The organism is Kribbella sp. NPDC050241 (assembly GCF_044459685.1).
Taxonomy (GTDB): domain Bacteria; phylum Actinomycetota; class Actinomycetes; order Propionibacteriales; family Kribbellaceae; genus Kribbella.
In genome coordinates this window covers 628,218-685,888 of record NZ_JBITJE010000001.1, presented here as the reverse complement: position 1 = coordinate 685,888, position 57,671 = coordinate 628,218, and the positions used below count along the sequence as shown (strand labels likewise).

Below are 57,671 nucleotides of genomic sequence, written 5' to 3'. Positions count from 1 at the left end.
CCAGATCGGGATCTCCGGGGCCCACTCGATGTGGTGGCCGCCGTTGATGAACGGCAACTCGTTCACGTGCATCGCGTGCAGGACCAGCTTCACGCCGATGAACGCGAGCACCACCGACAAGCCGATGGACAGGTAGACCAGCCGCTTCAGCAGGTCGCCGAGCAGGAAGTACAGCTGCCGCAGACCCATCAGTGCGAACACGTTCGCGGTGAAGACCAGGAACGGCTCCTGGGTCAGGCCGTAGATCGCCGGGATCGAGTCGAGCGCGAACAGCAGGTCGGTCGTGCCGAGCGCGATGATGACGATCGCCATCGGGGTGACGAGCCGCTTGCCGTTCTTGACGATGGTGAGCTTGACGCCGTTGTACTCGTCGGTGGCGTTCAGGCGCTTCTTGGCGAACCGGATGACCGCGTTCTCCTTGAAGTCGTCGTCGTCGTTCTCACCCTGCTTGGCCAGGTGGATCGCGGTGTAGACCAGGAACGCGCCGAACAGGTAGAAGATCCAGGAGAACTCGTTGATCGCGGCGGCACCGACCGCGATGAACACGCCGCGGAACACCAGCGCCAGGATGATGCCGATCAGCAGCGCGGTCTGCTGATACTTCCTGGGTACGCCGAACCTGGACATGATGATCAGGAAGATGAACAGGTTGTCGACGCTCAGGCTGTACTCGGTCAGCCAGCCGGCGAAGAACTCGCCCGCGTACTGCCCACCGGAGAACAACCAGACGCCGAGGCCGAAGACCACCGCGAGACCCACGTAGAACGCGATCGCGGTCGCGGACTCCCGGGTACTCGGCTCGTGTGGACGGCGGCCGATGATGAAGACGTCGAAAGCCAGCAGCGCGAGAAGCACGCCGACCGTGATGTACCAAACGTAGTCAGCAACGTGCACAGACACCTCCGGAGCTCAGCTGAAACAGGACTCCGAAGGTCTCTTCCGCCGGACTCGCACTGCGAGTCCGGCCGGTGGCACCGGGCGCGGGAACGAATCCCAGACCGTGATGACGATGCCGCCGCGAAGGAATACTCCCCTTCTCCACGTCTATTCTGACTGGTCGATGTCCAAGTCTCCAAATCCCAGGGCACCGTGTCCGGCTGTCGGAATGATCACAACCGGCCGAGGAATAGCTGCGCTGTGTGATCAGTTCGCCTGTTTCCGGCGTGTCGTCCGCGGCTAGGTCGGACGCTTGCTCTTGGGGAGTTTGCCCACGATCGTCTCGTACGACGCGTCGATCAGCTCGAGGATCTCGTCGTCCGGCACGCTGCCGCCGAGGCGGACGCTGTTCCAGCCGGAGCGGCCGATGTAGGCCATCTTGGTGACGTCACCCGGGTAGGTGTCGACCAGCTCGTCGGCCTCCTCCCGGTTGGCGCCGCACTTGATCCCGACCCCGTCGCCGCCACCCAGGAACGCGAAGATCTTGTCGCCGACCTTGGCGACCACATCGCCCTCCCACGGCTCGTCCTGCCACGCCCCCGGCTTCGCCAAGCAGTGCTCAAGCACGTCCGCGCCACTCAGTCTCCCCATCACACTCCCTCCCAGCTCAGCTGTGTGAGACGGCCTCGACGTTGTTGCCGTCGGGGTCCCGGACGAAGACGGCGTAGTAGCCGGGGTGGTACTCCGGCCACTCCTTCGGCTCGTGCAGGATCTCGGCGCCCAACTCCCGGGCGGTCCGGTGGACCGTGTCGACGGTCGCCCGATTCGGTGCCGTGAACGCGACGTGGATCTCCCGCTGCGTACCGCCGGTCGTCTGCTTCCCGAGCCAGAACTTCGGTGCGCCGTCCGGCCCGCCGAGCGCGAGGACGTCGCCGAACTCCATCACCACGGTGATCCCGAGCGGCCCGAGCAGCGTCTCGTAGAACCGCCGACTCGCATCCAAGTCATCACATTGCAACGACAGATGATCGAACATGTGCCTCCCCTTACCTGGTCTCGGTACGCACGCTAGCCCTCGTCCGCCCCGACTCTGTGCACCAGATCCGCATTTCAGCGGCGATTCGGTACGCACACCGTGCACAAAGTCGAGGACAGTCCTGATCGACGGCGGGAGTGTGGTGATCTCGCCGCTGGGCGAGATCCTCGCCGGCCCGTTGCGGGGCGGCGAGGGGGTCCTGCTCGCGGAACTCGACCTCGGCGACCTGGACCGTGGCAAGTTCGACTTCGATCCGAACGGCCACTACGCCCCGCCCGACCTCTTCACCCTCCAGGTCAACGAGTCACCCCAACACACAGTCCAACCGCGCAACTGAACCCGGCGACCCGGGCCGAACAGGTCGGCCGGGCCGCCCGGACGATTACTTCATGCCGGCGTTGGTCATCTGGCGGAGTTCCTTCTTCAGTTCGGAGATCTCGTCGCGGTAGCGGGCCGCGACCTCGAACTGCAGTTCGGCCGCCGCGTTGTGCATCTGGTCGGTCAGCTGCTGGATCAGGTCGGCCAGGTCGGACGACGGCAGCCCGCCGGCCAGCTCCTTCGCCTTCTCGCCCGCCTTCGCCTTGCCGCCACCCGGCACCGGCGCCTTGCCCCGGGACTGGGTCCGGCCGGAGCCGAGCAGGTCGGCGGTGTCCGCGTCCTCGCGGGCCAGCATGTCGGTGATGTCGGCGATCTTCTTCCGCAGCGGCTGCGGGTCGACCCCGTTCGCCTCGTTGTAGGCGATCTGCTTGGCGCGACGCCGGTTGGTCTCGTCGATCGCCTGTTCCATCGACGGGGTGATCTTGTCGGCGTACATGAACACCTGGCCGGACACGTTCCGGGCGGCACGGCCGATGGTCTGGATCAGCGACCGGCCAGAGCGCAGGAAGCCCTCCTTGTCCGCGTCCAGGATCGCGACCAGCGACACCTCGGGCAGGTCCAGACCCTCACGCAGCAGGTTGATGCCGACCAGTACGTCGTACTCGCCCTGACGCAGCTCGCGGAGCAGCTCGACCCGGCGCAGCGTGTCCACCTCGCTGTGCAGGTACCTGGTCCGGATACCCATCTCCAGCAGGTAGTCGGTCAGGTCTTCGGACATCTTCTTGGTCAGCGTGGTGACCAGGACGCGCTCGTCCCGCTCGACCCGGAGCCGGATCTCGTGGATCAGGTCGTCGATCTGCCCCTTGGTCGGCTTCACGATCACCTGGGGGTCGACCAGACCGGTCGGCCGGATGAGCTGCTCGACGAAGCCGTCCGACTTGTCCTGCTCGTACTGCCCCGGGGTCGCGGACAGGTAGACCGTCTGGCCGATCCGCTCCAGGAACTCCTCCCAGCGCAGCGGCCGGTTGTCCATCGCGGACGGCAGCCGGAACCCGTGCTCGACCAGCGTCCGCTTCCGGGACATGTCGCCCTCGTACATACCGCCGATCTGCGGGACGGTCACGTGCGACTCGTCGATGACCAGCACGAAGTCCTCGGGGAAGTAGTCCAGCAAGCAGTGCGGCGCCGTCCCGGGCTCGCGGCCATCGGTATGGCGCGAGTAGTTCTCGATGCCGGAGCACGTCCCGATCTGGCGCATCATCTCGATGTCGTACGTCGTCCGCATCCGGAGCCGCTGTGCCTCCAGCAACTGGCCACCACGCTCGAGCTCGGCCAGCCGCTCCTCCAGCTCGGCCTCGATCGACGTGATCGCGCGCTCCATCCGCTCCGGCGCGGTGACGTAGTGCGTCGCGGCGCCGATGTAGACCTCGTCCTCCTCGCTGATCACCTCACCGGTGAGCGGGTGCAGCGTCATCACCCGCTCGATCTCGTCGCCGAAGAACTCCACCCGGACGGCGAGCTCCTGGTACACCGGGAAGACCTCGAGCGTGTCGCCGCGGACCCGGAACGTGCCGCGGGTGCCGGCCAGGTCGTTGCGCGCGTACTGCACCCCGACGAGCTTGCGCAACAGGCCGTCGCGATCCATCTCGGTGCCGACCTTCACGTGGATCATGCGGTTCAGGTACTCGTCGGCGGAGCCCAGGCCGTAGATGCAGGAGACGGTCGCGACCACGATCACGTCGCGGCGGGTCAGCAGCGACCAGGTCGCCGAGTGCCGCAGCCGCTCGACCTCCTCGTTGATCGAGGAGTCCTTCTCGATGTAGGTGTCCGTCTGCGGGACGTACGCCTCCGGCTGGTAGTAGTCGTAGTACGAGACGAAGTACTCGACGGCGTTGGCCGGGAAGAAGTGGCGCAACTCGTTCGCGAACTGGGCGGCGAGTGTCTTGTTCGGCTGCAGGATCAGCATCGGGCGCTGGATCTTCTCGGCCAGCCAGGCGATCGTGGCGGTCTTGCCGGTACCGGTCGCGCCGAGCAGTACGACGTCCTGCTCGCCGCTGTTGATCCGGCGCTCCAGGTCCGTGATCGCGGCCGGCTGGTCACCGGCCGGCTCGAAATCGGACACCACCTCGAGCGGCGCCACCATACGCTGAAGATCCGAGACCTGTCTCATGCCCTCCACCGTACGGCGCCGCGCCGACAGTTCCGAAAACCCCAGGTCAGGGGCCGGATCAGAAGCTTTTCATCAGGGTGTTGTTCATGTAGACGAGCTCGCGGACCCGGCGCTTGTAGACGCTGAGTTCCAGGGCGGCGTCGGTGGCGGTGATCTTGCCCGACTGGTCGGCGTACGCCGTGACGAAGCCGCGGAACGGGAGGAACTTGCCGGCGGCGGCCGGGACGAGCGCGTTGAACGTCACCGCGTAGCAGGCCTTGATCGCCGGGTTGGTCGTCTTGCAGGCCACCGTCTTGCCGATCCGGACGTCCTTGAACCCGTCCGACTCGACGTCGACCAGGTGCTCGGCGAACCCCTTGGCGTTGTACTGGGTGGTCTGACGGACCCAGTAGTAGCCGTCGATCCGCCCCCGCGCCCCGGGCTGCTGCAGGATGTAGTTGGTTCCGCCCTTGGACTTGTCCCAGTCCGGCAGCCACCCCTTGACCGGGGTGAACCAGAGCCCACCACCGACCTCCACGCCGGTGTCGTACCGGCCCTTGGTGACGGCCACCTTGGTCGGAGACGGCGTCGGCGGCGTGTACAGCGTGCCGGTCGGGTCCGGCGTCTGCTCGGCGACCGGCTGCTCCTTGTCACCGCCGGTCACCAGTACGACGACTCCGACGGCGATCAGCGCGACGGCGACGATGGTGCCGCCCATGATGATCCACCGGGATCGCATCGACCCTGAAGACTGCCGTTGCGGCCGATCCGGCCCACGTCCCCAGCCGCCCGGCGCGGAGTTCGGGGGCGGCCCGTACTGCTGACTCATAACTCTTCCTCGCGGTATGTCTGGGACGTCGTCGTCACAGGCTGTCGAGCACCGACTGCTTCATGGTCGCGGCGTCCGCCTCGGCTTGCGGGGCGAAGTCGATCCGGGTCCGGAAGTCCAGCGCGGTGACCACCTGGTCCTTGCGCCGGTACGCCTCGACGTACCCCTGGACCTTGACCTGCAGTCCGGTCTTGTCCTTGGTGGTGGAGGTGTAGCTGATCGCGACGCACTCCTCCAGGACGTCCTTCGGGCAGGTCAGGTTCCGGACGTTGCCCAACTGGGCGATCTCGTTCTGGGTCTCGCCCTCGACGATCCCGAGCACGTACGCCTTCGCGGTCACGTTCTGCTTCTGCCGGACCCAGAAGAACGCCCGCGCGTCGCCACTGGCCGCGTAGGAGACGAACTCCTTGCCCTGCGTCTCCTTCTCCAGCAGGCTCCAGCCCGCGGCCGGTACGACGGCGACGCCGGAACCGACCATGACTGCGTTCGGCGGCGGCGTGTACGTCGACGTCGGCGTACTCGCGGTCGCCGTCGGAGACGGCGGTGGAGCCGGGTCGGCTTTGTCGTCCCCGCCAGACAGCAGGTAGAGCCCGACGGCGACCGCCACGACCACGATCAGGCCGGCACCGGCCGGGATCAGGTACGTCGGGATCCGCGGACCCTGGGTCGGGCCGGCGGACGGGGTCGGTCGTGACCGACCCGGCAATCGCCGCGACGGTGGCGGCTCCGGCGTACCCGGAGCCGCACCGTCGTCCGGCGCTGGGTTCCTCACCCAAGGGTTCGACCTGCCGGCCACACCCTCGGCGCGCTTGCGAATCACTGGCTCTTGAGCACCGACTTCAGCATCTCGTTCGAGTCCTTGTTGATGGCATCGAACTTCGTCTTCAGCCCGTACACCCGCACCAGCGTGATCACGCCGTCGTTGCGCTCGACCACGCCGACGAACCCGACCACCGGCTCGCTGCCGTTCTGGCTGGACGAGGTGGCGGAGAAGCTCTGCGTGGTGAGGGTCTTCACCGGGGTCTTGTCGTCCGGCCCCGGCTTGGTCACCTTCGGCTCGTTCTTCTTCACCGCGGACAGGTCCCCGGTCTCGGCGGCGATCAGCTTCGGCAGGATGGTGTCGGTGTTCTCACCCTCCTTGCCCTTGAAGGCCTCCACCATGAAGTAGGCCTCCTTGGCCTTCAGCAGGTAGACGCCGTCGAAGTTCTTCAGCTCCTTGCGGACATAGCCGGGCTGCGGCTTCACGAAGACGCCCTCGGCGACCTCGATGCCCTCGTCGACGTTCTCGGTCGGCTCGGTGCTCTGCCCGTTGGTCGGCTGCGGGGTCGGCTCGGCCTGCTTGTCGTCACCGCGACCGAAGATCAGCGCCAGCACGACGCCGATCACCGCGACGACGACGATCGCACCGCCGGCCAGGAACAGGATCTTGTTCCCGCCCTTGCCGCGCGGAGCCTGACCGCCGTACTGGCCCCACTGCTGCTGCTGACCCGGATACTGCTGTTGCTGACCCGGGTAACCCTGCTGCTGGCCCTGGTACTGCTGCTGGCCCTGGTACGGCGCCTGCTGCTGACCGGGGTAGGGCTGCTGACCCTGCCCCTGGTACGGCGGTTGACCCGGCTGACCGTAGCCCGGCGGCGGAGCCTGCGGCGGCTGTCCAGGCTGCTGCCCGTAACCAGGCTGCCCCTGTGGCTGCTGACCAGGCTGCTGACCGGGCTGACCGTAGCCAGGCTGGCCCTGCGGTGGCTGCCCCGGCCGCTGGCCGTAGCCGGGCTGACCTTGCGGCGGCTGCCCCGGCTGACCGTAGCCGGGCTGACCCTGCTGACCCGGCTGGCCGCCGTACGGGGGCTGCTGCCCGGGGTGGCCGCCCTGACCGTAGGGCGGTGGCTGGTTGCTCATGCCTGCGTCTCCCCAGTCGTCGCGTCGTATCCACCAACCCCGCCGCCTGCCACGGCCTGTACTGCCACACCACGGGCGGACTTCGGTACGGATCGCACCGAGTTGCCGCACGCGGAGCAGAAGTCGGAGTGCGGGAGCAGCGGCATCTCACAGCGCGAGCAGAACGCCAGCTCGCCCGACGCGTGGTTGGAGCCGCCGCGGGCGGCCGACTCCAGCGCCGCCTCGAGCAGACCCTTGTGCAGCACCGTACGGACCCGGATGATCAGCGCGCCGAGCAGCAGCAGACCCCAGACCACACCGAGGATCGCGCCGACCGTCGAGCCGTGACCGCCGACGAACCCGAGCAGGTAGACCCCGCCCTGGAACAGCGCGTTGATCACGATCGCCTGGATCACAGCGAACACCCAGCGCGGGGTGAAGCCGTCGTACCCCTCGCCCAGGCCGGAGAACTCCGCACCGGCCAGGCCGGTCGCCGAACCGTAGATCAGCGGCTTGATGAAGCCGTGCAGCAGGACGATCGAGATCCAGGTGCCCGCGCTGCTGCCCGGACCGGCGAAGCCGCCGCTGATCCAGCCCCAGTGCAGCACCAGAGTCTCGAAGCACGCGTAGCCCACGCCGGCCACCACGCCGAACGTGAAGCCGTCCATCAGATCGTCGTACCGCGGCCGGGAGGCCAGGTAGAGCGGGCCGATCTGGCGGATCAGCTCCGACACCACCGGCACCAGCAGGAGCAGGATCAGCAGGTCCCGCGCGGCCGGACCGGCGTCGTTTCCGCCGATCGTGTCCAGGCTCAGGGCGATCTTGTCCGACCAGATCCAGGTGAACACCGCGGCCAGTACGCCGGTGAGCACGAACGCCGCGGCGACGACCGGGATCGGCTCGTCCTCCCAGAGGTTCACGTCGTACAGATAAAGGATGTAGACGATCGGGATCGAGAACGCCGCCACCATGATCGCCACCGGCAGCGCGCCGAGCGCGGCGGTGAGAACGGTCAGCAGGAGCGCGACACCGAGTGCCACCTTGTATGTATAGGGCTGCTTGCCCGAGCCCTGCGGCATGATCGTCGAAACCAGCCGGAACGACGCCACTGGCTCATCCGGCCTGGCGGCGTACGCCTTCTTCCGCTCGGCATCCCCGGAGCGCACATCGTTGCCACAGTGGTGGCAAAAGTGCGACACCTCGGGGACGTCTGAGTTGCAGCGCGGACAGACCACGCCATCCTCCCAACCTCGGACATCCGGACCGGCGCGGGGCGCGCCGTCGGTGGCCGGCCCAGAGCCTGGGCCGAACCGGGACAGATTCTTGTACAGCCGGTCCCGGATTCATCATTTACCGCGCAGGGGTCACCTTTTCGTGTCCGGACCGTGCCCTGCCCGTCGTTCGAGCTCTGTCCACACCTCGTCGACGCGGCGATCCAGGTCGGCGAGGGGGCCGGAATTGTCCACGACAAGACCGGCGACGGCGAGCCGATCCTCGCGGGACGCCTGGCTCGCGATGCGCTGTTTCGCTTCTGTGTCAGGCATTCCGCGCTGCGCGGTCAGCCGTTCGAGTTGTACGTCGACCGGTACGTCGACGATCACGACGACGTCGAAGCGGTCCGCCTGACCGGTCTCCACCAGCAGCGGGATGTCGTGCACGACGATCGCTCCCGCCGGTGCCGCGGCCTCGATCTCGGCCGCCCGGGCCCGTACGCGCGGATGAATGATCGCCTCGAGCCTGCGCCGCGCCGCCGCATCACCGAACACGATCTGCCCGAGCGCCGGCCGGTCCAACTCCCCCTCGGCAGTCAGCACGCCGACCCCGAACTCCGTCACCACCTCGGCGAGACCTTCGGTGCCCTTGGCCACTACTTCCCGCGCCAGCACATCGGAGTCGATCACCACAGCCCCCCGCTCGGCCAACCGCGCCGACACAGAACTCTTCCCCGCCCCGATACCCCCGGTCAGCCCGACTCTCAGCACAACAGCACCCTATCCACTCCCCACTGGTGGGGCGGGCGGGCACGGCTGGCGGCTTATGTCACCGATAGCGCGATCTAAGCCGTCAGCGGGCGGACAACCCGCCAGTGGGGTGGACGAGCGAGACCCCCGCATCCAGTACGGGGATGCGGGGGTCTCGGGTCCTGCGGTGGATCAGCCCTGGCCGGTCAGCTTCTCGCGGAGGGCCTGGAGCGCCTCGTCAGAAGCGAGCGCGCCCTCGACGGGAGCGTCGTCCTTCGGAGCCGCGGCCGAGGAGTACGTCGATGCCTCGCCGGCCTCGACGTCCGCCGTCTTGGCGTCCTCGATCTGCTTCTTGTGGGCCTCCCAGCGCGTGTGGGCCTCGGCGTACTGCCGCTCCCACTCCTCGCGCTGTGCGTCGAAGCCCTCGAGCCACTCGCCGGTCTCCGGGTCGAAGCCCTCGGGGTAGACGTAGTTGCCCTGGTCGTCGTACGTCGCGGTCATGCCGTACAGCGTCGGGTCGAAGTCGTCCGAGACCGGGTCGAGACCCTCGTTGGCCTGCTTCAGCGACAGCGAGATCCGGCGACGCTCGAGGTCGATGTCGATGATCTTGACCATCGTGTCGTCGTTGACCTGGACGACCTGCTCCGGGATCTCGACGTGACGCTCGGCCAGCTCGGAGATGTGCACCAGACCCTCGATGCCCTCCTCCACGCGGACGAACGCACCGAACGGAACCAGCTTGGTGACCTTGCCGGGCACGATCTGGCCCATCTGGTGGGTCCGGGCGAACTGCTGCCACGGGTCTTCCTGGGTCGCCTTCAGCGACAGCGAGACGCGCTCGCGGTCCATGTCGACGTCCAGCACCTCGACGGTGACCTCCTGGCCGACCTCGACCACCTCGGTCGGGTGGTCGATGTGCTTCCAGGACAGCTCCGAGACGTGCACCAGACCGTCGACGCCGCCGAGGTCCACGAACGCACCGAAGTTCACGATCGAGGAGACGACACCCTTGCGGATCTGGCCCTTCTGCAGCTGGGTGAGGAAGTTCATCCGCACCTCGGACTGCGTCTGCTCCAGCCACGCCCGGCGGGACAGGACCACGTTGTTGCGGTTCTTGTCCAGCTCGATGATCTTGGCCTCGATCTCCTGGCCGACGTACGGCTGGAGGTCGCGGACCCGGCGCATCTCGACCAGCGAGGCGGGCAGGAAGCCACGCAGGCCGATGTCGAGGATGAGGCCACCCTTGACGACCTCGATGACGGTGCCGGTGACGACGCCGTCCTCCTCCTTGATCTTCTCGATCGTGCCCCAGGCCTTCTCGTACTGGGCGCGCTTCTTCGAGAGGATCAGACGGCCTTCCTTGTCCTCCTTCTGGAGTACAAGGGCCTCGACGTGGTCGCCGACGTTGACGACCTCGTTCGGGTCGACGTCGTGCTTGATCGACAGCTCCCGGGAGGGGATGACGCCTTCGGTCTTGTAACCGATGTCGAGCAGGACCTCGTCCCGGTCGACCTTGACGATGGTGCCCTCGACGATGTCGCCGTCGTTGAAGTACTTGATGGTCTGATCGATCGCCGCGAGGAAGTCTTCCTCCGACCCGATGTCATTGACCGCTACCTGCGGGGTGTTGCGCACTGCGGGGTCGAGAGGTGCCTCGATGCTGGCCGTCATGTGGTGGGTTGCTCCGTGGACTGGTGGTGTCGTTCGGTCGCGTCATGAACCGTTGGATCGCACCAAACCGCTGGATTGCCTGAAGAGCACAGATTCACCACCGACTGCTGCGAGCACGAGCCTGCTCCGTCCGAGGTCGCGCGGGCCCATAGCGCATCTGACAGAATACGGGTATTGACGAAGGCAGGGCAACCCGGGGCACCCGGCCTCCACCGGCTGCCCGCCGAGGCTTCCCGACGTCTCACTGATCTCAATGTACGACGTCCAGGTCTACTCGGCCCCCCGCGAGGGTGCTCGTGTCCGCCATTCGGGAGACCAGGTCGTGCGCCGCGGCCGCGATCTCGTGCTCGGTGGAGCGGGACGCGAGGTCGAGCAGCGCCCACAGATCCGCCGCCCGCCCGAGGTCCACCAACGGCTCGCCCAGCCCCGGCCCGCTCCCCCGGATCACGCTCAGCACCGCGCCGGCCAGCACCGGATCGGCGCAGAACCGGAAAAGGTTTCCCAAATCCGTGTACGGCGACCCGGCGTGGCTGAACTCCCAGTCGATCAGTCCGGTGATCCGGGCCGTGGCCGGGTCGACCAGCAGGTTCTTCGGGTTGAAGTCGCTGTGCACCAGGCAGACCCGGTCGACCCCGTCGGCCAGCACGTCCTCGGCCTCGGCGATGACCGCGCCGAACCGCTCCAGCTGCCCCGGGTCCAGGCCGAGGTCGAGGCCATCGACGTACTGCTCGAGATCCCCGAGGCCGAAGGGCTCGATGGCCAGCTCGCCGCCGCGGAACACGCCGAAGGTCAGGAACGGCATCCCGCTCAGCCGCACCAGCAACTCACCCAGCTGCTCCCCGACCGTCCGCCGCTCCGACTCCCCTGCCGTCTCCAGGTAGACCTGCAGGTTCACCCCCGGCAGCCGCTCGGTCAGCAGGTACGGCGGATCTTCCGGTGACCCCTCGCGCTTCGCCTCCAGCACCTTCGGGACAGGCAGCAGTCCGCGGACCAGCTGCAGCAACGCCGCGTCCACGGCCGCCCGCTCCGGCTGCTTCACATACAGCTTCAGTACGGCGTCCTCACCGCCGGCACTCACGGCGTACGTCTGCCCGCCGTACCCACCCGCCAACGGAACGGCACTGGCCGCGAAGTCGCTCATACCGCTGAACACTAGAGTTTGGTTCGTGAGCGGGCCGGTGCGGGTGGAGTTGAGCGAGGCGGAGACCTCCCGGGCCAGCCGGGCGTACTGGAACGCCGAGGCCGACGACTACTTGTCGGAGCACGGCGAGTTCCTCGGCGACGACCGCTTCATCTGGTGCCCCGAAGGTGTCGACGAGGAGTCGGCCCAGCTGCTCGGACCGGTCCGGGGCAAGCGCGTCCTCGAAGTCGGCTGTGGAGGCGCCCAGTGCTCGCGCTGGCTGGCCGGCCAGGGCGCCGACGTGGTCGCCTTCGACATCTCGCTCGAGCAACTCCGGATCGCCCGGCAACTCGACGCCCGCACCGGCACGGCCGTCCGCTCGGTCGCCGCCGACGCAGTGGCCCTCCCCTACAAGAGCAGTACGTTCGACATCGTCTGCTCGGCGTTCGGTGCGCTGCCGTTCGTCGCCGACGCCACGACCGCACTGCGCGAGATCGCCCGGACCCTGAAGCCAGGCGGTCTGCTCGTGTTCTCGGTGACACACCCGATCCGCTGGACCATGCCGGACGACCCGACCCGCGCCGGTTTGCGGATCACCCATTCGTACTTCGACCGGACGCCGTACGTCGAAGTGGACGACGCCGGTACGCCGATCTATGCCGAACACCATCGGACGACCGGCGACTGGATCCGGGCGCTCACCACCGCGGGTTTCGTCGTCGACGACCTACTCGAGCCGGAGTGGCCGGCCGGTCACGACCTGATCTGGGGTGGCTGGGGACCAGACCGCGGCCGGCTCGTTCCCGGCACCGCGATCTGGTCCGCCCACAAGGCCTGAGCTCAGTCCGCCTTCCTGGGCAGGAGCTGGAAGAGCCCGACGGACGCCAGCAACAGCAGACCGAGGATCAGGGAGAGCAACGGCACCCAGAAGCCGATCAGGTGCAACTGCGCCGCCTTCGACTGGTAGCCGCCCTCGGCGACTCCGTTCTCGGTCGCACCCTTCACGTTCTTCGCGACCGTGGCGGCGTCGTACTCGATCGTGACCTGGGTGGCGGTCAACTTGTCCTGGCCCTCGTACGCGATGGTGGCGAGTTGCTGCTCCCGGCCCTTGATGATCGCGCCGGTGACCGGCTCGACCCACAAGGTCCGGGTGTTCTTGTAGGTGCGCTGGACAATGACCGAATCCTTGCCGGAGTCACCGACCAGGCTGCCCGGCACCTCCAGCGGCTTGGCCTGCGGCACCTCCTTCTTCGGGATCTCCTGCTCGAAGACATAGACCTTGAGCCCGTCGAGCGGCTCCTCCCGCTTGAACTCGATCGGGAACGCCTTGCGCAGCGTGGTGTCCCAGAAGGGGTACGTCTTCTTCTCGGTGCCGAACGGGAACTTCAGCACGAGACCCTGATGGCCCGCGAACAGCGCGGTGTTCTGGCCGGGCTTGAGCCGATCCGCCTTCTCCAGCGTCGTCGCGATGTACTCGCCGCTGTTGTCGTCGCCGGTCGGGTTCCAGCGCACGGCCTCGCCGGTGTGCGCGTCGAGCACGACCCGCTCCTGGACGAAGCTGAGCGGGAGCTCCGCGGTCTTCGACGAGTCGTCGGGGAACTGGTAGTTCTTCGAGTCGTCCGTCACCACGGCGGTGTCGAACACCACGACTTTGCGGTTCAGCGCCTTGCTGATCTTCTCCGCCGCGACCACATCACCGCGGACGGTCCGGCGTGCCTCGAGCTCGACGCCGGTCTTACTCTTCAGGTCGGCGGCGCTGAAGATGGTGGCGTCCTTCCCGATCGACACCGTGTGCGCGATCTGGTCCGCGGGCGCCACCGCAAGTGTTGGATAGGCATAGAACCTGGCCAGCGCCGCGATGCCGACGAAGAACACCCCAAGCCCGATCAGCACCGCACGACTACGAGTCCCCACTGCATCCCCTCCCGGTCTGTCCGCGGGACGCTACCAGCGGGTAGCCACCTTGAACAGACGCCAGCGACAACAAAGTTCGCGCGGGTCCGAACTGACATATAGTCGCGCCGCATGAGGGGGATCTGGACACTGCCGGAGGCACCGAAGTCATCGGTTCTCCGGGGTCTCGTGGTGGCTGTCGCGGTGGTGCAGTCAGTGGTCCTCGGGCTGCTCGCGCGCCGTGGTTCGTGGCTGAGCGACGACCTCGACTTCCTGGTCCAGGGCAGTCGCGGATTCGCGCCGGCCGAACTGCTGACGCCGGTGAACGACCACATCGCGCCGGGCCTGCGGTTCGTCTACGCGGTCTTCGCGAAGGTCGCGCCACTCAACCACGACTTCACCGTCGGGTGGCGGACGGTGATGCAGGCGATCGCGATCACGCTGATGGGCCTGCTGCTTGTGCGCCTCCTCGGATCGAACTGGTGGGTGCTCCTCGGCACTCTGTTCTACGCGCTCACCCCGCTGAGCATGCCGTCGTTCATGTCGCTGTCGAGCGGCGTGAACAACCTGTCCGCGCACGTCTTCGGCTTGCTGTTGCTGCACGCAACCATCGACTGGTACGACGGCCGGCGGCGCGCCCTCGTCTACGGCCCGCTCGCGCTGCTGATCTCGCTGGCCTGCTGGGAGAAGTCCGGGCTCATCCTGGTCACGGCCATTGCCCTGGCCCTCTATCTTCGCGAGCAGCCGATCCGCGTCTGGCTCCGCAAGACCTGGCCCTTCGCTGCCGCTCTCGCCGTTCCGATCGTTGCCTTCGGCACTCTCTATCTGGCGCGCGGCAACCCGTCCCGCGGCGGCCTCCCGTCTGCCGGGAAGCTGCTGGAACTCACGGGCCGCGGCTTCGAGGTGCCAGTCTCCGCAGTGGTGGGCGGACCCTGGACGTGGGCTCCGACGGGACAGCCTCTGAGCCTTGCAGGTCCGCCGGTCGCAGCGGTGGTGCTCGGTGGGCTGGTGGCCGGTCTGCTCCTCGTGGTCGCCTTTCGCCACGACCGCCGTGCGCTGCTGCTGTGGGCCTCGGTGACCGGCTATGTCCTGGTGACCGTGGTACTGGTGTCCTACGGACGGTTCACGGGATTCGGCTCGGTGTTCACGGTGCACTACCACTACTGGTCCGATCTCTCGATCCCGTTGACGTTGGCCGTCGTACTGTCGGCGTCCACAGTGCGGATCGCCGTACCTGCCGTCGGGTTGGCCTGTCTGCTCGTCGGAGTGGTTGTGTCGGACGTCGGGTTCGCCGGTCCGTGGGGCAGGAATCCGGCCAAGTCCTACTTCGCGACGGTCGCGGCGGAGCTGGATCGGATCGGACCGAACGTGAACCTGTGGGACACCTCGATGCCACAACCGATCGGCACCGCATTGATGTCCGACCCCAGATTGTCGCCAGTACTGCGGATGGCGGGGAAGCAGTTCCGGGTGCAGGCGGCGGGTAGCGAGCCGCTGTTGGTGGACGACACCGGACACATCCGGCCGGCGCCATTCGCGGTGTGGTCACGCGGCGAGCCGCCAACCCGGGGGAACTCGTTCTGCAATCTGCTCGTGCACGGCACCGAGCCGCTGACCATCCGGCTGACGCCGACGCAGAACGAGATCGCGACTGCCGAGTGGTTCATCAAGGCGGCGTACTTCTCCAACCGCGAGAACCAGGTGTCCGTCGAGCTACTCGATGCGGACGGCAACGTCACCGCACTCCCGGCCGCCGACTGGCCGGCCGGTGTTGGGAGCATGTACCTCGGCCCGTCGCGGCGGATCAGAGCCACCGAGGTTCGGCTACGCTCCTCCGATCCCGCGACGAACCTCTGCGTGGAGAACCTCGAGATCGGACTGCCCAGATGAATCGAACGCGCTTCCCGGCGCTGGACGGGTTGCGGGCGATCGGTGCGCTCGCGGTGCTGACCACACATGTCGGGTTTCACTCCGGCGCCTCGCTCCACGGGCCGTTCGCCGGTCTGCTGGCGCGGCTCGATGTCGGGGTGGCGATCTTCTTCGCGATCTCCGGGTTCCTGCTGTACCGGCCGCACGTGGTCGCGTGGTTCGACGGCACACTGCCACCACTGACGTTGCCGTACCTACGCAACCGCGCACTGCGGATCCTGCCGGCGCTGTGGGTCGCCGTACTGCTCGCCGCGTTCCTGGTGCCGCGCAAGGACGGCGTGGGCTGGGCGACGTACCTCCAGCACGCGTCGCTCACCCAGATCTACTTCGACGGACCGGCCGCGGACGGACTCACGCAGCTGTGGAGTCTGGCGACCGAGGTGGCGTTCTACCTCCTGCTGCCGGCGCTGGCGAAGCTGCTGACCGGGTACGAGCGTCCGACCCGGCGCAGTGTCCGCTGGCGCCTCGTCGTACTGGGTGTCCTCACTGTGCTCAGCCCGATCTGGATGGCCTCCATCAACGCCACCGACCACCCCCGCGCCGGCCTCTGGCTCCCTGGGTACGTCGGTTGGTTCGCGGTCGGCATGGGGTTCGCACTGTGGCAGGTGGCGCGCAGCAGCGGTCGACTCGAGCCGTCCACGCTCGACACACTCACGAAGATCCCCGGCACCATCTGGGCCGTCGCAGGTGCGCTGCTGGTCATCGCTGCCAGCCCGCTGGCCGGCCCGTACGGTCTCTCGCCGTCCACGCCAGGTCAGGCGTTCCTGAAGAGCCTGCTCTACACCGGGATCGCCGCGTGCGTCCTGTTCCCGGCTCTGAACCCGACAGCCAGAACGGTCCGCATCCTCGGAGGCAAGGCCGGCCACATCGCCGGAGACATCTCGTACGGCGTCTTCGTGTACCACCTGATCGTGCTGAGCGTGGTCGAGCGGATCAGCGGGTACGAGGTGTTCAGCGGCAGGTTTGCGCTGCTGTTCTTCCCGACGCTGGTGGTATCCATCGGTGTCGCGGCCGCGAGCTACTACGGGATGGAGCGGCCCATCATGCGCCTGGGCAGGCGGGACAAGGAGTACGACGTCTCACCGGTCGGCCGGGACAAGAGCGCCAGCGCACAGGCGAACAAGGTCGATGCCTGGACCACTCCTGACGTCAGTCCCGCTCCCCCGTCCGGCCACGGCTGAACCGCCGCGATCACCGCGCCGATCGCCACCGCAGCAGCCACCACTCCGATCGCCACCCGCGGCGACAGGAACCACGAGCACAGCGCAGCGACCGCCACCGCGACCAGTCCGATCCAGCCGGACATGAACCACCCCGCCGCCAGGCCACCTGCGAGCGCGACCCATGGCCCGACATCGCGGCCTTCGCGGAGTCGGTGACCGGAGTGCCTCGACCGGCGCCGAAAGAAGACCGCAAGCGCGACCACCGACAGGAGTGCGACCAGACCGACCAGCAAACCGGCGCGGTAGAGACGGTCCGGCATGAACCGCGCGGTGACGACCTGCTCGGGCCCTTCGGGCAGAACCCATCCCTGCTGCCAGCCACCGATCCGGATCGGCGTCAGCTTGCGGCCGCTGCTGTCGTACGCTTCCCAGCCCTCGTTGTAGTTTTGCGCGACGGTCAGCACCGACTGCTCGTCAGCGGCCGGCACCTCGATGCTCAGCTCGGCCGGATTGGGCCGCCAGACGTCCACGCCCTGCACCGGCGTCTTGGACACGTTGCCGAAGCCCGCCCTGGTCAGCGTCGTCTCGGTCGGCACGAACCCACCACCGGCCAGTACGTCGACGTTGTGGCGTCCGGACTGCAGTGGGACCATGCTGTCCTTGCCACACGTCGTGAACGTCACCGGACGCCGCTGCAGCAGGTCCCGCACGGTCGCCTTCACCTGTGTGTCGGCCGGTACGCCGTCCACGCGAACACCTGGGCCGTAGCCGCAGTACACACCGGTCTGGCCGTCTAGGTCGAGTGCCTTGCGCAGATCGTCGGCGCCGAGCACGCGAACTTCGGCGACGCCGACCGGTGCCGTCCGCGCGTAGCCAGTCGCGGAGTCGAAGTCCGTCATCGGTCTGGTGGCGGTGAACGTCAGCTCGACTGCTCGTGCGCTCCGTGCGGCAAAGCGCACGTAGCCCTCCGGATCCACCGTGCCCTTCGCCAGTGGGCCACCGTCGAAGCGCAGCGACACCTCGGTCGGCTGCGAGGCGGTCAGGTAGGGATCGGAGAGGAACTGCAGTCCGCTGATGCTTCTTGCCTCAGGCAACTTCAACGTGAGCGCCGGGTGCTGGTCGGACGGGTCCGCGACCCAGCCGGTGCCCAGGTCACGATCCACCGCGGCGCCCGGACGTCCCTCCGGAGCCGTGACCGCTCGGGAGGTCGCCGACGCCGTGATGGCGCCCCGCACAGTCAGCAGACCTTCGAGCGTGGCACCGTCCTTCGGTAGCGCCGTCCCCTGCAGCTGGTACGACGCGGCTTGCGGAAGGTCGATGCTGCGCAGTAGTCCGGTCGGTTCCTCGGAGTCCTTGGCCACTTCCTGTCGGCACAGCGGACGCGTGGCAACGTGCAGGCACGCAGAGCGGCCGATCTGCTGGTTCCTGAACACCAGTGCGCTCGGCTGACGGTCGTCCGACGGCACACTGAGCCGACTGACCGGGAGCATGCCGGGCAACGAGACCTCGGCGATCGATACGCCGTTCGGGTTCTTGCCGTCGGTCACACCCACACTGAGCCGCAACCGCTTGGTCTGGCCGGGCGGGGCCGGAACGCTGTGCGGATCGGTCGACCCCGACACCACTGAGGTCAATGAGCCCGCGTCCGTGTCCACCTGCAATGTGCGGACCGGCTCGGTGGTCGGCGGCGCCAGCGAGAACTGCACCTTCAGACCGTCGACATTGCGAGGGGACGCGAACGTCACCTCGAGCCACTCGCCACTGCTCCGGCCGAACGTCCCGGAGATCCAGCGACTCGACGGATCACCGTCCACCGCTGCGAACGGCCCGTTGCCCGGCCCGGTCCGCAGCGTCGCGTCCGCATCCGCCGCCGAGGACGACGCCCGTACGTCGACGATGCCGCCGCCCCACGTCCGTGTCGTGACCGGTGCCGCCGGGTCAACGTCGTACCCGAGGGTGCGGCGGCCCTGGCGGCCTGCCTCCGACGCGGTCAGCACGGGCGAGTAGTTCTCCGCGGGACGACCGACCGAGACCTCACGGCGTTGCATGCCATCGGTCTGGATCAGTGGGAGCCCGGCCAGTCGGCCTGCCGCGTCCGAACTCGTCACCGCGTTGCGATCGCCGCCGAGCGCGGTCAGTGCGGCCGGCACGTCCTCGGCCGCGCCGCGGACCTCCACAAGCCGCGACTCCGGGATCAGCCGCCCTGGACTCGTGGCGCCGACGTCATAGATCTCCACGCTCGGGTACGGGAGCCGGGTGTGTCCGTCGAGTGTGACGCCGGGCTGTTCGATCGTGCTGCCAGTGCCCGGGCCGAAGTACGCGACGCGGTCGATGCCGGACTCGTCCAAGGTCTCGTGGACGACCGGCGTCGGTGTCACCTGGGCGTCATACCGCAGGTCGTTGCGGACGACGACGTACCGGACTCCGGCCCGGGTCAGTGCCTGCTTCAGGGTCTTGTCGCCGACCCCCGAGCCGAGTCGGCGTTCCACCTCGTCCAGCCAGCGCGTCGTACCGGCAGAGCCGAGCGGTACGGCGTCCCGCACAGCCAGGGGCCGTTTCAGCAAGGCCTGGAACGGCTCGTCCTTCGTCGATCCCCAGGTGAAGTCGGCGAACGATGCGGCAGGCACCACGAGGACACTGCCCTTCGTGGTCTGGTTGTCGAGCCATGCCGCCGCCTCACGCCAGTGAGCGGGGATGGCGTCGTACCCCTCGCGTCTGGGTAGCTGGCCGAAGATGGCCGGCGCCGCCACCGACACGATCAGGCAGGCGACCAGCACCGGCACCACGCGGCGATGAATGCTCCGGACGGTCGTCCACTCGGTGAGTCTGCTCAGCGAGTGCGCAGCGGCGAGTGCGAGCGGCAGACGGACGACCAACTCGAACTTGTGCGTGTTGCGAAGTGCTGCGAGCGGTCCGTCGAGCAGGTCCTGGATCTGGGGTGCCAGTGGCGAGCCGGCCGTACCTGCATGGCCGAGTGTCACGAGCAGCAGTCCGACGACGAGTGCGAGACGCAGGAAGCCGCGGTGCTTGAGCGAGCCCATCGCCAAGCCTGCCAGGCCGAGCAGCGCGACGACTGCGGTGATCAGGATGAGCGTCGGCTGGGTGACGTACAACCACCCGGCCGGCCAAGTCGGTCCGTCGGCGCCGGACAGGAAGTTGAGCCACTGCGACGTACCGCGGAAGGACTCGAAGACGCTGGCGGTTCCCGTGGTGACTCCGGCGTCCTCGATCCAGTCGAGGAACGGCGGGCTGTACCGGCCGAGCAGCAGGAGCGGTACGAGCCACCAGATCGACACGGCGACCACACAGCCGAGCCAACCGAGCATCACCTTCACCGTCGACCGGTCCAGGCGGCGGGTGATCAGCCACAACGCAGGCAGTACGAGCGTGGCAGCAGTGGCGACGGCGTTGACTCCACCGACCAGTGCGAACGCGACCGCGGACCAGCCGACCCGCCACCAGCCGGAGCGGGCCCGTGGTGTGACCAGTGGGAGCAGTACCCAGGGAGCCATGGCGATCGGCCACACCTCGATCGAGGTGATCGACACCTCGCCGAGCATGCGGGGGCTCAGTGCGTAGAGCAGTGCGACCGCGAAACGGGTCCACGGCACGCCGTACTCGAGGGCGTTGCACAGCTTCCACACACCGAGGAAGGCGACGCACAGCACCACCGACCACCACAGCCGTTGCGTCACCCAGTCCGGCACCGACAGCGAGTCGAGCAGCCAGTGGAACGGACCCAACGGCAGCAGGTAGCCGTACGCCTGGTTCTGCAACTGCCCGAAGGCACCCTGCGGATCCCACAGGTGCAGTGCACGAACGAGGAAGCCACCGGGACTGGCGGTCAGGTCCAGCTTGGTGTCCGGCACGATCTTGCCCGGCGCCTGGTGGAAGCACAGGGCGATCAGGACCAGGCAGCCCAGCACGAGCCTCGCTCGCCAGACCACCTGCTCGGAACTACCGGCCTTCAGTCTCCTCATCGCCGCCGGAGCACCAGGACGAGGTTCCACGTGACGACCTCGCGTACTCCGGGGACGGCGAGTACGCCGTACGCCCAGCGCGGGTGATACCTCGGCACCGCCGCCACGAGCTCGGCCGCGGTACAGCTGCGTGCCCACCGCAGTCCGGCGGCGACGCTGATCGGGAAGAGCGATTCACCGAACTTGTTCTTCGGCCGGTGACCCACTCGGCGTTCGTACCGACGGGCCGCCCGGTCTCCGCCGAGGTAGTGCCAGGGCGCTGTCTCGTGACCGCCGTGCGGACCCCACCAACCTGTGTACGACAGGAAGACCGTGCCGCCGGGCCGAGTGACTCGGACCAGTTCGTCAGCCATCAGCCAGGGGTCCGGCACGTGTTCCAGCACGTTGGACGAGAAGCAGACGTCGACTGTGGCGTCTGCGACGGGCAGGGCCATGCCGCTGCCGAGGACTGTGCCTGGTACGGGTTCGCCTCGGCCGCTCAGCTCGCCCAGGTCGGAGTCGATCGCGTAGTACGTCGCACCGGCCGCGCGGAACGCGTCGGCGAAGTAGCCCGGTCCACCACCTACGTCGAGCATCAGTGCGCCCCGCAGATCGGCGTACTGGCCGACCTGTCCGACCGAGTCCGCGGCAAGCGTTCCGTAGAAGCGATCCGGGTCCGCCTGCTCCACGCCGAACGCCCGGAACAGCCGGACCGCACGACCGAGATCGGCCGTCCAGTCCGCGGTTCCGGTGGCATTCGTGATCACTGGCACAGGCGGGACATTAACGGATCTCGCGAGGTCTGGCGGACATCGTTACTCCTTGGTAACGTCCCCGCCCATTACCTCGGGGGAGGTGACCGGAGGGGTGGGGTTGACGAGGTGCGTGCTCAGAGCGTGCTGATGCTGAACTGGCGGGACACGACGAACCCTGAGGGCGGAGGCTCTGAACGCTATGTGGAGGAGGTGGCGAGAGGCCTTGCCGCATTGGGCTGGTCGGTGACGGTGCTGTGCGCGGCGTACCCGGGCAGCCCGCGTGAAGCGCGTCGCCACGACGTGCGGTACCTGTACCGCGGTACCAAGGTCACCGTGTATCTGCGCGGTCTCCTGCACACCTGGCTGCACCGCCCGGACCGCGTGGTGGACGTGCAGAACGGACTGCCATTCTTTACCCGCCTCGTACGTCGTACCGGCGTCGTCGTCCTCGTGCATCACGTGCACCAGGAGCAGTGGCAGGTGGTGTACCCGGGCTGGCGTGGCCGGCTCGGATGGTGGCTGGAATCGCGCGTCGCGCCACAGCTGTACGACGACTGCCGGTACGTGACCGTGTCGTCGGCCTCACGCGACGAGCTCGCCGGACTGGGGGTTGCCGACATCACCGTGATCCACAACGGCACCGATCCGGCGCCAACACGACAGCGACCGCGGGCCGACGTACCGACAGTGGTCTGCGTCGGGCGCCTCGTTCCGCACAAGCAACTCGAGCACGCCGTCGACGCGATCGCCGAAGCACGCAAAGTGCTGCCGGACGCGCGCCTGGTCGTCGTCGGCTCGGGCTGGTGGGAGGACTCACTGCGCGAGTACGTCGAACAGCACGGCCTGCAGGCGGCGGTCGAGTTCACCGGACACGTGAGCGAGGACGACAAGCACGCGGCGTACGACGAGGCCTGGGTGCTGGCATTGCCGAGCCTCAAGGAAGGCTGGGGTCTGGTCGTCGGCGAGGCAGCGGGTCACGGCGTACCGACGGTGGCCTATCGGAGCGCGGGCGGTCCGACGGAGTCCGTGCATGACGGAGTCACCGGCATCCTGGTCGACACCCCGGACGAGTTCAGTACGGCGATCACCCTGCTGCTGCAGGACACCGAGCTTCGGCGACGGTTGTCGGACGGTGCGGTCGCAGGTGCGGACAACTTCACCTGGTGCGCGGCCGCACTGTCCTTCGACCGGCTGCTGTCTACTTCGTGCCGTAGCCGACGATCGGTACGTCGGCCTGCCCCTGAGGCTGTCCGGCCGGCGGTGCCGGGTCCTCCTGCACCGACTGCACCACCCCGACAACCGTGGTGGTAGCAACTGCCAGCCCGGCGAGTACGGCGAGTGCCGCACCGATCAGTGATCCCATGAACTGTGTCCCCTCCCGGTCAAGTGAACCGAAGAGTAACAACGCCGGACCGCCGAGACCAGAGCGGCGGTCAAGGTCATCCCCGCGGCCGCCCAGGCAGCCAGTACGACGATGGTCCGCCAGAGCGCATGGGGTCGCGCAGCAGGCGTTCCGGCGAGCCGGTACACCGTCACGGTCGGGCCGGAGAACTCCTCGGTCAGTCCGGGCATGAGGCTGGGTGGAGTCGGTCCACCCGCCTCACGATCGACGACCAGCCAACCGACACCTTGCCGCAGCAGCGCGGGCGTCGGATCCGTCTTGTCGCGCACGGCCGACCGGATCGCGGTGGCCACCTCGCGCGCACTCGGATCCTCACCGGCCAATCGGTGACCCCCGACGATCAATTCGTCCGGGACGATCGAGGGCTGGACGAAGTACCGCGGCATCGGATCGAGCAACGGGCGCCGCCCATTCCAGGACGGTGCCCGATAGGACTCGAACGGCCAGGGGACGAACCGCCCCGCGACGGCCTGCTGTGCCTGCTCCCAATCGGCCGGGTAGTGCGACACCTTCAGCCCCCCGCCGCCGGAGAGGGCCGGCAGCGCGGCGATCGGCAGCAGCATCGCGGTGATGCCGACGATTCGGTACAGGCGAACGTGCTCCAGGGCGACGGCCAGCGCGACGCCCAAGCCGATGGACTCGAGCAGGGCGAGCGGTCCGAGATAACGCTGGCCGTCACGGAACAGGCCGGCGCCGGGGACGTGAGCGACAACCTGAGCAAAGGCTCCGGACGCGACCACACCGGCCAGCCCGAGGAGCAGTGCGATCACCGCCGCCACGACCAGAGCCCTCGCCACCGGGTCCTGTCGCCACCACAACACGACACCGATCACGGACGCCACCAGCAGGACGAACGCGAAGATGACCGGCAGGAGATCTCCCCGGTTGCCCGGCACAACATCTGCGTTCCAGATCCCACCCAAGGTGAGAAGAGTGGGCAGCACTCCCCCGTACCCCTCGTTGCGGGCTGCGAACGAGGTGACCGAGTCCGGGTCGGTGGTCGCGTTGCCGGTGTGAGCGAGGCCCGCCATCAGCCAGGGTGCGTTCAGCAGGACTGCCGCACCCAACGGCCACAACGACTTCACCCGTGGCCGCCACAGCAGGATCAAGCCACCGACGAGCAGTCCGGTGATTCCACCGGACGCCGTGAGCGCACAGCCGGCGGATGCGAGCACGAAGCCCGGCCATCCCTCTCCCCTGCGCAGTCGCAGCGCGGATCGCACCAGCCACGGCAGAGCGGCGTACCCGAGGAGGAGCGCCCAGGCGCCGAGGCGGAGTCGTTCGGCGACGAACGGGTTCCACATGTAGAGGGTGGCGGCCGCGGCACCGGGCAGTGCACCGCCCAGCCGGAGCTCACGCCAGAGTGCGGTCATGCCGAGACCGGAGAGTAGCGGGATGGCTACCAGCACGAGCTTGTTGAGCACCTGGCCGCCGGTGAGCTCGTCCAGTACGGCGACCAGCACATCCGACGGGACTGCTCGCGGCATGGCCGTTGTGACACCGAACAGGTCAAGCCGTACCGTGAGGTCCGGCACGAACACCATGTCGTAGCCGACGATGTAGCCCGGAGCGAGCAGCGGAGCAGTGATCAACAGGGTGAGCAGGACAGGCCACAACCAGGGCAGGACGCGCAGTGCACGTTCTGACATGACCACCTCCCCACCCAGCGGTTGCGACCTGAGGCAGTAGAGCATGAGTTCAGACACCACTCCGGAGCAAGAGCCCATGGCACCCCGGTTGGCATTCCTGCGCGGCGCCACGGTCGTTGCCGTCGGCATGGCCATCATGAACGTCGCCGCCTACGGTTTCACGATCCTCGGCTCCCGCCGGCTCACGCCGGAGGAGTTCGGCGCCATCACCGCCCTGCTCGGGCTGCTGCTGATCGGCAACGTCGCCTCGCTCGGTCTGCAGGCGACCGGCGCCCGGATGATCGCCACCCACACCGGTGACAGCACAGCGTCCCTGGCCGACGCGCTGGTCAAGGCAGGTCGCCGCGGAGCACTCGGACTGACCGCGGTCATGCTCGTGGCCACCCCGCTGTTCATGTGGCTGCTGCACATCGACTCCGTCCTCCCAGTCCTGCTGCTCGCACCGACACTCGGCTGCCTCACGCTGATGGGCTCGGAGCTCGGCGTACTGCAGGGCAGCAAACGCTGGACCGAACTCGCAGCTGTCTACACCGCGGTCGGTGTAGGTCGCCTGGTACTCGGTGGCGGTGCGCTTCTGATCCACCCATCTCTCGACTCGGCCATGATCGGTCTGACCCTGGGTGCCGCCGTACCGACTCTGCTGGGTGCCTTCCTGCTGCGTGGATCGTCCGGTGCGACGTCCGAGCACATCAAGGAGGTACTGCGGGGGACGGTGCACGGCACGCACACACTGCTGGCGTTCTTCGTCATGGCGAACGCGGACGTGTTGCTGGCCCGGGCGCTCCTCGACGGCACGGACAGCGGGTACTACGCGGCCGGTGTCATCGTGGCGAAGGCCTGTCTGTTCCTGCCGCAGTTCGTCATCGTGGTCGTGTTCCCGACACTGGCCAGTTCCCCGGGCGACACCGTGCGGCTGCGCCGCGCGATCCAGGCCGTCGCCGCGCTCGGGTTCTGCACGGTGATCGGCACCCTGCTGCTGCCGGATCTGGTGGTGGCGATCATCGGCGGCGAGGAGAAGTACGCGCCGCTCGGCCCGTACACCTGGCTGTTCGCGATCTCCGGCTCGGCGTACGCCGTACTGCAACTCGTTGTCTATGCGGCGATCGCACAGCAGGAGAAGCGGGCCGCGCTGCTGATCTGGGTCGGTCTCGTCGTCCTCGTGCTCGCCGCCGGAATCGTGCTCGGAACCGGCATCGCGACCGGACTGAACGGCGTGCTGGTCCTCGTCGCGATGACCAGCACGTGTGCGTTGCTGTTGTCGGCCGGCCTGGCGGCAGGACTCCGCCGCCAGGCCTCCGACGCGAACTGATTACCAGAGGCTGGACTTGGCGAACCTCCGCGCGACGGTGTTCGCCAGCACCAGCAACGCGAGTCCGATCACGGATCGGAACAGACCGATCGCCGCGGCATAGCTGAACTGCGGCACCTGCGAGGCGAAGCCGAGCTTGTACACGTAGGTGTCGAGCACCTCCGACGTCTGCAGGTTCAGTGTGTTCTGCAACAGCAGGACCTTCTCGAACCCGACGGACATGATCGAGCCGATGTTCAGGATCAGCAGGATCACCGCGATGTCGCTGCACCCGTCGACCTTCGCGGCCTCCACCAGTTCCTCGGGGATGGTCGACTGGAAGAAGGTCCGCGTGATGATCATGTTCCAGACCGCCATCGCCGTCGGGAGGATCATCGCCCAGCGGGTATTCAGCAGCCCGACCCGGTCCACCACCAGGTACGTCGGGATCAGTCCGCCGGTGAACATCATCGTGAAGACGAACAGCGCCATCACGATGCCCTTGCCCGGCGATCCCTTCCTGGACAGCGGGTACGCCGCCAGCAGCGTCAGCGCGGTGGCCGGCAGCGCACCGCCGACCGCATAGACGATCGAGTTGCTGAAGCCGCTGACGATCGAGTCGTAGTCGAAGATCGCCTTGAACGCCTCGGTGCTGAACCCGACCGGCCAGAGCCAGACCTTGCCGGAGACGACGTTCTTCGGATCGCTCAGCGAAGCGCTGACCACGGAGACCAGCGGGTACAGGACCGCCAGGGTGAACAGGCCGAGCGCGGTGTAGTTGCAGATCATCACGATCCGGTCGGATCGCGCCTCGCGGACCGGGGCGGGCGCGCCGGCCTGCGACGTGGGTGTGGCTGTTGCTGTCGCCATCGTCATCACCCCTGGTAGGTCTCGTAGGCGGCCTGCTGGACCTCCAGATAGGGCTGCAGCCCGATCTTGTCGATCTCAGGTTCTTGCGAGAGGGACCGATAGGGTTCTGGGCATGACCACTCCCAAGTTCATCCTCGAGCTGCGCGAGAAGATCGGGCACGACCTGCTCTGGCTCACCGGCATCACTGGTGTCGTGCTCGACGAAGCCAGTCAGGTCTTGCTGGTACGCCGGGCCGACAACGGACGCTGGAGTCTGGTCGCGGGCATTCTCGAGCCGGGTGAACAGCCCGCCGTCGGCCTGCTCCGCGAGATCGAGGAGGAGACCGCCGTCGAGGCAGCGATCGACCGTCTGGTCAGCATCGAGTCACTGCCGCCGTCCGGCTATCCGAACGGCGACCAGGTCCAGTTCCTCGACCTCTGCTTCCGCTGCCGGCCGCTCCGCGGGGAGCCGCGCGTCAACGACGACGAGTCCCTCGAGGTCCGCTGGTGGCCCCTGGACGATCTGCCGCCTCTGGCACCCCGCGAACTGACCTTGATCCAGCACGCCCTCTCCCCCGACCCGATGCCGATCTTCGCGACCTACCGGGCAACCGAATGGGCTACCGCCGAAGCACCAGCTGAAGGTCGCGCAGCCACCGGTCGCTGATCGCCGGCTCCCGCGTCAACCGGTCGGCCAGCCGGCGCCGCACCTTCGCCGTACGCCCCGCCGCAACCACACGTACGGCTTGCGCCAGCGCGAACCGGGTGTCCTGGTCGCGCGGGGGACGCGCGACCTCCGGGTCCGACCAGCGGGTCCGGCGGAACGACGCGGCCGTCTTGTGCTGGTAGTCGCCGAAATACGACCACAGGCGGCCGTCGAGCGACACGTTCCGGATCGCCGCCGCCGGCAGCTACGCGGCGTGCTGCTGCCAGCGCCAGGTGTTCGGGCTGGTCTTGGTCCGGGCCGTGCTCCCGATGAACCGCAGCGGCCGCCGGATGACGTCCCATTGTGCCCGGTCGTCGTCGATCCACCGGCGCAGTACGGCGTACAGGTTCCCGAACGTCGAGCCCTCGAAGACAAGGTCGACGAAGTACAGCTCACCGTCCGCGCACTGGGCCAGCACGCGGGCGGCGCACTCGATCAGATCGTCGAGGAAGAACAGGCTCGGTTCCCCGACGTCGTCCAGCAATGAGCCGAGCTGATCCGGCCGGACCAGATCCCAGCGGAACGGCCGGTTCGGCTCGACCACCGAGGCCGACTCAGGACACTTAGTGGGCGGCCTCGTGCCAGGTGCGGCCGATGCCTATGGAGACGTCGAGAGGGACGGCCATGTCGACGGCGTGGCCCATGTCGCGGCGGACCAGCTCCTCGAGGGGCTCGCGCTCGCCCGGTGCGATCTCGAAGACGAGCTCGTCGTGCACCTGCAGCAGCATCCGCGACTTCAGGCCGGACTCGCGCAGCGACGCGTCCACCTTCAGCATCGCCATCTTGATCACATCCGCGGCCGAGCCCTGGATCGGCGCGTTCAGCGCCATCCGCTCGGCCATCTCCCGGCGCTGCCGGTTGTCGCTGGTCAGGTCGGGCAGGTAGCGCCGGCGGCCCAGGATCGTCTCGGTATAGCCGCTCTTGCCGGCGTCCAGCACGATGCTGCGCAGGTAGTCGCGGACGCCACCGAAGCGCTCGAAGTACTCGTCCATCAGCCCGCGCGCCTCGTCGACGCCGATCTTCAGCTGCTGGCTCAGCCCGTACGCCGACAGGCCGTAGGCGAGACCGTAGTTCATCGCCTTGATCTTGGCCCGCTGCTCCTGCGTCACCTCGGCGGTATCGACCGAGAACACCCGCGACGCCGTCACCGAGTGGAAGTCCATCCCCGAGTTGAACGCCGAGATCAGGCCCTCGTCCGCCGACACGTGGGCCATGATCCGCATCTCGATCTGGCTGTAGTCGGCCGACATCAGCGACTCGTGCCCCGCACCGACGATGAAGGCCTGCCGGATCCGGCGGCCCTCCTCGGTCCGGATCGGGATGTTCTGCAGGTTCGGGTCGGTCGAGCTGAGCCGCCCGGTGGCCGCGATCGTCTGGTTGAACGTGGTGTGGATCCGCGCGTCCTTGGGGCTGATCGTCTTCAGCAGCCCCTCGACCGTCTGCCGCAGCCGGGTCGCGTCCCGGTGCGCCAGCAGGTACGCCAGGAACGGGTGTTCGGTCTTCTCGAACAGCGCCTGCAGCGAGTCCGCATCGGTCGTGTAGCCGGTCTTGGTCCGCTTCGTCTTCGGCATCTGCAGCTCGTCGAACAGCACCACCTGCAGCTGTTTCGGCGAGCCGAGGTTGATCTCCTTGCCGATCACGTCGTACGCCGCCGTCGCGGCCTCCCGGACACCGGTGGCGAACCGCGCCTCCAGCTCCTCCAGGTACGGCCGGTCGACCGCGATACCGTCGCGCTCCATGCTCGCGATCACGTCGATCAGCGGCAGCTCGACGTCCGCGAGCAGCGCCGTACCGGCCTGCTTGTCCAGCTCGGCATCGAGTGTGTCGGCCAGGTCGGCGATCGCGCGCGCCCGCAGCATCGTGTGGTCCGCGGCGGGGCCGCCCTCGATGTCGTCGAAGCTGAGCTGACCGTTGTCGGCCTCCTCGTTGCGCAACTCGCGCTTCAGGTACCGAACGGTCAGATCGGCCAGGTCGTACGACCGCTGGTCGGGACGGACCAGGTACGCACTGAGCTGCGTGTCCGAGCTCAGACCGGCCAGCGTCCAGCCGCGCTCCAGGAAGCCGAGCAGCGGACCATTCGTGTCGTGCAGCGCCTTCGGCTGCTTCGGGTCGGCGAGCCAGGCCTGCCACGCGGCCTCGTCGTCCGGCGTGAGCGCGGTCGGGTCGAACCAGGCGGCCGCACCGGCCGTGGTCGCCAGCGCCAGACCGGTGATCTCGCCGGTCCCGCGACCCCAGCTGCCCTGCACCGCGACGCCGACGCGCTCGCCGGTGTTCACGTTCTCCTTCAGCCAGGCGGCCACCTCGCCCGGCTTCAGCTGCACACCCTCCAGCTCGAACCCGTGGTCGACGGTCGCGTCGACCTCCTCGTGCTCGGCGACCAGCCGCTCGCGCAGCACCCGGAACTCCAGGCTGTCGAACAGCGTGTGCACCTTCTCGCGGTCCCACGGCACCCGGACCAGGTCGTCCACCGTGACGTCGAGAGTCAGGTCCCGGACCAGCTCGTTGATCTGCCGGTTCCGGATCACGCCGGCCAGGTGCTCGCGCAGCGACTCACCGGCCTTGCCCTTGATCTCGTTCACCCGGTCGACCACGTCGTTCAGCGAGCCGAACTGGTTCAGCCACTTGGCCGCCGTCTTCGGGCCGACGCCGGGCACACCGGGGAGGTTGTCGCTCTGCTCCCCCACCAACGCGGCCAGATCCGGATACAGCTGCGGGGTGACGCCGTACTTCTCCTCGACCGCGGCCGGGTCCATCCGGGCGATCTCGGACACGCCACGCTTCGGGTAGAGCACCGTGACGTCGTCGCTGACCAGCTGGAACGCGTCCCGGTCACCGCTGCTGATCAGCACCTCGAAGCCCTGCTCGGAGGCCTGGGTGGCGAGCGTGGCGATCACGTCGTCGGCCTCCCAGCCGTCGATCTCCGTGGTCGGGATCCGCAGCGCCTCCAGCACCTCCTTGACCAGCGACACCTGTCCCTTGAACTCGTCCGGCGACTTCGACCGGCCCGCCTTGTACTCCGCGTACTGCTCGGAGCGGAAGGTCTTGCGGGATACGTCGAAGGCCACACAGATATGGGTGGGCTGCTCGTCGCGGAGCATGTTGATCAGCATCGAGGTGAACCCGTACACCGCGTTGGTGTGCTGCCCGGTGGTGGTGGAGAAGTTCTCCACCGGAAGCGCGTAGAACGCCCGGTACGCCAGCGAGTGCCCGTCCAGCAGCAGGATCCGCGGCCGGCCTGATGCGCCGGCCTGCGCAGATCCAGCGTCCTTGGTCATCGTCGAGGTGTTGGTTTCTGGAGCCACGTACCGACTCTAGTGGTTCCCACGGACAGTTCTGTCACAGCCGCGTAGTCTGCCCCTGTGACTGATCAAGTGGACCTCGGCCCGGGCATGGGCTTGGAAGGCACGCTCCTGCAGCTGATGGGAATCGTTGTCACCGAAGCCTCCCCGGAGCGGGTCGTCGCGACGATGCCGGTTAAGGGCAACACCCAGCCGTACGGGCTGCTCCACGGCGGCGCGTCCTGCGTGCTCGCCGAGAGCCTCGGCTCGATCGGCTCGGCCCTGCACGCGGCGACGTACGACAAGGTCGCGGTCGGCGTGGACATCAACGCCACCCACCACCGCGCGGTCCGCGAGGGCACGGTCACGGGCGTCGCGACCCCGATCTACCTCGGTCGCACGACCACGTCGTACGAGGTCGTGATCACCGACGACCGGGACAAGCGGGTCTGCACCGCGCGGCTCACGTGCCAGCTGATTCAGGCTCCGCCGGGTAAGTGACCTCGGCCGGTACGTCGACGTGTGCCACGTCGGCGGGCAGCGGACGGCCGAGCTGCGCGCGGCGGGCGATCACTGACCGTCGCGACGACAACAGGGCAAGCAGGTTCGGCGCGTGCTCGGCCGCGAGCCGACGGCGCACCGTGTGCGTGGTCGCATAGCGCAGTACGCCGGCCTGGGCCAGCCCGAGCCGGGCGAGGAACCTGTTCGCCTCGCGGGCGATCGGGGGCGCGACCGCGGCAACGTGTGCGCAGTTCTCGTGCTCGGCCCACGCGGTCGCCTCGGCGATCAGCGCCTTGCCCAGTCCGTGCCGGCGGGCCTCGTCACTGACGTGCAGATACTCGACCGTCACCGTGAGGTCGTCGTGCAACGGGCTGATCGCGGTCCGGCGCAGATACGCCATGCCGTGGACGGCGCCGTCGAGCTCACCGACGAGGAGCCGGCCGAACGGATCGTCCAGATGCTTGCTGACAGCAACCTCGACCGCGGCCGGCGACGGCGCCGCCGGCAGCCGGGACGGATGACCGGCTCCGGTGGCCAGCTCGCGCCACAGCGCGACCAAGGCGGCGGCATCACCGCGTTGGGCGTCCCTCACCTCGATGGCTGATGCCACAGCGACCTCCTGCTTCGGTCCACCCCCGAGGTGAACGGGACGGCGGATACGCTCGTCCCCCGCGCAACAGTAGGCCCTTGCGGGTCACTTGCAAAGCTGCGCCCCGGGGTGATCGGAGACCAGATTTGTTCATCGGAATCGGCACTGTCGTGAACGTCGCGACGGTCATCGTCGGGTCAGTACTCGGCGTGCTCGTGGGCCACCGGCTCAGTCACCGAACGAGGGATCTGGTCACCGACGCGCTCGGTCTGGTCACGCTGCTGATCGCAATCAGCTCCGCACTCACGGTGGGCGACGCGGTCCTCAGCGACGCGGTCGGTGACAGCGCACCGATCCTGATCGTGCTGGGCGCGATGCTGATCGGCGGGATCACCGGCTCGCTGCTACGGATCGAGCTACGCCTGGAGGAGTTCGGGGCGTGGCTGCAGCACCGGTTCCGCCGTGCCGAGGGCGAGAGCACGTTCGTCGAGGGGTTCGTGACGGCCTCGATGGTGTTCTGTGTGGGGCCGCTGACGTTCCTGGGCGCGCTGTCCGACGGGCTCGGCCGGGGCGCGGACCAGCTGTACTTGAAGGCGGTGCTGGACGGGTTCGCCTCGATCGCGTTCGCCGCATCCCTCGGCTGGGGTGTGATGGCGTCTGCGCTCGTCGTCCTGGTGGTACAGGGGTTGATGACCGCGGTCGGCGCCGTACTCGGCGACGTACTGCCGGACGCGCACGTGACCGCACTCGGCGCGACCGGTGGCGTGATGCTGATCGGCGTGGCGCTGCGGTTGCTGAAGATCAAGCAGATCGCGGTCGCCGACCTGCTGCCCGCACTGATCGTCGCTCCCCTGCTGGTGCAACTGCTCGTGGCCATCCGCGACTGACCGCCTTTGGCTGGTTGACCCACGAGCGTGTGGGTTGCCACCCCGTACGAGGGTGGCAAACCCACCGTCTGCTGGGTCAACCAGCCAAAGGTGGTCGGTCAGTCCTCGCCGAGGTAGGCCTTGCGCACCTCGTCGTTGACCAGCAGGTCGCGGCCGGTGCCGGACAGAACGATCTGGCCGACCTCCAGCACGTAGCCGAAGTCCGCGCGCTTCAGGGCGGCCTGGGCGTTCTGCTCCACCAGCAGGATCGTCGTACCCTGCGACTGCAGTTCGGACACCGTGGACATGATCCGCTTCATCATGATCGGCGACAGACCCATCGAGGGCTCGTCCAGCATCAGCAGCTTCGGCCGGCTCATCATCGCCCGGCCCATCGCCAGCATCTGCTGCTCACCGCCGGAGAACGTCCCGGCCGGCTGCTTGCGCCGCTCCCCCAGGATCGGGAACAGGTCGTACGCCGCGTTCAGGTCGGTGCGCACGCCCGCCGGGTCCTTGCGGGCGAACGCCCCGAGCAGCAGGTTCTCCTCCACCGACAGCCGCGGGAAGATCCGCCGTCCTTCCGGCGAGTGAGCCAGACCGCGGGCGACGATGTCGTGCGCCGCCACGCTGTCGATCCGCTCGCCCTGGAAGAGGATCTCGCCCGACGTCGGCCGGAGCAGACCGGAGATCGTCCGCAGCGTGGTGGTCTTGCCGGCGCCGTTGGTGCCGATCAGCGACACCACCTGCCCCTGCTCCACGCTGAAGCTGATCTTCTTCACCGCGACGATCTTGCCGTAGGCAACTTCCAGGTCGCGGACCTCGAGCATCGCGGTCATGACCTGTCCTCCTCGTCGGCGACGGTGGTGTCCTGGACGGCGGCCGCCTCGTCCTCGTCGTCCTGCTCGCCGGTGCCGATGTAGGCCTCGATCACCCGCGGGTCGGACTGCACCTCCTGCGGCGTGCCCTCGATCAGCGCCTCGCCACGGACCAGGCAGAGCACCCGGTCGCAGAGGTTGAAGATGAACCGCATGTCGTGCTCGATCACCACGACCGACAGCCCCGAGTCCCGGATCTTGAAGATCAGGTCACTGGCCTGCCGGGTCTCCAGCGGGTTCATACCGGCCGTCGGCTCGTCCAGCAGGATGAGCTTCGGGTCCGTGGCCAGCGCCCGGGCGATCTCGAGCCGGCGCTGGTCGCCGTACGGCATGTTCCTGGCCAGGTGCTCGGTCGACTTGCCGAGGCCGACGAAGTCGAGGAGCTCCTGGGCCCGCGCCCTGGTGGCAGCCTCCTCGCGGCGGAACTTCGGCCCGCGCAGGACCGAGGTGAGCGCGCCCGAGCTGGTCCGGCAGTAACGGCCGACCATCACGTTCTCCAGCGCGGTCATGTTCGCGAACAGCCGGATGTTCTGGAACGTCCGCGCCATCCCGGCCTTGACGACGGCCCGCGGCTTGGGTGCCAGCGGGGTGAGCTCGGCCAGCGCCTCCACCCGCACGGCCTCCGGGTCCTCGGCCTGTTTCCTGGTCGCCTTCGGCGCCTTCCGCGGCGCTCCGGCGAACCGGACCTGACCGCTGGTCGGCTTGTAGAGACCGGTCAGGCAGTTGAAGAACGTCGTCTTGCCGGCACCGTTCGGGCCGATCAGACCGACGATCTCGCCTTCGCGGACCGTCAAGTTGACGTTGTTGACCGCCAGCAGACCACCGAACCGCATGGTCACACCGGATGCCTCCAGCACCGGCTGCCCTCCGGTCCGGGCCGGCTGGCGTTGCGTGTCCGTGACGGTCATTTCCCCTCCTCGACCAGCAGGTGCTCCTCGTCGAGCTCGACGGCAAGCTGCTCGTCCTCTTCGTGGAACTCCAACTGGCGGCGTCTGTTCGCGACCAGGCCCTCGGGCCGGAACCGCATCATCAGCACCAGCAGCAGGCCGAACAGCAGCAGCCGGTACTCCGAGAAGAACCGGAGCTTTTCCGGCAGCAGCTTCAGGATCGTTGCCCCCAGCAACACACCGGCGATGGTGCCCATACCGCCGAGCACGATCGCGGCGAGCAGGAACGCCGACTCCAGGAAGATGAACTGGTCCGGGCTGACCGCGCCGTCCTGGTGGGCCTTGATGGTGCCGGCCAGGCCGGCCAGGAAGGCACCGACCGCGAACGCGAGCAGCTTCAGCCCGAACGTGTTCACGCCCATCGCCTCGGCCGCCTTCTCGTCCTCCCGGATCGCGACCCAGCCCCGCCCGATCCGGCTGTTGTTCAACCGCGAGAAGACGAGGATGACGAAGCCGGTCAGAATCAGCAGCAGGAAGTAGTAGTTCGAGAACCGGCCCAGCTCGATCCCCGCGACCGTGTGCACGTCGCCGAAATTGAAGCTGCCGATCTCGAGGTCCGGGATGCCTGGGACACCGTTCGGGCCGTTGGTCAGGTTCGGGCCGTTGTTGCCGTCCAGGTTGAACATCGAGAACCGGAAGATCTCACCGAAGCCCAGGGTCACGATGGCCAGGTAGTCACCCGAGACCCGCAGTGTCGGCGTGCCGATGATCAGACCCAGGGTCGCCGCGACACCGGCGCCGATCAGCATCACGACCAGGAACGGAGGCTTCCACCCGACGGTCGCGAACGCCGACGTCGACATGGTGGCGGCCACGTAGGCGCCACACCCGAGGAACGCGATGTACCCGAGGTCGAGCAGGCCGGCCAGACCGACCACGATGTTCAGGCCCATCGCGGTCGCCGCGAAGACCAGCACCTGGGTGGCGATCGACATGTTCGCGTCCGAGCCACCCTGGGTGAACGGGAACAGGAACGCGACCACGACCGCCGACAGCGTCAGCACCTTGCGCTGCCGCTGCGAGACATGACCGACCCACGAGAACGAACCGGTCCGGAACAGTACGGCCGTGACCGCGGCGATGAAGACCAGGCAGAGGATGAACGACCAGGCGTCCTCCAGCCCGAGCGCGTACGCCGCGACGAACAGCACCGCGGCCATCAGTAGCGCGATCGCGAGGATCTCGAACCAGGCCGGCAGTCTCGCCTCGCTCATGTCCCGCAACTGCCGCAAGGGCAGCATCCAGGCGCTGACCAGGATGAGCACGGCACCGACGAACGAGATGTAGCCGCCGGGGTTCACGTTGATCAGGCCGTCGGACTCGACCGAGATCGCGATCAGGACCAGCAGCATGTACAGCGTGAGAGTGAAGCCCAGTGCCCGCAGACCTGCTGTGACGTCGAGCCATGCGCCCAGCTTGGTCAGCGGGCCTTTCTCGGCCAGCAGCAGGACCAGCGCGATCAGGGCGAGGATGATCGCCAGGATCTGCAGGCCACCCGGGTAGAAGTTGATCGACAGGTCGCCCAGGATCTGGCTGTCGTAGCTCCAGGACAGGAAGGAGCCGACGATGACCAGCGCCACCCCGAGCAGTCCCAACGGCCAGGCGAGCGGCCTGGCGGGCGGTTGAGCCGTGGTCTCCGGTTCCGCCGGAGGCGTCTTCACATCGGTCATGCCCGGTCCACCACCCTCGCGCCGAGCAGGCCCTGCGGCCTGAACACCAGTACCAGAATCAGGATCACGAAGGCCCAGACGTCCTTCCAGGTGCTACCACCGAACTGACCCGGGATGTACTGCGTCGCCATCGCCTCGACGACGCCGAGCACCAGACCACCGACGACAGCGCCGTAGATGTTGCCGATACCACCGAGGACGGCGGCGGTGAACGCCTTCAGACCGGCCAGGAAGCCCATCCGGAACTCGATGTTGTTGTTCTGCAGACCCTGCGAGACACCCGCGATGGCCGCGAGTACGGCGCCGAGGGCGAACGCGACCACGATGATCCGGTCCACGTTGATACCCATCAGCCGGGCAGTGTCCGGGTCCTGCGACACGGCTTGCATACCGCGGCCGAGCCGGGTCCGGTTGATGAAGAACCACAGCAGGATCGCGCAGATCGCCAGCGCGGCCATGGTGAAGATCGCCGACCGCTGGATCGTCACGCCGCCGATGTCGATCGCCGTACCGGTGACCACATCGATCTGCGGGAACGGGATGCGCTGCTTCGCGCTCGGCCAGGTGATGCTGCTGATGAGCTTCTCGAAGAGCACCCAGCCCACGACCGCGGCGACCGCCGCAGTGGCCGCGGACGCTGCGATCGCCTGGATGCCGATCGTGGTGCGTGCGTTGCGCCGTGTCGCCAGACCGGCCAGCCAGCCGATCGCCGTACCGACGGCGGCGCCGACGATGACGACGCCCAGCGCCAGCAGCACGCTCACGTCGCTGTCGACCAGCCGTACGACCACCCAGACGCCGACGGCGCCGAGCACGGCGCCGATCAGCGGGGCACGGTCGTACCACCTGCTCACCTGGTGGTTCAGGTCGGCCTTCGACACGAGCGCGCCGACGTAGTAGCCGATGCCGACCGCCAGGCCGGCGAAGGCGAACAACGTCCAGCCCGGGCGCTCGTAGAACAGCCGGACGAACTCCTGCAGGAACACCGAGATACCGATCGCGGTGATCAGCGGTGCGAGTCGTGGCGCGTTCCGCAGGGGACGGTACGCGACACGTTCCATCGCCACAGCCGTGCCGACCGAGGCAATCATGGCGCCGATGATCATGATCGGCAGGATCCACACGCTGGTCTCGCCGTCGAAGAACAACAGGTACGTGGTCAGTGCGCCGAACGCACCGATCATGAACACCTCGCCGTGGGCGAAGTTGATCAGCTGCACGATGCCGTAGACGACGGTGTACCCGACTGCGATCAGGGCGTACAGCGACCCGAGTGTCAGCCCGTTCACGAGCTGCTGGAAGAACTGGTCCACGTCGACCTCCCATCTGCCTCAGTTATGACATGCCACGGGGGTGGGAGGATCGCTCCCACCCCCGAGGCATCAGGTCGACTCGAGACTACTTGGCCTCGAAGTCCTTCGTCTCGACGGTGGCCCACTTGCCGCCGGCAACCTTGTAGACGGTCAGCACCTTGGAGGTGGTGTCACCGTACTGGTCGAAGGCGACCTTGCCGGTCACGCCGTCGAACGCAACCTTGCTCATGGCATCGACCGTGGCCTGCCGGGCGGACTCGACGTCCTTGGCGTCCTTCAGCGAGGTCTTCAGCGCGTTGATGATCGCGTTGGCCGCGTCGTAGGAGTAACCGCCGTACGCCGCGTACGGCTCCTTGAAGCCGGCCGCGTTGTAGTCGGCGACGAACTTCTTCGCCGAGTCCAGCGCGTCGACCGGGGCGCCGACCGAGGTGGCCAGGTCGTTGTCGCTGGTCTTGCCGGCCAGGGTGATGTACTTCGGGTCGTAGATGCCGTCGCCGCCCATCAGCGGGATGTTCAGACCGGCGGCCTTCATCTGCTGCGAGAGCGGACCGGCCTGCGGGTACTCACCACCGTAGTAGACCGCCTGCGGAGCCGACGGCTTCACCGCGGAGATCACGGCCTGGTAGTTCGAGTCGTCCGGGTTGATGGTCTGGGCCGCGACGATCTGCCCACCCAGCTTCTTGAACTCCTCGGTGAAGGTGCCGACCAGGCCCTGGCCGTACGCCTTCTTGTCGTGGATGGTGGCGACCTTGGTGATCTTCGCGGTCTCGTACAGGTACCGCGCCGCGAACGGACCCTGGACCGCGTCCGTCGTGCAGGTACGGAAGTACGTCGGGTACGGCCGCTTCGGGTCGGTCTGCCAGTTGGCGCCCTGGGTCAGGCCCGGGCCGGTGTTGGCCGGGGAGACCTGGACGATGTTCTTCGGCGCGAGGACCGGCTGGACCTGCTGGCTGACGCTGGTGTTCAGCGTGCCGACCACGCCGATCACGTCCGCGTCACCGGCGAGCGCGGTGGCCGCGTTCTTGCCCGGGTCCGGCTTGGCCTCGTCGTCCTTCGCGTCGACCTCGAGCTTCCAGCCCGGGATCGCGTTGCTGTCGTTGGCCTGCTTCACGGCCAGCTCGACGGAGTGCTGGATACCCAGACCCAGGGCCGACAAGTCTCCCGACAGAGGCGCGATCACGCCGATCTTGGCAGTCTTGGTCGCGCTGCCGCCGGAGTCCCCCCCGGAGTCGTCGCCACTGCGTGAACCGCAGGCAGTCAGGGCCAACGACGCAACGATCAGCGACGCGCCGACCCGTACTACGGAACGCTGGTGCACTGTTCCTCCCATGTCTGGATAGTCCGGCAAACCCCGGACTCCCGCGTTTGCCGCGAGCACCCGCAGGTTAGACCTCCGGTGGCTCTCGAAGCGATGTCACGCATCGTGTGTTGTGAGGTCGTTACAGCGGTAAGCAGCGTGAGTCAAGGTGAGTGCTGTACGCGCGCTGAACCTCGTACGCGGAGAGTGAGTCAGTCACTACCGCCAGCCTCGTCAACAACCAACTCCGCAACCTGCCGCATGGAAACTCTTTTGTCCATGGCAGTTTTCTGGATCCAGCGGAACGAGTCCGGCTCGGACAGCCCGAACTTCGTCTGCAGGATCGACTTGGCCCGGTCGACCAGCTTGCGGGTCTCCAGCCTTTCGGCCAGGTCGGCGACCTCACGCTCCAGCTCGGCCAGTTCGACGTACCGGGAGGCGGCGATCTCGATCGCGGGCAGCAGGTCGGCCTTGGAGAACGGTTTCACCAGGTACGCCATCGCGCCGGCGTCGCGCGCCCGCTCGACCAGCTCGCGCTGCGAGAACGCCGTCAGCATCAGCACCGGGGCGATCCGCTCGCCGGCGATCTTCTCCGCCGCGCTCAGGCCGTCCAGCTTCGGCATCTTGACGTCCAGGATGACCAGGTCGGGCCGATGCTCCGTCGCCAGCCGGATGGCTTCCTCCCCGTCCCCCGCCTGCCCGACGACGTCGTACCCCTCCTCCGCCAGCATCTCGGCCAGATCCATCCGGATCAAAGCCTCATCCTCAGCGATCACCACACGCTTAGCAGTCACACCGCACACCTTATCGACCCGCGGTCAGCTCTTCGGACCCACGAACCCATCCAGCATGGCGACCGCCTCTTTCCGGCTCACCGCAATCACATTCCTCCGCGGCCGCCGCCACGGAATCCCGAGCAGATCCAGCGCATCGGTGAGGATCCCGATGATGTCTTCGGACTCGTTCGAGAACTGGTAGCGCACGTAGTAGTACCGCTTGTAGCGGCCGGGCTTGCTCGCCCAGTTCACGAAGCGGCAGCCGTCGGAGTGGAACAGCCCGCGCAGCAGCTTCTCGGGGTACTCGGCAACAATCTCCCGCTGCCACTGCGCCAACTCGATCTTCCGCAGATGCTTCCGGCCGGGACCGTGCTGCGGGAACACGCACGGCCAGTGCTTCCACCGGGCTTCGATCCGGACCGCTCCGTCGCCTCCTCGCAGACACGGGCTCGCGTTCGGCTTCACCAGCCGGATGGCCTTCGCGATCTCTTGGTTGAGCTCCCCGTACCGCGCGTCATTGATGATCTGCAGCGTGAAGACCCCACGCCTGGCCCGCGCGATCGACCCGTCTCCGAGATACCACCCCAGCAGCAGCGCGTATGCCGCCTCGTCCAGCTCGGCGCCGTCGCACCGCGGACACGGTGTCCCGGCATACCCGCTGTTCGTCCTGACGAGACCCAGCCGCTGATACTTCCGCCGCCACCCACGGATCGTCGAGATCGTGACCCCGTGGATCTCTGCGTTGATCCGGTCGAGGACGCCGGCGTCCGACATCCGCAACGCGGACTCGACCGTCTCCCGCGACCTGAACCGAGCCATAGGACATGCTGACGTCGAGCGCCGACAGTTTGTGCCGGGTGTGGGATTCGAACCCACAAGCCCTTGCGGGCAATGGTGTTTGAGACCATCGCGTATGCCGTTCCGCCAACCCGGCGAGGTTGCAGGAGCAACTCTACTGGTTCGACGGCCCGCTCCCGCGTCGGACCCACCCACGACAGTCGGCCGGACCGCATCTCCGGCCCCTGCCCGTGAACGGCATTGAGGCGAGCGGCCAGTTGACCGCTCGCCACAAGCACACGTAGAGATCTGTCTGTAGTTCTACAGCTGCGTCGGCCCTGTCTGTCTACCGCTCGGGGTTGCGGTAGGCGGGGGCTATGCCTTCTATGGCGTCGCCCATGCGGTGGACTCGGAGGGCGTTGGTTGAGCCGGGGATGCTGGGTGGGGAGCCGGCGACGATGACTACCAGGTCGCCCTTCTTGAGTTTGCCCAGTTCGAGGAGGCGCTGGTCGACCTGGCGGACCATCTCGTCGGTGTGGTCGACGGTGGGGACGATGTGCGTCTCGATACCCCAGACGACGCTCAGCCACGAGCTGACCGACGGGACCGGCGTGAAGGCGAGCAGCGGAACCTCGGTGCGGTAGCGGGCCAGCCGGAGCGCGGTGTCGCCGGACTGGGTGAAGGCGATCAGGTACTTCGCCTCCAGCCGCTCGGCCACGTCCGCGGCGGCCTTGGCGATCACGCCGCCCTTGGTCCGCGGCTCCCACTCGATCGCCTGCACCCGGCCGAGTCCGTGCTCCTCGGTGGACTCCACGATGCGAGCCATCGTCTTCACGGTCTCGATCGGGAACCGGCCGACGCTGGTCTCACCGGACAGCATCACCGCGTCGGCACCGTCGAGTACGGCGTTCGCGACGTCGGACGCCTCGGCCCGGGTCGGCCGCGGCGCGGAGATCATCGACTCCAGCATCTGGGTCGCGACGATGACCGGCTTCGCGTTCAGCCGGGCCTGGTCGATGATCAGCTTCTGTACCAGCGGGACCTCCTCGAGCGGGAGCTCCACGCCGAGGTCGCCGCGGGCCACCATGAACCCGTCGAAGGCGTCGATGATCTCGTCCAGGTTGGCGACCGCCTGCGGCTTCTCGATCTTGGCGACCACCGGGACCCGCAGGCCCTCCTCGTCCATGATCTTGTGCACCAGCTGGATGTCGGACGCGTCTCGCACGAACGACAGCGCGATCATGTCGGCCGGCAGGTGCAGCGCCCAGCGCAGGTCCTCGGCGTCCTTCTCGGACATCGCCGGCACACTGACCGCGACGCCCGGCAGGTTGATGCCCTTGTGGTTCGACACCGGTCCGCCGACGGTGACCCGGCAGACCACGTCGGTCTCGGTCACCTCCTCGGCGACCAGCGCGATCCGGCCGTCGTCGATGAGCAGCTGGTCGCCCGGACTCACATCACCCGGCAGACCGTCGTACGTCGTACCGCAGATGGTCACGTCACCCGGTACTTCACGGGTGGTGATGGTGAAGCGCTCGCCGTAGGTCAAGGTGACCTTGCCCTCGGCGAACTCGGCCAGCCGGATCTTCGGGCCCTGCAGGTCGACCAGGATGCCGACGTTCTTCCCGGTCTCCGCGGCGGCGGTTCTGATCCGCTGATAGATGCGCTCATGCTCGGCATGGGCACCGTGGCTCAGGTTGAGCCTGGCGACATCCATACCGGCTTTGACGAGTTCAAGGATGCGCTCGGGGGCGGCAGTAGCCGGGCCGAGCGTACAAACGATCTTTGCGCGACGCACGTCACAAAACCCTACTCCTACAAGACCACTGACCCGCTGGTCCGCCCCCCTTACCAGGCGGTTAACTCCTCGTGACACCTCGGCTCGAGAGCCTGAATCGTCAAGAAGGCAAGGGGCTGTAGGCACCTACACCGACGTCGCCGTCGAGCTCGGCGGTGACTGTCTGCAGGCCGATCGGCTTGCCGTCGGCGTACGTGATCAGGGTGACCTCACCCGGCCGCCGCAGCGTGTACCCGAGGGCGAACGCGTACGCCGCTCCCCCGGTCGTACCGTTGGTGTACGTCGTCACCGGGCGGCCGTCGACCACCTTGTGCTCGGGCCCGACCTGGCGATGCAGGTGGCCCGACAGCAGCAGCGTCGCGCAGCCCCGGGCCGCGGTGTCGGCGAACGACGACGGATCGTGCACCACCATCGTGGAGATCCGCTTGTCGTCGGGCTGCTCGCAGGCGATGTCCGCGAGCCGCTCGGACTGCTCGGCGGTCGTCTCGTCGCCCGGGGTGTCCGCGGAACCCAGCCCGGTCCGCGTCGGGTCGCTGTCGCCGAGGAAGCGGATGCCCTCGACCTCGACCGGCTTGCTGTCCAGCACGGTGAAGCCGTTCTTGCGCATCGAGTCCTCGATGTGCCCGCCGGCGTCGTGGTTGCCGGCCACGGCGACGACCTTCAGGCCCTTGAAGTGCTGGCGCAGCGAGTTGATGCTGAACACCTCCCAGGACTGTCCCGAGGACGAGTCGTCGCCCGCGTCGATCAGCAGCTTGGCGCCGGCCACCTTCCCCACCTCGGCCGCGAACCGGTCGATACCGATGTTGTCGTGCCGGTCCGACACGAGCAGCGCGACCGTCTCCCCCTCGCTCGCCTGGTGGATCCGGCCGCCGACCCGGCTGACCCGCTCCTCCAGCCGGCCGTAGAACTCGGTGGATCGCTCGTAGGTCTCGACCGCGGTACGAATCAGGCCCACTCCGCCGGTGGTGGAGAACCCGGCCGCGACCTCGACACCCTTCAACCGCTCGTCCAGCGACAGCTCCGGCAGCAGCATGGCCAGCGGCCGCCACTCGGTCGGCACGACGTCCGCGGTGCGCATCCGGCCCGGCCCGAAGATCGACGCGATGGTGATCAGCATCGCGACCAGTACGACGATGGCCCGGTGCTCGACCCGGCGTTCGTGCGAATGCACCAGCTCCCACAACTCGCGGCGGCGGCGCCGGCCGAGCATGGTCCAGATGGTCGCGACCACGACAACGACCAGCAGACCGGTCCCGGCGCCCGCGACCGCGTTGTCGACGGCCATCTGCTGGACGACCTGCTGGATCTTCGCGATTTCACCGTCGGGCTGGGAGGCGATCAGGGCGTCGCGGTTGAGGAGTTCGGTGAGGTTGTCGGCGTCGGTCTCCTGGATGTCGATGTTGATCCCGATGCCGCCGGGCGTGTCGGCCGGCAGCCGCAGCCGCGGCAGGACGGCGCCGAGGTCGAGGGTGGCGTACCCGTCGAAGGTGGGTGAGACAGTAGCCGCGTGCGCACCGATGGTGACGCGTTCGGAGTCGTTGACGAAGCCGAGCAGCCCGACGGTCACGGAGGTGACGAGGAAGAGCAGGGTGAGCGAGGCCCACGGCGCGATCGCGCGGAGCCGGGCTCTGGTCACCAGGCGGCTAGCCACGGATCCAACCTATTGGGCTGGTCAAGTCGTCGCATCTCGAACCGGGCGGCTGTTGCCGGTCGTTCACACAGGTGCGGGCTGCACGCAACGTTTTGTTGCCTGCAGCCCGCATTTCATGTCCCGGGTTCAGACCGCGAGTGGGCGGGCCGTCGGCGGGATCGGAGTGGGCAGGGTCGACGAACCGGTGAGGAGCGTGTCCACACCGTTCGCGCACGAGCGGCCCTCGGCGATGGCCCAGACGATCAGCGACTGACCACGGCCGGCGTCGCCACAGGCGAAGACGCCCTCGACCGAGGTCTGGTAGCTCTTGTCCCGCTTCACGTTGCCGCGCTCGTCGAGGTCGACACCGAGCTGCTCGAGGAAGCCCTCGCGCTCCGGCCCGAGGAAGCCCATCGCGAGCAGCACCAGCTGCGTCGGGATGGTCCGCTCGGTGCCCTCGACCGGGACGAACCGGCCGTCCTTGAACTCGACCTCGACCAGGTTCAGCCCGGAAACGTTGCCCTCGGCATCGGCCTCGAAGTTGACGGTGGAGACCGAGTAGACCCGGTCGCCGCCCTCCTCGTGCGCCGAGGCGACCCGGTAGATCATCGGGTACGTCGGCCACGGCTGCCCGGACGGGCGGTCGTCCGACGGCCGCGGCATGATCTCCAGCTGGGTCACCGAGCGGGCGCCTTGCCGGTGCGCGGTGCCGAGGCAGTCCGCACCGGTGTCACCGCCACCGATGATCACCACGTCCTTGCCGGTGGCAACGATCTGGTCCTCGACGGTCCGGCCGAGCGAGGCCCGGTTCGACTGCGGCAGGTACTCCATCGCCTGGTGGATACCGCCGTACTCGCGGCCCGGAACCGGGAGGTCGCGGGCCGCGGTGGCACCGGTCGCGATGACGACGGCGTCGTACCGCTGCTTGAGCTGGGTGCCGGTCACGTCCACGCCGACGTTCACGCCGGAGCGGAAGACCGTGCCCTCCTCCTTCATCTGCTGGATCCGGCGGTCGACCTGGATCTTCTCCATCTTGAACTCGGGGATGCCGTACCGCAGCAGGCCGCCGGGCGCGTCGGCCCGCTCGTACACCGCGACGGTGTGGCCGGCCCGGGTCAGCTGCTGGGCGGCCGCCAGACCCGCCGGACCGGAGCCGACGACGGCGATCGTCTTGCCGGTCAGCCATTCCGGCGGCTGCGGCTTGACGTCACCGCTCTCCCAGGCCTTGTCGATGATCGCGACCTCGACGTTCTTGATCGTCACCGGGTCCTGGTTGATGCCGAGCACGCACGCGGGCTCGCAGGGTGCCGGGCAGAGCCGGCCGGTGAACTCCGGGAAGTTGTTGGTCGCGTGCAACCGCTCGATCGCACCGGACCAGTCGTCCCGCCAGACCAGGTCGTTCCACTCCGGGATCAGGTTGCCCAGCGGGCAGCCGCTGTGGCAGAACGGGATCCCGCAGTCCATGCAGCGACCGGCCTGCTTGGTGATGATCGGCAGCAGCGCCTTGCCGGGTCCACCGGGGTAGACCTCTTTCCAGTCCTGCACCCGTTCGCCCACCGGCCGCCGGTCGGCGACCTCGCGCGGGGTGGTCAGGAAGCCCTTCGGGTCAGCCATCAGATGGCCTCCATCATCGCTCGCGTGGTGGCGTCCTCGTCCAGCCCGTCCCGCTCGGCGGCCGCCTTGGCCGCCAGCACCCGGGCGTAGTCGCGGGGCATCACCGTGGTGAACCTGACCTCGGCCGCGGCCCAGTCGGCGAGCAGCTTGGCGGCCCGTTCCGATCCGGTCTCCTCGTGGTGCCGGCGGACCAGGTCCTGCAACAGTCCGGACTCGTCCTCGGTGAGCGGGAGCAGGTCCACCAGCTCCGGGTTCACCAGGGCGCGATCCAGATCGAGCACGTGGGCCACGCCGCCCGACATGCCCGCCGCGAAGTTCCGGCCGACGGCGCCCAGTACGACGACGCGCCCACCGGTCATGTACTCGCAGGCGTGGTCGCCGACCGACTCGACGACCGCGGTGGCTCCGGAGTTCCGGACACAGAACCGTTGCCCGACGCCACCACTGATGAACAGTTCACCGGACGTCGCGCCGTACGCGATGACGTTGCCGGCGATGATCTGGTCGGCGGCGTCGAACCGCGCGACCCGGTCCGGCCGGATCACCACCCGGCCACCGGACAGGCCCTTGCCGACGTAGTCGTTGGCGTCACCCTCGAGCCGGAGCGTGACACCGCTCGGGACGAAGGCGGCGAACGAGTTGCCGGCCGACCCGGTGAAGGTCAGGTCGATGGTGCCGTCGGCCAGACCGGCCGCGCGGTACCGCTTGGTGATCTCGTGGCCGAGCATCGTGCCGACGGTCCGGTTGACGTTGCGGATCGGCAGCTGTGCCCGGACCGGCTCGCCGCTGTCGAGCGCCGGCTGGCAGATCCGGATCAGTTCGTTGTCGAGGGCCTTGTCCAGGCCGTGGTCCTGCTCGACGACCCGGTGCCGGGACGCGCCCTCGGGCAGGGCCGGCACGTGCAGGATCGGGGACAGGTCCAGGCCGTCGGCCTTCCAGTGGTCGACCGCGCGGTGGATGTCCAGCACCTCGGCGTGCCCGATCGCCTCGTCCAGGGACCGGAAACCCAACTGGGCAAGGTACTCCCGGACCTCCTCCGCGATGAACTCGAAGAAGTTGACCACGAACTCGGGCTTGCCGGAGAACCGTTCGCGCAGTACCGGGTTCTGGGTCGCGACGCCGACCGGGCAGGTGTCCAGGTGGCAGACCCGCATCATGATGCAGCCGGACACCACCAGTGGTGCGGTGGCGAAGCCGTACTCCTCGGCGCCGAGCAGCGCCGCGACGACCACGTCCCGGCCGGTCTTCAACTGCCCATCGGTCTGTACGACGATCCGGTCGCGCAACCCGTTGAGCAGCAGGGTCTGCTGGGTCTCGGCCAGGCCGAGCTCCCACGGACCACCCGCATGCTTCAGCGACGTCAACGGAGCCGCACCGGTACCGCCGTCGTGGCCGGAGATCAGTACGACGTCCGCGTGCGCCTTGCTGACACCCGCCGCGATCGTGCCGACGCCGACCTCGGAGACCAGCTTCACGTGAATGCGCGCGGCCGGGTTCGCGTTCTTCAGGTCGTGGATCAGCTGGGCCAGATCCTCGATCGAGTAGATGTCGTGGTGCGGCGGCGGTGAGATCAGGCCGACGCCCGGCGTCGAGTGCCGGGTGCTCGCCACCCACGGGTAGACCTTGTTGCCGGGCAGCTGACCGCCCTCGCCCGGCTTGGCTCCCTGCGCCATCTTGATCTGGATGTCGTCGGAGTTCGTCAGGTACTCCGCGGTCACACCGAACCGGCCGGACGCGACCTGCTTGATCGAGCTCCGCCGGGCCGGGTCGTGCAGACGGTCGGAATCCTCGCCGCCCTCACCGGTGTTCGACTTGCCGCCGAGCCGGTTCATCGCGATCGCGAGCGTGGTGTGCGCCTCGGCGCTGATCGAGCCGTAGCTCATCGCACCGGTGGAGAACCGCTTGACGATCGCGCTGACCGGCTCGACCTCCTCGACCGGGATCGGCTCGCGGTCGGAGTCGAACCCGAACAGGCCGCGCAGCGTCATCAGCCGCTCGGACTGCTCGTCCACGCGGGCCGTGTACTGCTTGAAGATGTCGTAGCGCCCGGTCCGGGTGCTGTGCTGCAGCCGGAACACCGTGTCCGGGTCGAACAGGTGCGGCTCGCCCTCACGCCGCCACTGGTACTCGCCGCCGATCTCCAGCTTGCGGTGCGCCGGCAGGATGCCGTCCGCCGGGTACGCGCGCAGGTGCCGGCGGCGTACCTCCTCGGCGATCGTGTCCAGGCCGACGCCGCCGAGCTTGGACGACGTACCGGTGAAGTAGGTGTCGACCAGGTCCGGCGCGAGGCCGTTGGCCTCGAAGATCTGGGCACCGGTGTACGACGCCACCGTGCTGACGCCCATCTTCGACATCACCTTGAGAACGCCCTTGCCGAGCGACTTCACCACGTTGCGCACGGCCTGCTCGGGCTCGACACCCGGCAGGTAGGTGCCACGGCGGCACAGGTCCTCGACCGCCTCCAGCGCGAGGTACGGGTTGATCGCGGCAGCGCCGTACCCCATCAGCAGGGCTACGTGGTGGACCTCGCGGACGTCGCCGGCCTCGACCACCAGGCCGACCTGCGTGCGGGTCTTCTCCCGGACCAGGTGGTGGTGAACCGCGGCGGTCAGCAGCAGCGACGGGATCGGCGCGCTGTCCGCGTTCGAATGACGGTCGGACAGCACCAGAATGCGGGCGCCGTCCTTGATCGCGACGTCGGCCTCGGCGCAGATCTCCTCGAGCCGCGCCTTCAGCGCCTGGCCCCCGCCTTCGACGTCGAACACACCGCGCAGGACCGTGGTGGCCAGGCCCGGCATGTCTCCGTCGAGGTTGATGTGGCGCAGCTTGGCGAGCTCGTCGTTCGTGATCACCGGGAACGGGATCACCACCTGCCGGCAGGACGCCGGGCTCGGGCTGAGCAGGTTCGCCTCCGGGCCGAGTGACGACGACAGCGAGGTGACGAGCTCCTCGCGGATCGCGTCCAGCGGCGGGTTGGTGACCTGCGCGAACAGTTGCGCGAAGTAGTCGAACAGCAGCCGCGGCCGGTCGCTCAGCACCGCGATCGGCGTGTCGGTGCCCATCGAGCCGATCGGCTCCGCTCCGGCCCTGGCCATCGGGGTGAGGATGACCCGCAGTTCCTCCTCGGTGTACCCGAACACCTGCTGGCGCCGGGTCACCGACGCGTGGCTGTGCACCACGTGCTCACGCTCGTGCAGGTCCTCGAACCGGATCAGGCCGGCGTGCAGCCATTCGTCGTACGGGTGCTCGGTGGCGAGCGCGTTCTTCACCTCGGAGTCGGTGATGATCCGGTGCGCCTCGACGTCCACCAGGAAGATCCGGCCCGGTTCGAGCCGGCCCTTCTCGGTGACGGTCGCGGGGTCGATGTCGAGTACGCCGGCCTCGGACGCCAGGACGACGAGTCCGTCCTCGGTGACCCAGTAGCGGGACGGGCGCAGGCCGTTGCGGTCCAGTACCGCGCCGACCTTGCTGCCGTCGGAGAAGACCACCGACGCCGGGCCGTCCCACGGCTCCATCAGCGTCGAGTGGAACTCGTAGAACGCCCGCCGCGCCGGGTCCATCGTGGTCGCGTTCTCCCACGCCTCCGGGATCATCATCAAGATCGCGTGCGGCAGCGACCGGCCGCCCAGGTGCAGCAGCTCCAGGACCTCGTCGAACGACGCCGAGTCCGAGGCGGACGGCGTACAGATCGGGTAGAGCTGCTCGAGGTCGCCGGGGATCAGGTCGCTGGCGAGCAGGGCTTCGCGGGCCCGCATCCAGTTGCGGTTGCCCTGGACGGTGTTGATCTCGCCGTTGTGCGCGATGTAGCGGTACGGGTGGGCCAACGGCCAGGACGGGAACGTGTTGGTGGAGAAGCGCGAGTGCACGACGCCGATCGCGGAGGCGAGGTCGGGGTCGGTCAGCTCGGGGAAGAACTTGTCCAGCTGGTCGGTGGTCAGCATCCCCTTGTAGGTGATGGTCCGGCCGGACAGCGACGGGAAGTAGGTCTCGGTCTCCTTCTCGGCCCGCTTCCGCAGCCGGAACGCCATCCGCTCCAGCGCCAGGCCGAGCACCCGGCCGGCCCGCGCGGCGACGAACAGCTGCTTGAAGGTCGGCATCACCGAGCGAGCGGTGGCACCCAGCAGGTCCGGGGAGGTCGGTACGTCGCGCCAGCCCAGTACGGTCAGCTTCTCCTCGGCGGCGAGCTCCTCGATCCGCGCGATCGCCTTCGCGGCGTCGTCGGCGTCGGTCGGGAGGAACGCGATCCCGGTGGCGTAGCTGCGCGCGACCGGCAGCTCGAAGTCGCACACCTTGCGGTAGAAGGCGTCCGGGATCTGGAGCAGGATGCCGGCGCCGTCGCCGGAGTCCGGTTCGGCACCGGAGGCTCCACGGTGTTCGAGGTTGCGCAGGGCGGTCAAGGCCTTGGCCACGATGTCGTGGCTGGGTTCACCGGTCAGGGTGGCGACGAAGGCGACACCACAAGCGTCGTGCTCGTGGGTTCCGTCGTACAGTCCCTCGCTCGGGAAGGGGGCGCGACCAAACATTCAGGGGCTCCCGTCGTCCTACGGTCAACAACTGGCCGCGGGACAACATTGGCCCAAGCCGGGTGTCCCGAGACTACCTCATGGCGCCCGACAGATGGACTGCCATTCCACCGTCACCACGCCTTTACTCACCCACAGTAAGCAAATACTCACTCCTCGCCCTCAATCATCCCAGCAACCCCTCGAGAGAACCATCCACATCACCTGAAATTCATCTCGCCCGAGCGCTCAACCAGGCCCTGTGGAAGGCGGCGTACGACGGGAAGCGCGTGGTGGTCGCCTCCTGGAGTACGGCGTACAGCGCCGGTGGCGGCTCGGAGAGGAGGACGAGGGCCGTGCGGGCCATGACGTACGCCGTGGTCCGGGTGTCGATGGGGGCGCCCAGGGAGAGCTGTTCGGGGGCCATGAAGCGGCGGGAGCCGAACATGCGGCCCATGTCGTTGCGATGCGGACCGCGGCGGTAGGTGTCGAGGTCCATCACGGTGAGCCGGCGGGTCGGGAAGTCGTACAGCATGGCGCCGTCGTAGAAGTCGCCCTCCACCCAGCCGGCGGCGTCGAGGTCGGCGTGCAGGTCGTAGAGGGTGTCGAGCGCGGCCAGGATCTCCTCTACCGGTAAGGCGCGGAAGCGTTCGTGCGCGCTGCCGGAGTTCAGGTGGAGGAGATCACCGTCACGCCAGTCGTAGACGACGAGCGGTCCCGCAGATGACTCGACCACAGCATGCAAGGCCGGGAGAGCCGGGTGTACGACGGACTCCGCGAGCGCGACCGCGTTCCGCAGCAGGGCGACGCGGCCGTCGAAGTCCAGATAGGGGTCGGTGTTGGCAGGGTCGCCCGCGGTCTTCACGAAGTACCGGGCCGCACCGGTCTGTACGCCGTACGAGACGTTGCCGGAGTCCTGGGTGTCGGCGCCGAAGCGGGCGAAGATGGTGCCGAGACGGTCGAGATAGGTGGACGGCTGGACATCGATCTCGCCGGGGAACATCTGGCCGACCCTAGTCACGGCGGTCGCGCCGGGCGATCGAGTTTCGGGAGGAACCATGGCACTGTCCGATTTCCCGCGGTACCCGCTGCTGTTCGGGCCCAGCCCGGTGCATCCGCTCGACCGGCTGAGCGCGTACCTCGGTGGTGCCCGGATCTGGGCGAAGCGGGAGGACTGCAACTCGGGGCTCGCGTACGGCGGGAACAAGACGCGCAAGCTCGAGTACCTGCTGCCCGACGCCCTCGCGCAGGGTGCGGACACGCTGGTGTCGATCGGTGGATATCAGTCGAACCACACCCGGCAGGTGGCGGCGGTCGCGGCGAAGGCCGGCCTGAAAGCCGTGCTGGTGCAGGAGAACTGGGTCGACTGGCCCGACGCGCTCAACGACCGGGTCGGCAACATCCTGCTGAGCCGGATCATGGGTGCCGAGGTCCGCCTCGACCCGGCCGGCTTCGGGATCGGCTTCAAGGACAGCTGGAAGGAAGCGCTCGCCGATGTCGAGGCCCGCGGAGGTACGCCGTACGCCATCCCCGCAGGTGCGTCGGACCACCGGCTCGGTGGGCTCGGGTTCGCGGGCTGGGCGGACGAGGTCGCGCAGCAGGAGCAGGAGCTCGGCGTGTTCTTCGACACGATCATCGTCTGCGCGGTCACCGGATCGACGCAGGCCGGGATGATCGCGGGGTTCGCCGGGCAGGACCGGGCGCGGCGGGTGATCGGGATCGACGCGAGCGCGAAGCTGCAGGAGACCCACGACCAGGTGGCGCGGATCGCGCGCGCGACCGCCGAGCTGATCGGGCTCGGCCGGGAGCTACGCGACGACGAGATCACCGTGCTCGAGGGCTGGGCCGGTGACCTGTACGGCATCCCGGTGCAGTCGACGCTGGACGCGATCCGGCTGACCGGGCAGCTCGAAGGGATGATCATCGACCCGGTCTACGAGGGGAAGTCGATGGCCGGGCTGATCGATCTGATCCGCGAAGGTGAGATCGGCAAGGACTCGAACGTCCTCTACGCCCACCTCGGTGGCCAGCCCGCCCTGAACGCCTACAGCGGGCTGTTCACGCACAGTCAGCCGATGCCTGGTCCGACCAGCGTTCCGACGAAGTAGGTGAGGGCTGCGGCCAGGCCGCCGAGGAGCAGTTGGCGGAGGCCGGAGTACCACCACGACCTGCTGGTGACGCGGGATACGACGGCACCGCAGACGAAGAGCGCGGTGAGCGACATGATCAGCGCCGGTACGACGCTGCCGGCGCCGAGGAGGTACGGCAGGAGCGGGATGAAGGCGCCGACCGCGAAGCAGACGAACGAGGACGCGGCCGCGATCACCGGGTTCGGCAGGTCGTGCGGGTCGATGCCGAGTTCCTCGCGGACGTGCTCCTCGAGGGCCTGATCGGGGTCGGTGTGGAACTGCTTGGCGACCTTGCTGGCCAGGTCCGGGTCGAGGCCCTTGGCGCGGTAGGTCTCGGCGAGCTCGATCTCCTCGTCGACCGGGTGGCGCTGGATCTCCCTCCGCTCCACCTCGATCTCGGCCCGGGCCAGTTCGCGCTGCGAGGCGACCGAGGTGTACTCCCCCGCCGCCATCGAGAACGCGCCCGCGGCCAGGCCCGCCAACCCGGCCAGGACGATCACCATCGAGCCGGACTCGGTCCCGCCGTCCATGCCGGCGATCAGGGCGAAGTTCGACACCAGGCCGTCCATCGCCCCGAACACCGCCGGACGCAGCCAGCCGCCGTTCACATCACGATGGGTGTGATCTCCGTGATGCTCGGCAGAAACCTCAGGTACGTCAGTCACGAGACCCGTCTGGATCGGAACCGTTGGTGCTGTTCGCCTCAACCTTAGGCTCAGCGTCGACCGTCGAATCGGCCGCCGGCCCGGACTCGGGCTCAGGCTCGGTCTCGGGCTTCGCCTCGCCGCCGGTGGGCTTGCCGGCGGCGGGACCGCCGGAGATGTCCTCCTGGCCGGGCCGGAGGCGAGCGCTGACGATGAAGTAGACGACGGCGATGACGAACAGGATCAGCGACGTCCACACGTTCAGCCGCAGGCCGAGGAAGTGGTTGACGGTGTCGATGCGCAGGTTCTCGACCCAGGCGCGACCGGCGGTGTAACCGGCCACATAGAGGGCGAACGCGCGGCCGTGGCCAAGCTTGTAGCGCTTGTCGACCAGGATCACCAGCGCGACCACACCCAGGTTCCAGATCGCTTCGTACAGGAACGTCGGGTGGAAGGTGGCGAAGTTCGCGTACCCGTCCGGCCGATGCTCGGGCGCGATCTCCAGGCCCCACGGCTTGTCGGTCGGCTTGCCGAACAGTTCCTGGTTGAAGTAGTTCCCGAACCGGCCGAGTACCTGGGCCAGCGCGATCCCGGGCGCCATCGCGTCCGCGACCGCCAGGAACGGCACCTTGGCCCGCCGGCAGGCGATCCAGGCGCCGAGCGCTCCGAACGCGACCGCACCCCAGATCCCGAGCCCGCCGTGCCAGATCTTCAGCGCGTCGATCGGGTGCCGGCCCGCGCCGAAGTACAGCTCGGCATCGGTGATGACGTGGTAGATCCGGGCCCCGACCAAGCCGAACGGGATGGCCCAGAACATGATGTCGGCCAGCACGGTGGGCGAGCCGCCGCGGGCGACCCAGCGCCTGCGCCCGAGCCAGTAGCCGACGAAGATGCCGGCCAGGATGCACAGCGCGTACGCGCGGATCGGCACGTCGAGGACGTGCCAGACACCCTGGCTCGGGCTGGGGATGAAGGCCGGAACCATCACGGCGGGAATCAGACTAGACATGGCAAGTGGGAACGCTACTCGACCCGTCCCACCGCGACCAGAAACTCATGGTCACGATGGGGACTCGGTGCGTCAGCTCGCGATCGCGTCCACGGCCTTCTGCAGGCCTTCCGCGGTCAGTTGGTCGGCGTCGAGCTGCTTGTCGTTGACGTAGACGGTCGGCGTACCGGTCACGCCGCGGTCGTCCGACGCCTTGGAGACGCTGTCGAGCCAGCCGGCGTACGTGTTGTCCTGCACTGCCTGCTGGAACGTGCCGTCGCCGATGCCGAGCTGTTTGCCCAGCTCCATCAGCTGGTCGGTGGTCCAGGACTTGCTGAAGTCGCCGTACATCTCGTCGGCGAAGCTGAGCGCCTTGCCGTTCGCGGCCGCGGCGGCGAACGCGTTGGCGAGCCGCGGCGAGGCGTCCGGGTTGACGAAGCCCAGCGGCCAGTAGGTCAGGGTGGCGGTGCCGTCCTGGACCAGCTTGTCGACAGTCGCGCCGGTCGCCTCCTCGAACTCCGCGCAGTGCGGGCAGCGGAAGTCGAGGTACAGGTCGATGTGCGCCTTCGCACCGGCCTGGCCGACGGTGACACCCTTGCCGGCCTGGCCGGGGCCGGTGATCACGGTCGGCTCGGGCCGCCCGTTCGAGCTCACCTCGACCTTGGAGTGGCCGCGCCAGTACTGCACGCCGACGCCGGCCCCGAGGGCCAGCACCAGCACGATCACCACGATGATCCCGGGCGAGATCCGCCGCTTGGTCTGCTGCACCAGCGGATTCACGGGGGCTTTGGTCTTGCTCACGACGCGGTGACTCCTGTCCGGGCGGACGATTCGGTGGATGGGTCGGACTCGAGGGCGTACTTACTCACAGGGTTCAGCCACAGCCAGGCCGCGAGCAGCAGCAGGCCGACATCCCGCAGGATCTCCTGCAGGTACTTCGTCTGGCCGGGGGCGATCTGTCCGCCGCCGCCGAAGCAGCCGCAGTCGATCGCGAGGCCGCGCGCCCAGGCAGACGCTACCGCGACGATGAACACGATCATGAAAACACCCGCGGCCACGGCCGCGGCGCGGACACCGAAACCGACGATCAACAGCAACCCGATCGCGATCTCCAGGAACGGCAGCCCCCAGCCGACCGGCGAGACCAGCCCGCTCGGCAGGATCTCGTACGCCCGGACCGCCTGCGCCGCGGTCTCCGGATCGGTCACCTTCAGCGCACCCGCCACCAGCATCACCACGCCCAGCACGAGCCGTGCCACCAGGGAGACCCAGGGGAACCACGGCTGTCGCCACTTACTCACTGGTTGTCCTCCACCAGCTTCCCGAAGTCGTGCGCCAGGTCGCCGATGGCGGCGTTCGACAACCACAGCACGTTCGCCTTGTCGTTCTTGCCGAAGCCGATCACCTGGGCACCGTGGCCGACCTCGTAGCCGCCGGAGGGAAGCTTCTGCATCCCCTCCACCGCTACGCCGAGGGCCTGCGCGATGTCCTTGATCGAGGTCAGCGAACCGGACAGCCCGACGAACGACGGGTCGAACCGGTCCAGGTACTTACGGATCACCGGCCCGGTGTCGCGGACCGGGTCGGTGGTGATGAACAGCAACTGGACCTGGTCGCGCACCGGCTGGTCCAGCTTGGTCAGCGCGGACGCCACATCGGCCATCACGGTCGGGCAGACGTCCGGGCAGTTCGTGTAGCCGAAGAACACCAGCGTGACCGGCTTCTTGGTCGAGGTGACCAGGTTGAACGGGTTCCCGCCGGTGTCGGTCAGGGTCGCCGCGGGCATCGAGAACGGCCGGTCCAGGCCCGCCCCGCGCAGACCGTTCGGGTTCTGAGTGGTGCGGATGACCGCTCCACCGGGGTTGTCCGCCTCTTCCTTGCCGCCACTGCAGCCCGCGAGGGCCAGCAGAGCCACCGCGGCCAGCAGGAGTGCCGCGTTCCTGGTTCGACTCACGGCGGTTCTAACGACCGGCGGCTGTGCTGGGTTCCCTGCGGACACCCTCGGCCAGGCTCTCCGTGAGCCTTCGCACACCCGCCGGGCCCTCGCCGGCCTCGACCACCTTGACGAACGCCGAACCGACGATGACCGCGTCCGCGAACGCCGCTACTCCGGCGGCCTGGTCCGCGTTCGAGACACCGAGGCCGACGCCGACCGGCACACCGGTGGCCGCCTTCGTCCGCGCCACCAGCGGCGCCGCCAGATCCGACGGCTTCTCCCGGGTCCCGGTGACACCCATCACCGCGGTCGCGTAGACGAAACCGCGGCACGCGGCGGTGGTCATCCGGATCCGCTCGTCGGTCGACGACGGCGACACCAGGAATACCTTGTCCAGGTCCTGCTTGTCCGCGGCCGCGATCCACTCCGCGCCCTCGTCCGGGATCAGGTCGGGCGTGATCAGCCCCGCTCCCCCGACGCCGGCGAAGTCGGCGGCGAACCGGTCCACGCCGTACCGCTCGATCGGGTTCCAGTAGGTCATCACCAGCACCGGCACGTCGGAGTACGACGCGAGCTTCTCCACCGTGCTGAGGACGTCACGGGTCCGCAGCCCACCGGCCAGTGCGGCCTCGGAGGCGCGCTGGACCGTGACACCGTCCATCACCGGGTCGCTGTACGGGAAACCGATCTCGAGCACGTCGGCGCCACCGTCGACCAGCGCCTTGATCGCGTCGATCCCACCGTCGTACGACGGGTAACCGGCCGGCAGGTACGCGACCAGGGCGCCGCGGCCCTCGGCGTTCGCCTTCCGGATCGCGGCCCCGGCCTTGCCCAGGGCAACCACTTCACTCACGACCGGCCTCCGGCGCATCGATCAGTCCGAACCACGTGCTCGCGGTGTCCATGTCCTTGTCACCCCGACCGGACAGGTTCACCAGAATGGTTGCCTCCGGCCCCAGTTCCTTGGCGATGTCGAGCGCACCGGCGACCGCGTGCGCCGACTCGATCGCCGGGATGATGCCCTCGGTCCGCGACAGCAGCCGGAACGCTTCCATCGCCTCGGCGTCCGTGATCGGCCGGTACGACGCCCGCCCGGTCTCGGCCAGCCACGCGTGCTCCGGCCCGACCCCGGGATAGTCCAGACCGGCCGAGATCGAGTGCGACTCGATCGTCTGTCCGTCGTCGTCCTGCAACAGGAACGACCGCGCACCATGCAGTACACCGACCTGCCCGGCGCTGATCGTGGCCGCGTGCCGGCCGGTCTCGAACCCGTCACCACCCGGCTCGATGCCGTACAGCTTCACCTCGGTGTCCGGAATGAACGCGGCGAACAGGCCGATCGCGTTCGATCCACCGCCGACCGATGCGACCGCGGCGTCGGGCAGCTTGCCGAGCAGTTCGAGCGACTGGACCCGCGCCTCGTCGCCGATGCCACGGACGAAGTCGCGCACCATCGCCGGGAACGGATGCGCGCCGGCCGCCGTACCAAGGAGGTAGTGGGTCTTGTCGACGCTGGCGACCCAGTCGCGAAGCGCCTCGTTGATCGCGTCCTTCAATGTCCGGCTGCCGCTCTTGACCGGGATCACCTCGGCGCCGAGCAGCTTCATCCGGGCCACGTTCAGGGCCTGCCGCTCGGTGTCGACCTCGCCCATGTAGACCACGCACTCGAGGTCGAGGTAGGCACACGCGGTCGCGGTCGCGACACCGTGCTGGCCGGCGCCGGTCTCGGCGATCACGCGGGTCTTGCCCATCCGCTTGGTCAGCAGCGCCTGGCCGAGCGCGTTGCGGACCTTGTGTGCACCGGTGTGGTTCAGATCCTCGCGCTTCAGCAGGATCCGCGCACCGGCCGCCTCGGACAACCGGGTCGCGTCGTACAGCAGGCTCGGGACGCCGGCGTACTCACGCAGCATCCGGTCGAACTCGCCGGTGAACTCCGCGTCGGCCATGGCTTCCTGCCAGGCCCGGGTCAGCTCGTCGAGTGGCGCGATCAGCGCCTCCGGCATGAACCTGCCGCCGAAACGGCCGAAGTGCCCGAGCTGGTCGGGCAGCACAGTACTCATCCGTAAAGCCTTCCAAAGTCCCCGGCCGGCCTACGGCGCGGGGGGTTCTAGTG

At 68.1% G+C, this 57,671-nt stretch carries 49 protein-coding genes, 1 tRNA gene and 3 pseudogenes (2 of these 53 cut by a window edge); 10 read left to right on the top strand and 43 right to left on the bottom strand.

Annotated elements, in window-relative coordinates; translation table 11 throughout:
• From ACIBG5_RS03115 to ACIBG5_RS03105, 3 genes are all read right to left on the bottom strand, one after another.
• A protein-coding gene (locus ACIBG5_RS03115; protein WP_396389764.1) for a TerC family protein crosses the window boundary here: on the bottom strand, window positions 1-894 show its 5' portion. It extends 240 nt beyond the left edge of the window; only the first 894 of its 1,134 coding nucleotides appear in the window; the start codon lies at window positions 892-894; its stop codon lies off the left edge, out of view.
• A 282-nt stretch (window positions 895-1,176) separates the two neighbouring features.
• A complete protein-coding gene (locus ACIBG5_RS03110; protein ID WP_396389762.1) occupies window positions 1,177-1,527 on the bottom strand; it encodes an MmcQ/YjbR family DNA-binding protein in 351 nt (116 codons plus the stop codon).
• Between the two features lie 16 nt (window positions 1,528-1,543).
• A complete protein-coding gene (locus ACIBG5_RS03105; RefSeq protein WP_360452957.1) occupies window positions 1,544-1,912 on the bottom strand; it encodes a VOC family protein in 369 nt (122 codons plus the stop codon).
• A 142-nt stretch (window positions 1,913-2,054) separates the two neighbouring features.
• On the opposite strand from ACIBG5_RS03105, the gene ACIBG5_RS03100 reads away from it, so the two are divergent.
• Window positions 2,055-2,249, top strand: coding sequence for a hypothetical protein (locus ACIBG5_RS03100; RefSeq protein WP_396389761.1), 195 nt, complete (start codon window positions 2,055-2,057; stop codon window positions 2,247-2,249).
• A 45-nt stretch (window positions 2,250-2,294) separates the two neighbouring features.
• On the opposite strand, the gene uvrB is transcribed toward ACIBG5_RS03100, so the two are convergent.
• The 8 genes from uvrB to ACIBG5_RS03060 form a co-directional block, all read right to left on the bottom strand.
• Window positions 2,295-4,400 carry an excinuclease ABC subunit UvrB gene (gene uvrB / locus ACIBG5_RS03095; protein ID WP_396389760.1) on the bottom strand — a complete coding sequence of 702 codons (2,106 nt, stop codon included), beginning with the start codon at window positions 4,398-4,400 and terminating at the stop codon, window positions 2,295-2,297.
• A 58-nt stretch (window positions 4,401-4,458) separates the two neighbouring features.
• Complete coding sequence (locus ACIBG5_RS03090) at window positions 4,459-5,208, bottom strand: hypothetical protein (RefSeq protein WP_396389758.1); 750 nt, start codon at window positions 5,206-5,208, stop codon at window positions 4,459-4,461.
• 34 nt (window positions 5,209-5,242) lie between these two features.
• Entirely contained in the window at window positions 5,243-5,980 is a 738-nt protein-coding gene (locus tag ACIBG5_RS03085) for a hypothetical protein (RefSeq protein WP_396389757.1), read from the bottom strand.
• Between the two features lie 44 nt (window positions 5,981-6,024).
• Window positions 6,025-7,104, bottom strand: a complete 1,080-nt coding sequence (locus tag ACIBG5_RS03080; protein WP_396389756.1) for a hypothetical protein — start codon at window positions 7,102-7,104, stop codon at window positions 6,025-6,027.
• A complete protein-coding gene (locus tag ACIBG5_RS03075; RefSeq protein WP_396389755.1) occupies window positions 7,101-8,249 on the bottom strand; it encodes a PrsW family glutamic-type intramembrane protease in 1,149 nt (382 codons plus the stop codon). The genes ACIBG5_RS03080 and ACIBG5_RS03075 overlap by 4 nt, the downstream gene beginning before the upstream one ends.
• A 198-nt stretch (window positions 8,250-8,447) precedes the next feature.
• Window positions 8,448-9,065: a dephospho-CoA kinase gene (coaE, locus tag ACIBG5_RS03070; RefSeq protein WP_396389754.1), complete on the bottom strand. Its 618-nt coding sequence runs from the start codon at window positions 9,063-9,065 to the stop codon at window positions 8,448-8,450.
• A 171-nt stretch (window positions 9,066-9,236) separates the two neighbouring features.
• Entirely contained in the window at window positions 9,237-10,715 is a 1,479-nt protein-coding gene (rpsA, locus tag ACIBG5_RS03065) for a 30S ribosomal protein S1 (RefSeq protein WP_131351982.1), read from the bottom strand.
• A gap of 250 nt (window positions 10,716-10,965) precedes the next feature.
• On the bottom strand, window positions 10,966-11,856 hold the full coding sequence (locus tag ACIBG5_RS03060) for a phosphotransferase family protein (protein WP_396389753.1): 891 nt from the start codon (window positions 11,854-11,856) through the stop codon (window positions 10,966-10,968).
• Window positions 11,857-11,881: 25 nt separating this feature from the next.
• On the opposite strand from ACIBG5_RS03060, the gene ACIBG5_RS03055 reads away from it, so the two are divergent.
• Complete coding sequence (locus ACIBG5_RS03055) at window positions 11,882-12,673, top strand: class I SAM-dependent methyltransferase (protein WP_396389752.1); 792 nt, start codon at window positions 11,882-11,884, stop codon at window positions 12,671-12,673.
• A 2-nt stretch (window positions 12,674-12,675) separates the two neighbouring features.
• On the opposite strand, the gene ACIBG5_RS03050 is transcribed toward ACIBG5_RS03055, so the two are convergent.
• Window positions 12,676-13,749: a DUF3068 domain-containing protein gene (locus ACIBG5_RS03050; RefSeq protein WP_396389751.1), complete on the bottom strand. Its 1,074-nt coding sequence runs from the start codon at window positions 13,747-13,749 to the stop codon at window positions 12,676-12,678.
• Window positions 13,750-13,860: 111 nt separating this feature from the next.
• Here ACIBG5_RS03050 and ACIBG5_RS03045 point away from each other — a divergent pair, with 111 nt between their 5' ends.
• Both ACIBG5_RS03045 and ACIBG5_RS03040 read left to right on the top strand, forming a co-directional pair.
• Window positions 13,861-15,618, top strand: a complete 1,758-nt coding sequence (locus tag ACIBG5_RS03045) for a hypothetical protein (RefSeq protein WP_396389750.1) — start codon at window positions 13,861-13,863, stop codon at window positions 15,616-15,618.
• Window positions 15,615-16,652 (top strand): annotated as a pseudogene (locus tag ACIBG5_RS03040) (acyltransferase family protein); the annotation flags it as partial. The gene ACIBG5_RS03045 and the pseudogene ACIBG5_RS03040, both read left to right, overlap by 4 nt.
• A gap of 26 nt (window positions 16,653-16,678) precedes the next feature.
• On the opposite strand, the gene ACIBG5_RS03035 reads toward ACIBG5_RS03040, so the two are convergent.
• Both ACIBG5_RS03035 and ACIBG5_RS03030 read right to left on the bottom strand, forming a co-directional pair.
• Window positions 16,679-20,800 (bottom strand): alpha-(1->3)-arabinofuranosyltransferase, encoded by a 4,122-nt coding sequence (locus ACIBG5_RS03035; protein WP_396389749.1) that lies wholly within the window; start codon window positions 20,798-20,800, stop codon window positions 16,679-16,681.
• Window positions 20,797-21,552 (bottom strand): class I SAM-dependent methyltransferase, encoded by a 756-nt coding sequence (locus ACIBG5_RS03030; protein ID WP_396389748.1) that lies wholly within the window; start codon window positions 21,550-21,552, stop codon window positions 20,797-20,799. Before ACIBG5_RS03030 ends, ACIBG5_RS03035 begins: the two co-directional genes overlap by 4 nt.
• A gap of 108 nt (window positions 21,553-21,660) precedes the next feature.
• On the opposite strand from ACIBG5_RS03030, the gene ACIBG5_RS03025 reads away from it, so the two are divergent.
• On the top strand, window positions 21,661-22,845 hold the full coding sequence (locus ACIBG5_RS03025; RefSeq protein WP_396389747.1) for a glycosyltransferase family 4 protein: 1,185 nt from the start codon (window positions 21,661-21,663) through the stop codon (window positions 22,843-22,845).
• On the opposite strand, the pseudogene ACIBG5_RS03020 reads toward ACIBG5_RS03025, so the two are convergent.
• Window positions 22,799-22,897 (bottom strand): annotated as a pseudogene (locus tag ACIBG5_RS03020) (DUF2613 family protein); the annotation flags it as partial. The gene ACIBG5_RS03025 and the pseudogene ACIBG5_RS03020 sit on opposite strands and share 47 nt — an antisense overlap.
• The gene (locus ACIBG5_RS03015; protein ID WP_396389745.1) at window positions 22,885-24,585 is read right to left on the bottom strand and encodes a hypothetical protein; all 1,701 of its coding nucleotides are present in this window, start codon (window positions 24,583-24,585) and stop codon (window positions 22,885-22,887) included. The gene ACIBG5_RS03015 and the pseudogene ACIBG5_RS03020, both read right to left, overlap by 13 nt.
• A 43-nt stretch (window positions 24,586-24,628) precedes the next feature.
• Here ACIBG5_RS03015 and ACIBG5_RS03010 point away from each other — a divergent pair, with 43 nt between their 5' ends.
• On the top strand, window positions 24,629-25,894 hold the full coding sequence (locus tag ACIBG5_RS03010; protein WP_396389744.1) for a polysaccharide biosynthesis protein: 1,266 nt from the start codon (window positions 24,629-24,631) through the stop codon (window positions 25,892-25,894).
• Here ACIBG5_RS03010 and ACIBG5_RS03005 read toward each other — a convergent pair whose 3' ends face one another.
• Window positions 25,895-26,743 carry a hypothetical protein gene (locus ACIBG5_RS03005; protein WP_396389743.1) on the bottom strand — a complete coding sequence of 283 codons (849 nt, stop codon included), beginning with the start codon at window positions 26,741-26,743 and terminating at the stop codon, window positions 25,895-25,897. It abuts the gene before it with no gap.
• A gap of 112 nt (window positions 26,744-26,855) precedes the next feature.
• On the opposite strand from ACIBG5_RS03005, the gene ACIBG5_RS03000 reads away from it, so the two are divergent.
• On the top strand, window positions 26,856-27,389 hold the full coding sequence (locus tag ACIBG5_RS03000; RefSeq protein WP_396389741.1) for an NUDIX hydrolase: 534 nt from the start codon (window positions 26,856-26,858) through the stop codon (window positions 27,387-27,389).
• Here ACIBG5_RS03000 and ACIBG5_RS02995 read toward each other — a convergent pair.
• Genes ACIBG5_RS02995 through polA form a run of 3 tightly spaced genes read right to left on the bottom strand, consistent with a single transcriptional unit; the run spans window position 27,343 to window position 30,703 of the window.
• Window positions 27,343-27,609 (bottom strand): hypothetical protein, encoded by a 267-nt coding sequence (locus ACIBG5_RS02995; protein ID WP_396389740.1) that lies wholly within the window; start codon window positions 27,607-27,609, stop codon window positions 27,343-27,345. The genes ACIBG5_RS03000 and ACIBG5_RS02995 overlap by 47 nt on opposite strands.
• A 24-nt stretch (window positions 27,610-27,633) precedes the next feature.
• Complete coding sequence (locus ACIBG5_RS02990; RefSeq protein ID WP_396389739.1) at window positions 27,634-27,972, bottom strand: hypothetical protein; 339 nt, start codon at window positions 27,970-27,972, stop codon at window positions 27,634-27,636.
• Window positions 27,973-27,991: 19 nt separating this feature from the next.
• Entirely contained in the window at window positions 27,992-30,703 is a 2,712-nt protein-coding gene (gene polA / locus ACIBG5_RS02985) for a DNA polymerase I (RefSeq protein ID WP_396390757.1), read from the bottom strand.
• A gap of 114 nt (window positions 30,704-30,817) precedes the next feature.
• Here polA and ACIBG5_RS02980 point away from each other — a divergent pair, with 114 nt between their 5' ends.
• Entirely contained in the window at window positions 30,818-31,207 is a 390-nt protein-coding gene (locus ACIBG5_RS02980; RefSeq protein WP_396390756.1) for a hotdog fold thioesterase, read from the top strand.
• Here the strand turns inward: ACIBG5_RS02980 and ACIBG5_RS02975 are convergent.
• On the bottom strand, window positions 31,170-31,817 hold the full coding sequence (locus ACIBG5_RS02975) for a GNAT family N-acetyltransferase (RefSeq protein ID WP_360452921.1): 648 nt from the start codon (window positions 31,815-31,817) through the stop codon (window positions 31,170-31,172). The two genes, ACIBG5_RS02980 and ACIBG5_RS02975, sit on opposite strands and share 38 nt — an antisense overlap.
• A 125-nt stretch (window positions 31,818-31,942) precedes the next feature.
• On the opposite strand from ACIBG5_RS02975, the gene ACIBG5_RS02970 reads away from it, so the two are divergent.
• Window positions 31,943-32,683 (top strand): DUF554 domain-containing protein, encoded by a 741-nt coding sequence (locus ACIBG5_RS02970; protein WP_396389738.1) that lies wholly within the window; start codon window positions 31,943-31,945, stop codon window positions 32,681-32,683.
• Window positions 32,684-32,781: 98 nt separating this feature from the next.
• Here ACIBG5_RS02970 and ACIBG5_RS02965 read toward each other — a convergent pair whose 3' ends face one another.
• The 14 genes and pseudogenes from ACIBG5_RS02965 to ACIBG5_RS02900 form a co-directional block, all read right to left on the bottom strand.
• Window positions 32,782-33,498 (bottom strand): ABC transporter ATP-binding protein, encoded by a 717-nt coding sequence (locus ACIBG5_RS02965; RefSeq protein WP_360452917.1) that lies wholly within the window; start codon window positions 33,496-33,498, stop codon window positions 32,782-32,784.
• Complete coding sequence (locus ACIBG5_RS02960; protein ID WP_396389737.1) at window positions 33,495-34,445, bottom strand: ABC transporter ATP-binding protein; 951 nt, start codon at window positions 34,443-34,445, stop codon at window positions 33,495-33,497. Before ACIBG5_RS02960 ends, ACIBG5_RS02965 begins: the two co-directional genes overlap by 4 nt.
• The gene (locus ACIBG5_RS02955) at window positions 34,442-36,154 is read right to left on the bottom strand and encodes a branched-chain amino acid ABC transporter permease (protein ID WP_396389736.1); all 1,713 of its coding nucleotides are present in this window, start codon (window positions 36,152-36,154) and stop codon (window positions 34,442-34,444) included. The genes ACIBG5_RS02960 and ACIBG5_RS02955 overlap by 4 nt, the downstream gene beginning before the upstream one ends.
• Entirely contained in the window at window positions 36,151-37,008 is an 858-nt protein-coding gene (locus tag ACIBG5_RS02950) for a branched-chain amino acid ABC transporter permease (RefSeq protein WP_396390755.1), read from the bottom strand. The genes ACIBG5_RS02955 and ACIBG5_RS02950 overlap by 4 nt, the downstream gene beginning before the upstream one ends.
• Window positions 37,009-37,113: 105 nt before the next feature.
• Window positions 37,114-37,467 (bottom strand): annotated as a pseudogene (locus ACIBG5_RS02945) (branched-chain amino acid ABC transporter permease); the annotation flags it as partial.
• An 85-nt stretch (window positions 37,468-37,552) separates the two neighbouring features.
• Window positions 37,553-38,797: a branched-chain amino acid ABC transporter substrate-binding protein gene (locus tag ACIBG5_RS02940; RefSeq protein ID WP_396389735.1), complete on the bottom strand. Its 1,245-nt coding sequence runs from the start codon at window positions 38,795-38,797 to the stop codon at window positions 37,553-37,555.
• Between the two features lie 179 nt (window positions 38,798-38,976).
• Entirely contained in the window at window positions 38,977-39,567 is a 591-nt protein-coding gene (locus tag ACIBG5_RS02935) for an ANTAR domain-containing response regulator (protein WP_393384255.1), read from the bottom strand.
• A 15-nt stretch (window positions 39,568-39,582) separates the two neighbouring features.
• Entirely contained in the window at window positions 39,583-40,359 is a 777-nt protein-coding gene (locus ACIBG5_RS02930; RefSeq protein WP_396389734.1) for a transcriptional regulator, read from the bottom strand.
• 32 nt (window positions 40,360-40,391) lie between these two features.
• A tRNA-Leu gene (locus ACIBG5_RS02925) sits at window positions 40,392-40,474 on the bottom strand.
• A gap of 189 nt (window positions 40,475-40,663) precedes the next feature.
• On the bottom strand, window positions 40,664-42,115 hold the full coding sequence (gene pyk / locus ACIBG5_RS02920; protein ID WP_396389733.1) for a pyruvate kinase: 1,452 nt from the start codon (window positions 42,113-42,115) through the stop codon (window positions 40,664-40,666).
• A gap of 100 nt (window positions 42,116-42,215) precedes the next feature.
• A complete protein-coding gene (locus ACIBG5_RS02915) occupies window positions 42,216-43,766 on the bottom strand; it encodes a metallophosphoesterase (RefSeq protein WP_396389732.1) in 1,551 nt (516 codons plus the stop codon).
• A gap of 126 nt (window positions 43,767-43,892) precedes the next feature.
• Complete coding sequence (locus tag ACIBG5_RS02910; RefSeq protein WP_396389731.1) at window positions 43,893-45,359, bottom strand: glutamate synthase subunit beta; 1,467 nt, start codon at window positions 45,357-45,359, stop codon at window positions 43,893-43,895.
• The gene (gltB, locus tag ACIBG5_RS02905) at window positions 45,359-49,882 is read right to left on the bottom strand and encodes a glutamate synthase large subunit (RefSeq protein WP_396389730.1); all 4,524 of its coding nucleotides are present in this window, start codon (window positions 49,880-49,882) and stop codon (window positions 45,359-45,361) included. The genes ACIBG5_RS02910 and gltB overlap by 1 nt, the downstream gene beginning before the upstream one ends.
• 211 nt (window positions 49,883-50,093) lie before the next feature.
• Window positions 50,094-50,864 carry a hypothetical protein gene (locus ACIBG5_RS02900; protein ID WP_396389729.1) on the bottom strand — a complete coding sequence of 257 codons (771 nt, stop codon included), beginning with the start codon at window positions 50,862-50,864 and terminating at the stop codon, window positions 50,094-50,096.
• Window positions 50,865-50,919: 55 nt separating this feature from the next.
• Between ACIBG5_RS02900 and ACIBG5_RS02895 the strand changes: the two genes are divergently transcribed.
• Window positions 50,920-51,969 (top strand): 1-aminocyclopropane-1-carboxylate deaminase, encoded by a 1,050-nt coding sequence (locus ACIBG5_RS02895; RefSeq protein ID WP_396389728.1) that lies wholly within the window; start codon window positions 50,920-50,922, stop codon window positions 51,967-51,969.
• Here the strand turns inward: ACIBG5_RS02895 and ACIBG5_RS02890 are convergent.
• The 8 genes from ACIBG5_RS02890 to trpC form a co-directional block, all read right to left on the bottom strand.
• Complete coding sequence (locus ACIBG5_RS02890) at window positions 51,930-52,655, bottom strand: VIT1/CCC1 transporter family protein (protein ID WP_396389727.1); 726 nt, start codon at window positions 52,653-52,655, stop codon at window positions 51,930-51,932. The two genes, ACIBG5_RS02895 and ACIBG5_RS02890, sit on opposite strands and share 40 nt — an antisense overlap.
• Complete coding sequence (lgt, locus tag ACIBG5_RS02885) at window positions 52,648-53,643, bottom strand: prolipoprotein diacylglyceryl transferase (RefSeq protein ID WP_396389726.1); 996 nt, start codon at window positions 53,641-53,643, stop codon at window positions 52,648-52,650. Before lgt ends, ACIBG5_RS02890 begins: the two co-directional genes overlap by 8 nt.
• 72 nt (window positions 53,644-53,715) lie before the next feature.
• Complete coding sequence (locus ACIBG5_RS02880; RefSeq protein WP_396389725.1) at window positions 53,716-54,423, bottom strand: DsbA family protein; 708 nt, start codon at window positions 54,421-54,423, stop codon at window positions 53,716-53,718.
• On the bottom strand, window positions 54,420-54,923 hold the full coding sequence (locus ACIBG5_RS02875) for a MauE/DoxX family redox-associated membrane protein (protein WP_396389724.1): 504 nt from the start codon (window positions 54,921-54,923) through the stop codon (window positions 54,420-54,422). The genes ACIBG5_RS02880 and ACIBG5_RS02875 overlap by 4 nt, the downstream gene beginning before the upstream one ends.
• Window positions 54,920-55,576: an SCO family protein gene (locus ACIBG5_RS02870; RefSeq protein ID WP_396389723.1), complete on the bottom strand. Its 657-nt coding sequence runs from the start codon at window positions 55,574-55,576 to the stop codon at window positions 54,920-54,922. The genes ACIBG5_RS02875 and ACIBG5_RS02870 overlap by 4 nt, the downstream gene beginning before the upstream one ends.
• Window positions 55,577-55,583: 7 nt before the next feature.
• Window positions 55,584-56,411 (bottom strand): tryptophan synthase subunit alpha, encoded by an 828-nt coding sequence (trpA, locus tag ACIBG5_RS02865; RefSeq protein ID WP_396389722.1) that lies wholly within the window; start codon window positions 56,409-56,411, stop codon window positions 55,584-55,586.
• Window positions 56,404-57,618: a tryptophan synthase subunit beta gene (gene trpB / locus ACIBG5_RS02860; protein ID WP_396389721.1), complete on the bottom strand. Its 1,215-nt coding sequence runs from the start codon at window positions 57,616-57,618 to the stop codon at window positions 56,404-56,406. The genes trpA and trpB overlap by 8 nt, the downstream gene beginning before the upstream one ends.
• 47 nt (window positions 57,619-57,665) lie before the next feature.
• Window positions 57,666-57,671, bottom strand: partial view of an indole-3-glycerol phosphate synthase TrpC gene (gene trpC / locus ACIBG5_RS02855; protein WP_360452878.1) — the end only. The gene runs 804 nt beyond the window's last position; the window shows 6 of its 810 coding nt (coding positions 805-810); the start codon falls outside the window, past its right edge; its stop codon occupies window positions 57,666-57,668.

Bases quoted from the DNA above. Each gene is read 5' to 3' on its own strand.
- gltB (WP_396389730.1), bottom strand. From the start codon at position 49,882: ATGTTTGGTCGCGCCCCCTTCCCGAGCGAGGGACTGTACGACGGAACC.
- ACIBG5_RS03080 (WP_396389756.1), bottom strand. From the start codon at position 7,104: ATGAGCAACCAGCCACCGCCCTACGGTCAGGGCGGCCACCCCGGGCAG.
- rpsA (WP_131351982.1), bottom strand. From the start codon at position 10,715: ATGACGGCCAGCATCGAGGCACCTCTCGACCCCGCAGTGCGCAACACC.
- uvrB (WP_396389760.1), bottom strand. From the start codon at position 4,400: ATGAGACAGGTCTCGGATCTTCAGCGTATGGTGGCGCCGCTCGAGGTG.
- ACIBG5_RS03060 (WP_396389753.1), bottom strand. From the start codon at position 11,856: ATGAGCGACTTCGCGGCCAGTGCCGTTCCGTTGGCGGGTGGGTACGGC.
- ACIBG5_RS03035 (WP_396389749.1), bottom strand. From the start codon at position 20,800: ATGAGGAGACTGAAGGCCGGTAGTTCCGAGCAGGTGGTCTGGCGAGCG.
- ACIBG5_RS02895 (WP_396389728.1), top strand. From the start codon at position 50,920: ATGGCACTGTCCGATTTCCCGCGGTACCCGCTGCTGTTCGGGCCCAGC.
- ACIBG5_RS03010 (WP_396389744.1), top strand. From the start codon at position 24,629: ATGAGTTCAGACACCACTCCGGAGCAAGAGCCCATGGCACCCCGGTTG.
- ACIBG5_RS02980 (WP_396390756.1), top strand. From the start codon at position 30,818: ATGGGCTTGGAAGGCACGCTCCTGCAGCTGATGGGAATCGTTGTCACC.
- ACIBG5_RS02965 (WP_360452917.1), bottom strand. From the start codon at position 33,498: ATGACCGCGATGCTCGAGGTCCGCGACCTGGAAGTTGCCTACGGCAAG.
- lgt (WP_396389726.1), bottom strand. From the start codon at position 53,643: ATGTCTAGTCTGATTCCCGCCGTGATGGTTCCGGCCTTCATCCCCAGC.
- polA (WP_396390757.1), bottom strand. From the start codon at position 30,703: ATGACCAAGGACGCTGGATCTGCGCAGGCCGGCGCATCAGGCCGGCCG.
- ACIBG5_RS03090 (WP_396389758.1), bottom strand. From the start codon at position 5,208: ATGAGTCAGCAGTACGGGCCGCCCCCGAACTCCGCGCCGGGCGGCTGG.
- ACIBG5_RS02960 (WP_396389737.1), bottom strand. From the start codon at position 34,445: ATGACCGTCACGGACACGCAACGCCAGCCGGCCCGGACCGGAGGGCAG.
- ACIBG5_RS03015 (WP_396389745.1), bottom strand. From the start codon at position 24,585: ATGTCAGAACGTGCACTGCGCGTCCTGCCCTGGTTGTGGCCTGTCCTG.
- ACIBG5_RS03005 (WP_396389743.1), bottom strand. From the start codon at position 26,743: ATGGCGACAGCAACAGCCACACCCACGTCGCAGGCCGGCGCGCCCGCC.
- ACIBG5_RS02930 (WP_396389734.1), bottom strand. From the start codon at position 40,359: ATGGCTCGGTTCAGGTCGCGGGAGACGGTCGAGTCCGCGTTGCGGATG.
- ACIBG5_RS02910 (WP_396389731.1), bottom strand. From the start codon at position 45,359: ATGGCTGACCCGAAGGGCTTCCTGACCACCCCGCGCGAGGTCGCCGAC.
- ACIBG5_RS03000 (WP_396389741.1), top strand. From the start codon at position 26,856: ATGACCACTCCCAAGTTCATCCTCGAGCTGCGCGAGAAGATCGGGCAC.
- ACIBG5_RS03110 (WP_396389762.1), bottom strand. From the start codon at position 1,527: ATGGGGAGACTGAGTGGCGCGGACGTGCTTGAGCACTGCTTGGCGAAG.
- ACIBG5_RS03105 (WP_360452957.1), bottom strand. From the start codon at position 1,912: ATGTTCGATCATCTGTCGTTGCAATGTGATGACTTGGATGCGAGTCGG.
- trpB (WP_396389721.1), bottom strand. From the start codon at position 57,618: ATGAGTACTGTGCTGCCCGACCAGCTCGGGCACTTCGGCCGTTTCGGC.
- ACIBG5_RS03045 (WP_396389750.1), top strand. From the start codon at position 13,861: ATGAGGGGGATCTGGACACTGCCGGAGGCACCGAAGTCATCGGTTCTC.
- ACIBG5_RS02955 (WP_396389736.1), bottom strand. From the start codon at position 36,154: ATGACCGATGTGAAGACGCCTCCGGCGGAACCGGAGACCACGGCTCAA.
- ACIBG5_RS02900 (WP_396389729.1), bottom strand. From the start codon at position 50,864: ATGTTCCCCGGCGAGATCGATGTCCAGCCGTCCACCTATCTCGACCGT.
- ACIBG5_RS02940 (WP_396389735.1), bottom strand. From the start codon at position 38,797: ATGGGAGGAACAGTGCACCAGCGTTCCGTAGTACGGGTCGGCGCGTCG.